Below are 54,288 nucleotides of genomic sequence, written 5' to 3'. Positions count from 1 at the left end.
CGCATCTGGTGAGAGCTTTTTACTCAGTGGTAAGATCGCAGCTTTATATGGTGCGAGTGCCGGATGGAAGTGCATCACTGTACGTGTATCTCCACCTTCTAATGTCTCTTCTTCAAATGCATCGCATAAGAATGCTAACGTTACACGGTCTGCCCCTAATGAGGGTTCAATACAGTATGGTACATATTTTTCGTTCGTTTCCTGGTCGTGGTAGCTGAAGTCATCTCCACTTGCTGCCATATGCGCTTTTAAGTCGAAGTCTGTACGGCTTGCGATACCCCATAGCTCACCCCAGCCGAATGGGAACTTATATTCGATATCTGTTGTTGCATTAGAGTAGTGAGATAATTCGTCTTCATCATGGTCACGAAGTTTCGTATTCTCTTCTTTAATACCTAAATCTTTCAGCCATTTCGCTGCAAAGTTCTTCCAGTATTCCTGCCACTCAATTTCAGTGCCTGGTTTACAGAAGAATTCTAATTCCATCTGTTCGAATTCTCGTGTTCTGAAGATAAAGTTACCTGGTGTGATTTCATTACGGAATGATTTCCCTACTTGTGCAATACCGAATGGAAGTTTCTTACGCATTGAGCGTTGAACGTTCTTGTAATTTACAAAGATACCCTGTGCTGTTTCAGGGCGTAAGAAAATCTCATTTGTAGATGATTCAGTGACCCCTTGGAATGTTTTGAACATCAAGTTGAACTGACGGATTTCAGTCCAGTTTGCTGTACCTGATACAGGACATACAATCCCTTTGTCATCGATAAATTGTTTCATTTCGTCAAAGCTCATACCGTCAGCGATAAAGTGTTCATCACCTTGTGCGTGCATATAATCTTCAATTAATTTATCTGCACGGTAACGAATCTTAGAATCTTTGTTATCGATCATAGGATCGTTAAAGTTAGATAAGTGACCACTCGCTTCCCAAGTTTTTGGGTTCATCAGAATCGCGGCATCAAGACCTACGTTATAAGGTGATTGCTGAACGAATTTTTGCCACCATGCACGTTTTACATTGTTTTTAAGTTCTACACCTAACGGACCGTAATCCCAAGTGTTAGCAAGCCCACCGTAGATTTCGCTGCCAGGAAAGACGAAGCCTCTGTGTTTTGCAAGATTAACAATTGTTTCCATGTTTTTTTCTGCCATAATATGACCTCCTATTAATTTAGAGTAAACAAAAAAGTCCCAAGGCAATCAAGCCTTGGGACGAGTATATAAACCCGCGGTTCCACCCAAATTAGTGTTTACTCACTTTTATAAATGTTAAGTTATGATATTGCGCCAATTATTCTGTTAAGCTCACACCACCCTTAACTCGCTTAATATGAATATATCATCTTTCTTACTAAGACTCAAGATGTTAGACATGTCATTTGTAAAAATTGCAGTTGATGGGTATAATAAAGTTATTAAATTGTGCATGTTTGGGGTGTTTACGATAGAACTGAATAAAAGGCAGGAAAAGATAATACAGATTGTAAAAAACAATGGCCCCATTACTGGAGAGAAGATTGCTGAGAAATTGAGTTTAACACGAGCAACATTAAGACCAGATTTAGCAATCCTGACTATGGCTGGCTACTTAGATGCGAGACCACGAGTGGGTTACTTTTACACGGGTAAGTCAAGCACACAGCTCTTATCAGCTTCTATTAAGAAGTTTAAGGTGAAAGATTTTCAGTCTATACCGGTCGTCATCCACGAAGACATTTCAGCTTATGATGCAATTTGTACGATGTTTCTGGAGGATGTAGGTACACTTTTTGTGACAAATCATGAAAATCATCTTGTTGGTGTATGCTCTCGTAAAGATCTGCTCCGTGCATCGATGGGTAATCAGGAGATTCATAATCTGCCGGTAAATGTCTTTATGTCCCGTATGCCAAATATTTCTGTATGTGTACAGGATGATCTGCTCATATATGCGGCAAATCTATTGATAGAGAAACAGATTGATTCGTTACCAGTTGTACAGAAGTCAGGAGAACATTATGAAGTGACAGGGCGTATCACTAAGACAACGATTACGCGTGCCTTTGTGTCACTAATTGAGGATGAATAGGGGATAAATTTATGAAAGAAATTAGGTTAATCATCGCATCGGATTCTGTAGGGGAGACTGCAGAACTCGTTACGAAAGCATGTGTATCTCAATTTAATCTACTTAATAATGTGATTGATACGATACGACTACCTTATATCGAGACAACCGAGAATGTTGATGAAGTTATTAATCTGTCAAAGGAACAGGAATCGATTGTTGTTTATACACTTGTTAAACCAGCGATCAGAAAGTATATGCAGCAGCAGCTTGAGGCTTTTGCTATTAAGAGTGTCGATATAATGGGTCCTTTGATGACAGTGCTGGTTGATGTTTTAGACGAGCATCCCTTAAATGAACCAGGTATCGTACATAAGTTAGATGAAGATTATTTCAAGAAAATAGAAGCCATTGAATTTGCCGTAAAATACGATGACGGAAGAGATGTGCGTGGTTTAGCTAAAGCAGATATCGTGCTGGTAGGCGTCTCTCGTACATCTAAGACGCCGCTAAGTCAATACTTAGCGCATAAGCGATATAAGGTAATGAACGTGCCGCTTGTACCCGAAGTTGATCCACCTGAGCAGCTGTTTGATATAGATCCATCCAAGTGCATCGCCTTAAAAATTGATCCAGCTAAGCTAAACAAGATAAGAGTGGAACGTCTTGCTCAACTTGGGTTAAAGAATGATGCGAACTATGCTAAGGATGACCGTATTCATGAAGAACTTGACTATTTCCATTCGATTGTCGATAGAATTGGATGTAAGGTGATTGATGTTTCGAATAAAGCGATAGAAGAAACAGCGAACGAAATTATTAAGATTGTTACTGAGAATCAACGTTAAAGAGGTGCATAATTTGCATATAGAGCCAGAGTTAATACATGAAATCCAACAGAAGAACGATATATTGGACGTTGTCAGTCAATATGTGAAATTAGAAAAAAGGGGACGAAACTACATCGGTTTATGTCCCTTTCATGATGAAAAGACTCCTTCGTTTTCTGTCTCGGTAGAAAAACAGATCTGCCACTGCTTCGGCTGTAAAAAAGGTGGTAATGTTTTTCAGTTTATAGAGCAGATTGAAGCCATCAGCTTTATAGAAGCGGTGAAGATACTAGGTGAGCGTGCAGGGATAGAAGTTAAGACTGACGACGGTACGCCTCAAGCAGATAATGAACAGAGCAAGATGATTGCGATGCATGAAGCGATGGCACATTATTATAACTATGTGCTTAAGGCGATTGAACAAGCTGAGCCGGCACTTAAGTATTTGTATTCAAGAGGATTTACAGATGAACAGATTGCACGTGAGAAAATAGGTTATAGTCCTAACGTGTCAACATTTACCCGTGATTATTTAAAGAATAAAGGCTATGATGAGGCACTTGCCTATGATGCAGGTCTGCTGAGTCGTAATGAAGAAACGATATCCTACTTTGACCGGTTTAGAAACCGTATCATGTTTCCTATCAAGGACTTCCGCGGTAAAGTTATCGGTTTTTCGGCGCGCTCGATTGATGGGAGCGAACCCAAGTATTTAAACAGTCCTGAAACTTTAATTTTCCAAAAAAGAAATGTGCTTTATCACATTGATGTTGCAAGAAAACCGATTCGTAATCAAGATGAAGTTATTTTGCTGGAAGGATTTATGGACGTCCTTAAACTTAATGAAACTGGAATATTAAACGCGATTGCAACGATGGGTACGGCACTTAGCCGTGAGCATATCCTACAGCTGAAGAAACTGGCATCGAATATTACATTGATGTATGATGGCGACCGAGCGGGTATCGAAGCCACTCTTAAAATCGGTAAGCAGTTAAATCAAGAAGGTATGAATGTATTTGTTGTACCGATGAAAAAAGGATACGATCCTGATGAGATGATTACAGAACTTGGAACGGATAAATTTTTAAGTTATTTTAATCATAATAAGCTTACTTATGTGAGCTTTTATATGCGCCATTATCTCGATGAAATTAAGAATAATGATCTTGCCTATGAAAAACATTTGAATAACGTTATCGAAGATGCTAAACTAATGAATTCCGAGCATTTACAGAAAAAAGTATTGCATGAAATCACCGAGTTGTTTAATGTAGACTTTGACAGCTTAAAATTCAAAGTACAGAAGGATAATAGAAGACAAGCGCGTATGCCGACATTTGAAAGTGAGACACTGTCACGACAATTGTTAGCTGAGCGTACTGTGCTGAAATATTTTATGAATGATCGTATGCTTTTTATGCAATTTGAAGATCAGATTACAGAAGAGCATTTTAGCGTCAAAGTTCATGAGATGATTTATAAAGCATTAAGTGGGTACTATAAAATAGAAGAGACATTTATGCTAAGCAAATTCTCATCACATGTTCCACATGAATGCCATGAAACTTGTCTGAAAATTGATGCTATGCTCGTAAATCATGAGCCTTCTATCGAAGAAGTCAATGATTACCTTTATGTCTTTCAACAGGAACCGAAAGAAATAGAACAGCTGCAATCGTTAAAGGCACAACTTAGCGATGCTGTAAGTACAGAGGATCATGAAAAGCGTGCGCAGCTTATGCGTGAAATTATTAATTTACAACGACAAAAGAAACAGTAGATTCTACAGGGGGTTAAACATTATGGCCAAAAAAGAAACGAAAAAAAATAAAGACGATGTATTATTAACAATTGACCAGGTTAAAGCACAGTTGATAGAGACTGGTAAGAAAAATGGTCATCTCAGTCACGAAGAGATTGCAGATAAACTGCAGAACTTCGAAATGGATTCTGATCATATGGATGAATTCTTTGAAGCAATTGCTGAGAATGATATTACATTAATTAATGAAAAAGATGCACAAGATACGGACGACAAGATTAATTTAAACGATCTTTCAGCACCACCAGGTGTTAAGATTAATGACCCTGTACGTATGTATCTAAAAGAAATTGGTCGTGTAAATTTATTAAGTGCAGAAGAAGAAATTGAACTTGCGAAACGAATTGAACAAGGTGATGAAGAAGCGAAAGCGAGACTTGCAGAAGCAAACTTACGTCTTGTGGTTAGTATTGCGAAGCGTTATGTTGGGCGTGGTATGCTGTTCCTTGATTTGATTCAGGAAGGAAATATGGGTCTTATAAAAGCGGTTGAGAAATTTGACTTTACAAAAGGCTTTAAATTTTCGACTTACGCAACGTGGTGGATTCGTCAGGCGATAACACGTGCAATTGCTGACCAGGCACGTACAATTCGAATTCCGGTTCATATGGTTGAAACAATCAATAAATTAATTCGTGTACAACGTCAGTTACTGCAAGATTTAGGTCGTGATCCTTCTCCAGAAGAGATTGGCGAAGAAATGGATCTGCCAGCAGAAAAAGTAAGAGAAATCTTGAAGATTGCTCAGGAACCAGTTTCTCTTGAAACACCGATTGGAGAAGAAGATGACAGCCATCTAGGTGATTTCATTGAGGATCAGGATGCACAAAGTCCCGCAGATCATGCAGCTTATGAACTTCTGAAAGAACAGTTAGAGGACGTACTTGATACCCTGACGGACAGAGAAGAAAATGTCCTGCGCTTAAGATTTGGACTAGATGATGGTCGTACACGCACACTTGAGGAAGTTGGTAAGGTGTTTGGAGTAACACGTGAACGTATCAGACAGATAGAAGCAAAGGCACTCAGAAAGTTACGTCATCCATCAAGAAGTAAACGCTTAAAAGATTTTATGGATTAATTAAATTAAATTGTGAAAAGTCTTTGACAATCCTACTTTTTAATATAAAATAGATATGTATATGGTGAATTTAAAGGGAGGTTAATTGAATGAATCGTAATCCAGTGATACCGTTTATACTTATTATGCTTATGGGTGTAGGTCTTATTTTCTTTATGTCAGCACACGGTGCAAACAAAGGAGAAGAGAAGGGCGAAGACGGTGCTAAAACTGAACAGAAATTTGATGCAAAAACATTTGCTAAAGACAACTGTACTTCTTGTCATGGTCAAAACTTAGAAGGCGGTATGGGTCCTAAATTAGCGGGGAACTCTAAAGACGCAGGTGCTTTAAAGAAAGTTATCCGTGAAGGTAAAGGTGCGATGCCAGCACATGACGAAGCAACAATTTCTGATAAAGATCTAGATACTTTAGTTAAGTATCTTAAAGATGGTGCTAAATAATAATTTACAATATGAGAGGATGGGACAACGTTGTCTCATCCTCTTTTAGATTGAATGAAATGAAAGGATAAACGCGATGATAAATAACAGATTATTGGCAGTTGCAACATATATCAATCACGAAAAATTAGCAGATATCGGTTCAGACCATGCGTATCTTCCGATATATGCAATAGAACAAGGCAAAGTAAAAAGTGCTGTTGCAGGTGAAGTTGTAAAGGGTCCATTTATGTCAGCAGTAGAAAATGTAAAGAAGTATGCACTGGACAGTAAGATAGATGTCAGACTTGGAGACGGCCTTGATGTAATTGAGCAGAATGAAGTAGACTGCATTACCATTTGCGGGATGGGTGGTCCATTAATCAGTGAGATTTTAAATAACGGTAAAGGAAAACTTACACATTATCCGACACTTATACTGCAAAGTAATATTCATACAGAAGCAGTTAGGCGTAGATTGATAGCATTAGGCTACATGATAAAAGATGAAGTCATTATGAAAGAGCGTAAACACGTATACGAAATTATCGTTGCTGAACGAAATGATATAGACGTAACGTATAATGAAAGAGAGTTAAAGTTTGGTCCGGTGTTATTAAATAAAAAGGACGATGTTTTTAAAGAGAAGTGGTTACGTGAGTATCATCATCTGCAAACAGTATATGAAGCGATAAAATTAGAAGAAAGGCACTCTGAAAAAGCATCACAGCTACTGAACGATATTGAAACTCTAAAGGAGGTCTTAGACATTGAAAATTTGTGAATTACAGCAGATTATTCATAACGAAATTCCGAAGTACACAGCGGAATCCTGGGACAATGTTGGACTATTAATCGGAGATGAATCGACAGAAGTGACAGGGGTTCTGACAACATTAGACTGTACAGAGGAAGTTATTGATGAAGCAATTACGTATGGTATCAATACAATTATTTGTCACCATCCGCTTATTTTTAGCGGCATAAAACAAATTAATGCCGGAGGATACGGCAATGTCATGCGCCATGCAATTAAGCATGACATTCAAGTGATTGCGATGCATACAAATTTAGATAACTACAAATATGGTGTGAGTTATATGATCGGTAAACAAATTGGTTTGAAGGATCAGACGATTCTGTTACGTGAATCTAGAAAGCTTTGCAAATTACAGTTGTTTGTACCGAATGATCATGCCGCGCAAATGAAAGGTGCATTAGCGCAAATTGGTGCCGGACAAATTGGAGAATATGCACATTGCTTCTATACAACAGAAGGTACAGGAGAATTTATGCCATTATCAAGTGCAAATCCATTTGTAGGTAAGAAAGGTGAGATCCATTACGAACAGGAAATGAAGATTGAGTGTGTATTTGAACCTCAATTAAGGCAGCAAGTAGAGAAAGTCATTATGGATGTACACCCGTACGAAACGCCTGCATATGATATATTTGAATATGACGTTCCGGCAGATTATGGTACGGGGACTATCGGTAGGATTGAAGAAATGAAGGTTCACGAGCTTGCTGAAATTTTAAAAGATAAGCTTGATATTCCGTCTGTTAAAGTAATTGGTAATTTAAATGCCCAGCTTACGTCAATTTCTATTATTGGTGGTGCCGGCGTATCGTATATGGATCAAATTGCAGGACGAGCTGATGTGTTTTTAACTGGGGATATCAAGTACCATGAAGCACATGATTTACTGATGAAAGGACAAATCGCAATTGATATCGGTCATTATAGTGAATATGTAATGAGAGAAGGACTGAAAGCGATAATTCATGGCCTGATACCTGAAATTACAGTTATCGCATCAACGACAAATACTAATCCGTTTAATGAAATATAAATAAAAGTGCCATCGTCTACTGACGATGGCACTTTTGTTAATCTAATATTTTGACAGGGGCTGCGTTTTTAATTTTAGGTAAGATCTTTTCAACTGGTACACCAGACGTTTCAGGTATAGGAGTAATATTTAGTGGATCATAGCCTTTAATATAGTCAATCACTTCTTTAATGATCGGTGTAGGTGTAGAAGCTCCTGCTGTAACTGCAATCGTTGATTTTCCCTCAAGCCACTCTAACTTTAATTCACTGATATCTGAAATACGATAGGCTTCGGTATGTGCGATTTCTTTTGAAACTTGTGCGAGTCTGTTAGAGTTATTACTTTTAGGGTCACCGACAACGATTAGAACATCCGCACTTGGAGCCTGATTTGCAACGGCTTCCTGTCTCACTTGTGTTGCGAGACATATTTCTTCATGCACTTCAATATGCGGAAATTTCTCTTCTAAGTCTTCCATCAGATGTTTAACATCCCACTGACTCATTGTTGTTTGATTTGTTACAATGAGTTTCTGATCATTTAATGATTCAGGTAATTGTTCGATATCCTGCTTGTTTTCTACAAGGTGAACGATATCCGGAGCAACACCCACTGCTCCTTCAGGTTCAGGGTGACCTTTCTTACCGATATAGATGACATGATATCCGTCAGCTTTCTTACGACGAATCAATGTATGTGTATTTTCAACATCTGGACAAGTGGCATCGATACAGACAAGGCCTTTTTCTTTTGCAAGACGTTTTACTTCTGGACTTACACCATGTGCTGTGAAGATGACCGTTCCAGTTTCAATCTGTTCTAAGATTTCAAGTCGGTTAGGACCATCCAATGTAATAATGCCGTCACTTTCAAATGCATCTGTGACATGTTTATTATGAACGATCATACCAAGTATATAAATAGGACGTGGTAGGGTTTTGTCTAAGGATGCGTTACGTGCGATGACCATTGCATCGACTACGCCATAACAATAGCCACGAGGTGTAATTTTAATGATTTCCATTATTGTGCCTCCAATTCATGAATCAGTACCATTATCATACCATTTATAATATGGTTTTAAAAATGTTTACTTTCTTTTTAGTAATGTTTCCTATATAATACATTAGATGAAGAAAAAGAGGAGGATTATGATGGACAAACACCCATTTGAACATTTTGAACTTGCACCATATTTAATAGAAGCGGTGAAGGATCTAAATTTCAACCAGCCCACAGAAATCCAGAGAAGAGTTATTCCAAAATTAAAAAAAGAAACACATTTAATCGGACAATCTCAAACTGGTACAGGTAAATCACATGCATTCCTGTTGCCGTTAATTAATAAAATTGATAAAGATTTAATTCAGCCGCAAGTGATTATTCTAGCGCCGACACGTGAACTTGCAAAACAATTATATGATGCAAGTGAACATCTTATTTCCTTTACTGAAGGCATTAAAGCAGGCCTATACATCGGAGGAACAGATAAGAATAAAGATATACAGAAATCAAAAGTACAGCCACAAATCGTAATTGGCACACCAAACCGTATTAAAGATCTAGCTGAGGAAAATGTACTGCATATTCATTTGGCGAATGCAGTGGTAATTGATGAAGCGGATTTAATGATAGATCTTGGATTCTTACCAACAGTTGATAAAATTGCTGCGAACGTATCACGTGATGCTCAGATTGCTGTCTTTTCAGCAACGATTCCTAAAGCATTACATCCATTTTTAAACAAATATCTATCAAAGCCGGAATTTATCGAAATCGAACCAGATAGTAAGACGAATAAGAATATTACCTTCTACCTCGTTCCAACAAAGAGTAACGACAAAAAAGAGAAGCTAGTGAGCGTTATGAACACGTGTAACCCATATTTAGCCATTATCTTTGCGAATAGTCGTGACCGCGCAGATGAACTTGCTGAGTACTTACAGGATCAAGGAATGAAAGTAGGTATCATGCACGGAGGACTGGCACCTCGTGAACGTACTCAGATGATGAAACGTGTCAAGAACTTAGAATTTCAATATATTATAGCAAGTGACCTTGCAAGCAGAGGGATTGATATTGATGGTGTAAGTCATGTATTTAACTATGATATTCCAAAAGATATCGATTTCTTCACACACCGTGTAGGGCGTACAGGACGTGGTAATTACACGGGCGTTGCGATCACACTTTACACGCCTGACGAAGAAGACTTAATCAACCAGATTGAGAAAAAAGGGTTCTCATTCATTCATTCGGATATTAAAAATGGTGAACTTACAGAAATTAAGGATCGTACTGAGCGTAGAAGTCGTCAGAAAAAAGAAGATAATATTGAAAAATCTTTAGTTCATAAAGTGAAAAAGAAAAAGAAAGTAAAACCAGGTTATAAGAAGAAGTTCAGATATGAATTAGATAAGGTTAAACGTAATGAAAAGAGAGCGCACTCCAAACGTGTAAACAAGCAGAACAGAAAAGGTTAAGGTGAAACTTATGTTAATCGGATCACATGTTTCAATGAGCGGAAAGAAGATGCTCCTGCAGGCATCAGAAGAGGCGGCAAGCTACGGTGCTTCTACCTTTATGATTTATACAGGTGCACCTCAAAATACTCGACGTAAAGCAATTGAAGACTTAAATATTGAAGCAGGACAGGCACATATGCAAGCAAACGGTTTATCAAATATTGTTGTCCACGCACCATATATTATCAATATTGCAAATACAGTAAAACCTGAAGTATTTGCTTTAGGTGTTGAATTTTTACAAAAGGAAATCGAGCGTACTGAAGCACTTGGTGCAAAAGATATTGTGCTGCATCCAGGTGCACATGTAGGAGCTGGAGAAGAAGCAGGTATTAAGAAGATCATCGAAGGTTTGAATGAAGTTTTATCGAATAATAACGATGTGCGTATTGCACTTGAAACAATGGCGGGTAAAGGCTCTGAATGTGGTAAATCATTTGAAGAACTTGCCGAAATTATTTCAGGTGTAACACATAATGAACGACTCTCTGTATGTTTTGATACATGTCACACACATGATGCGGGATATGATATTATCAATAACTTAGATGGGGTATTACAGGAATTTGATGACGTCGTTGGATTAGATCGTATTAAAGTTGTGCATGTGAACGACAGCAAAAATGTTACAGGTGCAAGAAAAGATAGACATGAAAACTTTGGTTTCGGAAATATTGGTTTTGATGCATTAACAAAACTCGTTTATCATGAAGCATTTGAAAATATTCCTAAGATTCTAGAAACCCCTTACGTTCAAGTTGGAGACGATAAGAAAAATAAAAAACCGCCTTATAAATTTGAAATCGATATGATTAAAAGTAGAACTTTTGATCCTGAATTATTAGAAAAGATTAAATTGCAGTAGAATTTGACAATAGAAACAGGGATTAATCTATGATTAATGCTTGTTTTTGTTTATAGAAGGATGAGGATATGGAACCCGTATTTGAAATTAAAGATGTATCTTACAGTTATCCAGATAAGAAAGCGTTATCCCATATTAATATTAGTGTCTATCAAGGTGATTTTCTGGCAATTGTGGGTCCGAATGGGTCTGGGAAATCAACTTTGCTGAAACTGATACTTGGTATCTTGAATTTGCAGGATGGCAGTATTCTGATGAATGGTACGGACATTCGCAAGCTAAAGAATCGTACGGGCATTGGTTACGTGTCACAAAAATCAAATGCAGGGAATTCAGGTTTCCCGGCAAATGTTTTTGAAGTTGTAAGAAGCGGTTTAATACAGATAAAACCTATGTTTAAAAGATTTGACAAGAATGATCATAAAAAAGTGGATGACATTTTAAGACGTCTCCATATCGATCAGCTAAAAGATAAAAATATATCTGATCTTTCTGGTGGACAACAGCAGCGTGTATATATCGCGCGAGCCTTGATATCAAATCCATCGGTGCTTGTGCTCGATGAACCGACAGTAGGGATTGATGCAAAAAATGTGGCGGAATTCTATGCGTTACTTGAACAGCTGAAACAAGAAGGTATCACAATTCTACTTGTCTCCCATGATATTGGTGTAGTTGTTGATACAGCAACACAAGTCGCTTGTCTCAACGAACATCTGCATTTCCACGGAACAACACATCAATTTAAATCGCTTGATGAAGTAGAAATTTCTAAAATTTATGGTCATCCTGTACAGTTCATCGATCATAGTGGACATGATAGGGAGTGCTGTTTATGAGTCTGATTGATGCGCTAATAGAATTTGACTTTATTCGTTATTCATTTATATCTGGAATCCTGATTGGATTACTTGCACCATTAATAGGAACTTTTATCGTTGTCAGAAGACTGTCATTAATAGCGGATGCACTCAGTCATGTTACACTTGGTGGTATCGCATTTGGTATGTTATTGACTAAAGTATTGGCATTTACGATTAATCCTGTATGGACGGGGATATTATTTTCAATTGCAGGTTCACTTATGATCGAAAGATTACGAAGTGTCTATAAACATTATCAGGAGCTTGCAATTCCGATAATTATGAGTCTTGGTATCGGATTGAGTGTTATATTTATTTCTTTTGCAGATGGTTTCAATCAGGATTTATTCGGCTATTTATTTGGAAGTATCAGTGCAGTAACGTTCAATGATGTTGTAGTCATCTTTTCTATTTTTATAGTCGTAGTGTTGTTTATTGGACTGCTGTACAAAGAATTATTCATCCTTTCATTTGATGAAGAATATGCTTCGATTATTGGCGTGCCAAGGTATGTACATATTTTGTTTATGCTTATGGTCGCGCTTGTTATCTCTGCATCTATGCGTGTCGTGGGAATACTGCTAGTATCTAGTTTAATTACGTTACCTGTCGCTAGTGCCATGCGACTGACAAGAAGTTATAAAGAACTGATGGTATGGAGTGTCGTCATCGGTGAATTTGCTGTTATTGCTGGTTTAGTAACAGCATTCTATCTTGATATAACGCCAGGCGGTGTTATTGTCATGTTACTTGTAGCGATTTTGATATTATCGATTATAATCAAGAAAAATAAAGAAAAAGCAGGTAGTTTAAATGGAAATTAATGATGCAATTCAAATATTGAAGGACAATGGGCACAAATATACTGACAAAAGAAAAGATATGATTACTCTTCTGCATGATAATAGTAAATATTTAAACGCTAAACAGATGCAGCAAGCTCTGAACGATAAATATCCTGGTATTTCATTTGACACAATTTATCGCAACCTACATCTATTTGAATCATTAGGGATTATAGAAACAACTGAGTTAGAAGGAGAGAAGAAGTTCAGACTTGCCTGTAGTCATCATCATCATCATCATTTTATCTGCAGGCATTGTGGAGATACGCGTGTTGTGGAACATTGTCCAATTGAAATATTTAAGGATGAACTTCCGGATGTTGAAATAGAAAGTCATAAAATTGAACTCTATGGATTATGTGAAAAATGCAAATAAAAAAGATGCCGAGAGGCATCTTTTTTATTTTGTATTAAAATGTTGTTGAATAAGTCGATTCGTTTCAATCCAGGAGTGCACACGAAACACATCTTCAGGTAACTCTGCCTGGTTGTATGGTGTATCAAACAGATAGACCGGAATATCAAGCGCCTGTTGAATATCAAGTGCATTATCAAGTTTATCTTCAAAGAAAGCATCTACCTTTAGATTGCGCGCCGCTTCAATTTTATTATGCGAACCTGTAAGTTCGATATGGTGATAGGGGATATTATGTCTATCAAACCAATCATAGGTGATATCTGTTAGTAAAGTATGTCTTGCACTGATAAAGAATAGCTCAAATTGTTCTGACCACTGTCTTAATATTAAATCCGCATCTTTATGCACAGGCGAATCTTTATATAAAGCACGCTCGTTTTCTTTGAACCACTGTGCAACTTCATCATTGCTAATGCCTAGTACAGTTGTTAGTTCGTATGCAGTAATATCTTCGTACTTAAAGTGGGGGTTAAAGGATTTCTGAAGATATGGGACAAGTGCTGTCGGACATGTGACAGTACCATCAATATCAATGCCAAATCTTATTTTATTTTTCTGCATTCGCTAACTTTTCTGCTTCCTGTTTTTTAAAGTATTCTTCAGCAAGTTTGTCGATTTCCATCTTCAATTCTTCAACCATTGTCTCTTCAGGCACTTTTCTTACCGTCTTACCTTTCATAAACAATAATCCTTCTCCACGTGCCCCTGCGATTCCAATATCAGCTTCTCTTGCTTCTCCCGGGCCATTTACAGCACACCCTAATACTGCGACTTTGAGCGGTGCTTTGATCGTTGAAATGTATTCTTCAACTTCGTTGGCAATTGAAATTAAGTCGATTTCAATACGACCACAAGTAGGACATGAAATAAGCGTTGCTGCATTACTTGCCAGACCGAAAGATTTCAGTAGTTCTCTCGCCACTTTAACTTCTTCTACAGGATCTGCAGATAATGAAATACGTAACGTGTTACCAATACCTAAACTCATAATTGCACCGAGACCTGCTGCCGATTTTACAGTCCCTGCAAATAATGTTCCGCTTTCTGTAATACCTAAATGTAGCGGATAATCAAATGCTTGCGCAGCTTTTGTATATGCCTCGATTGCTAAGTTAACATCACTTGCTTTCATCGAAACGATAATATCATGGAAATCCAGGTCTTCTAATATTTTAATATGATGCAGTGCACTTTCCACCATACCATCTGCTGTAGGATAACCATATTTTTTCAATATATGCTTCTCAAGCGAACCTGCATTTACTCCGATACGAATTGGAATACCTTTCGCTTTACAAGCTTTTACAACTTCTTCAACTTTTTCACGGCGACCGATATTTCCCGGATTGATACGAATTTTATCTGCGCCACCTTCAATTGCGAGCAATGCAAGTTTATAGTCGAAATGAATATCGACGACTAATGGAATATTAATTTGTTTTTTGATTTCTGCAATTGCAAGTGCATCTTCTTCTTTAGGACAGGCTACACGGACAATTTGGCATCCCGCTTCTTCAAGACGTTTGATCTCTGCAACTGTAGCTTCAACATCATGTGTCTTCGTTGTCGTCATACTTTGGATTACAAGTTCATTTGAGCCCCCAATAGTAAGATCACCGACTTTAACCGGGCGTGTATTTTTTCTATGTGTAATTTCAGGCATTATAATTCTCCTTCATAATTTAAACTTATTAATTACTATCCTTACTAGAATAACACTTCTATTATATAGTTGGAAATCAAATTTGTTTAGCTTTATGCTTGTTTTTCGGTAGATTCTTGATAGTTACTAGGTTAAGTATTATTAAAGCAATCCATGAAGCTATTGTTAAGACGACAGAGTTTAGGATAATACCGAACAGCAATATTAAAGTAGGCAGTGTGAGCAAGAATGTATTGATTTTCAGCCAGTTCATATAGCGTGATTTTTTGTTTGATTTATTTGAAATGATATGGCTGACTATGCTTATGATGATAATCTTTAATATAATAATTACATATTGGGAACTGATTATCAGTATTGCCAGGATGAAGAAATAAAAATAAATCGAGTCTGTAAATGTTTTAAGAAACTGAATCAATGTCTCCTTATCCTGGAACATATTGATGTTTGAATATTTTACACGTGAGCTTTTACTGATTAAAATTTCATCCTTATCTAAGATGATAAAGTTTGAACGTGGCTGTACATTTTTTTCGGTGAAAAATAAAGTGACTGCACTCAGTTCAATCTGCTTTTCCTGTGAAAGGATAAGCGAGTGATCTACAACTTTAAAATCTGGAATAGCAGAAAGTTCCTCATGACTAATATGATTAATAGACTGAAATGTTTGAAAATAATTAATCATTGCTGGCGAAGACATGGCTATTGAAAGTATCAATATATGTAGTAAAATATATCTCATCTTGACAATTCTATATAAAGGATATCGTTTTGGCTGGAATAAACGTTTTAGATGTTGTTTATACAATGGATTACCTCCTGACTTCTATTATTTTATCAGAAATCGTCTCAAAATAAGCAAACTATTTGAGAACATTCGATGAAATTGATACTATTTAATTGTAAACAATTTTCGTAAAACACAGGAGGATGATTTATTATGGCATTTGAACTACCAAAATTAGAGTATGCATATGATGCATTAGAACCACACATCGACAAAGAAACGATGGAGATTCACCATACAAAACATCATAATACTTATGTAACGAAATTAAATGATGCAGTGGCAGGTACGGAGTTTGAGAATGTATCTATTGAAGATTTAATGAAGAGAATTGATGAAGTTCCTGCAGATAAGAAAACTGCTGTAGTTAATAATGGCGGTGGTCATTATAATCACTCATTATTCTGGACATTACTTGCTCCAGGTAAAGAAGCAAAAGGCGAAGTTGTTGATGCGATTGAATCAAAATTTGGGTCTTTAGATGCATTTAAACAAGAATTTGCTGATGCTGCAGCTGGTCGCTTCGGTTCAGGCTGGGCATGGTTAGTTGTTAATAACGGAGAGCTTGAAGTAACTTCAACGCCAAACCAGGAGAATCCATTAATGGAAGGTAAAACACCAATCTTAGGATTAGATGTTTGGGAACATGCTTACTATTTAAACTACCAGAACAAACGTCCAGATTATATCGCAGCATTCTGGAATGTTGTTAACTGGGACAAAGTAAACGAATTATACTTAGCAGCGAAGTAAAGTTTTTAAAACACCGTTCTTATGAACGGTGTTTTTTTATGTTTATTATAGAAAACTGACAGCATTTCATATATTATAGAAGGATAATGTATCAATGGGGGATTTTTTTTGAAACGTGTTAAACAGGAATCCAATGAACTAAAGCAAAAACGAATGACTAATCGAAGAATCGGCGTCATTTTTATGGCAATTGTTTCCTTGCTTATAATTCTTGTATTAAGATTAGGTTATTTGCAGATTGTAAAAGGTGAAGCGTATCGACAGGCAGTAGATAATAATGAAAATATTGAAGTCAATGAATCAGTACCACGTGGAAGAATTTATGATAGGAATGGTAAACTACTAGTCGATAATACATCAAAAAAATCAATCACATATACAAGAGATCGTATGACGACGAGTAAAGAAATATTAGTCGTTGCAAAGAAACTGCAAAAGATAATTGATATGCCAACAGGGGCACTCACTCAAAGAGATAAGCAGGATTTCTATATATTGACGCATAAAGAAGCGATAGATCAATTGATGAAGAAAGAGAATACGTTACTTAAAAATGGAGAAATTACTGAAGAGACTTATAACACAGCGCTCTATAAAAAATTAACGGAACAGCAAATCAATAAACTATCGAAAAAAGAACTGCAAGTCGCTGCAATTTATAGAGAAATGTCTAGTGGCAGCCAATTAAGTCCACAAATAATAAAGAATGAAGATGTTACAGAAAAAGAATATGCATTGGTATCTCAGAACCTAGGAGAGTTACCGGGCGTCAATACGTCTATGGACTGGGATAGAAAGTATTTATATGGTGATACGCTGCGTACTCTGTTTGGTCGTGTATCCTCTAAAGAAGAAGGATTACCTAAGGAACTTACAGATTATTATTTAGCGAAAGGGTATTCTAGAAATGACCGAGTTGGGCAAAGCTACCTAGAATATCAATATGAAAATGTCCTGCGCGGTAAAAAGAAAAAAATGAGGTATATTACGAATAAATCAGGTAAGATTATCGATTCAGAAGTCCTCGCAGAAGGGTCCAGAGGAGACGACCTCGTTTTATCCATCGATATAGAATTGCAGCTCAAAGTAGAAAAATTAGTCGATAATAACATTCGAAAACTGAGAAGCATGGGTGCTAGAGATATGGATAAAGTACTGGTCGTTGTACAGGATCCTCATAATGGAGATATATTGGCGTTAGCAGGCCGTCAGATTGATAAATCAGGTAAGATAACCGATTATCATTATGGCACATTCACTTCACAATATGCAGTAGGGTCTTCGGTTAAAGGTGCTACGTTACTCACAGGATACAGTAATGGCGCAATTAATGTCGGAGAGACGATGACGGATGAGCCGTTAGTATTTAAAGGTGGGATACAGAAACGTTCTTATTTTAACCAAAGTGGGAGTCTTGCTATTAATGATAAGCAGGCATTGATGCACTCATCAAACGTCTATATGTTTAAGACGGCGCTCAAACTTGCTGGACTCGATTATTCATCTGGAATGAGCTTACCAGATGATATAACTGAGGCAGGGCAGAAATTAAGAAAAGGTATGAACCAATTTGGTTTAGGTGTAAAGACAGGCATCGATCTGCCGAATGAAGTGACAGGACAAACTGGTATTCTAAAAAATAATCCAGGGAATTTTCTGGATTTAGCAATTGGACAGTATGATACATATACACCATTACAGCTTTCTCAATATGTATCTACAATTGCTAATGACGGGTATCGTATTCAGCCGCATATCGTCAGAGAAATTAGAGGAGCGTCTAAAACAGGTAAAATAGGTCCCATTAAAAGTCACTTTAATGGAAAAGTGTTAAATAAGATTAATAATACAGATAAAGAAATTGAACAAGTAAAGTCTGGTTTCGAAATGGTCTTTAACCAAGCAGAAGGGACAGGATATGCTAGTTTTAATGATACTGCTGTTAAAGCTGCAGGTAAAACAGGTACAGCTGAAGTAACTCAAGATGGTGAAGCTCGAGTAAATTCAACATATATAGGGTATGCGCCAGTGAAAAAACCTGAAATGAGTTTTTCTATCATTTATACGAATCAGCCAGTACCACCTCCATGGTTACCAGGTGGAGATCTAGGTAAAGAAATTATCAATGAATACTTTAAAGATAAAGAAGCAGCCGATAAATAGTCGGCTGCTTTTTAATTTGTGCGTTCTTTACAAAATATTTACAATACATTCACTCTAAATTAACAATAAATCTATATAGTTAGAAATGTAATAACAAATCAAAAAATTTATTCGTCTTTATATTAGGAGGATTCTTAACAATGAAAAAGTGGCAATTAGTAGGATCAACAACTGTTTTAGGTACTGCATTATTATTAGGTGCATGTGGTGGTGCAGCTGAAAATTCTGACTCAAAGAGTGAAGATAAAGCCACAGACACAGCAGCTAAAGATGTTAAAGGTGAAGTAAATGGTGACGGATCGTCTACTGTAGCTCCTGTTACTGAAAAAATTAACGAGCAATTCAATGCTGAATATCCAGATGTTACTGTTTCAATCGGTACTTCAGGAACTGGTGGTGGTTTCGAGAAATTTATCGCTGGAGAAACAGATTTCTCAAATGCATCTCGTGATATTAAAGATGAAGAGAAGAAGGCACTAGAAGATAAAAAAATCGAGTATACTGAATTCAAAATTGCAAGTGACGGTTTAACTGTTGCAGTTAATAAAGAGAATGACTTTGTTGAGTACTTAACGTTTGATGAGTTGAAAAAAATCTATTCTGGTGAAGCGAAAACTTGGAAAGATGTTCGTGCTGACTTCCCGGCTGAAGAAATTAAAGCATTCTCTCCAGACCAATCACATGGTACTTACGACTTCTTCAGTGAAGAAGTTTTAGATAAAGGTGAAATTACAGCTGAGAAAAATGCTGATACTAACGTTATCGTTAAATCTGTACAAGATAATAAAAACGGTGTTGGATTCTTCGGATATAACTTCTACCAAGAAAACAAAGATAACTTAAAAGCGGTTAAGATTCAAAAAGAAAGTAAAGGTGAAGGTGTTGAAGCAACTGAAGAAACGGTTAAAGATGGTTCATACCCATTAAGCCGTCCTTTATATATCTATGCGAAAAACGAATCACTTAAGAGTAATGAAGCATTTAAAACATTTATGAAGTTTACTCTAGATAATGCTAAAGATGCTTCTAAAGAATCAGGTTATGTGTCTTTAGAAGATAAAGTTTATGAAGAAGATCTAAAGAAATTAGAAGAAGTTAAATAGTTAATAATATATAAGAAATTTTTCAGGGACGAAATTTTTCGTCCCTTTTTAAAATGAAGGAGTCAATGCTATGGAAAATAAAGTATCTGTACAGGAATTGATTCAGCAGCGTCAAAGTAAAGGTTCTAAAAATATTATCGAGAAATTTATCCCGATAATACTTGCTGTAATTGCATCTATTTCTATATTAACTACAATTGGGATTCTGATTACATTATTAACTGAGACGATTACTTTCTTTACAAGAGTATCATTCAGTGAATTTTTCCTTGAGAAGACATGGAATGCTTTCGGACAGGATCCAAAATACGGAATTATCTCTTTAATTTTAGGAACATTGAAAGTAACACTTATTGCGACAATTTTTGCTGTTCCGGTTGGATTAGGCGCAGCGCTTTACTTAAGTGAATATGCAAGTGACAAAGTAAGAAGAATCATTAAACCAATTTTAGAGATTCTTGCAGGGATTCCAACAATTGTATATGGATTTTTTGCATTAACTTTTGTTACACCGATGCTTCGTTCTGTTTGGACAGACTTAGGTTCATTTAATGCAATCAGTCCTGGTCTAGTCATCGGTATTATGATTGTGCCAATGATTGCGAGTCTTTCTGAAGATGCGATGAGTGCAGTACCACAAGCAATTAGAGAAGGGGCGCTAGGACTAGGTTCAACCCGATTAGAAACGGCGCTTAAAGTTGTGTTTCCAGCTGCCTTATCTGGTATTTTAGCATCAATCGTCCTCGCTGTATCACGTGCAATTGGTGAAACGATGATCGTATCACTTGCAGCAGGTAGTTCACCAGAATTCTCATTAGATTTTACAAATTCATTGCAGACTATGACAGCATTTATCGTACAAGTTGCTACTGGTGATGCAACATTTGGTTCAGATATTTACTATAGTATCTATGCAGTTGGATTTACATTGTTTGTATTTACATTAATTATGAATATGATTTCACAATGGATCACAAACAAATTCAGAGAGGAGTATTAGAATGGAATTAATTAATCAGGAAAGAGTCGCGAAAAAACTCTCTGGACGTCTGACTAAAAACGCGATAGTTAAGTTTATTTTCTTCTTATGTACGATTATCGGATTAATTGTTCTAGCAATGCTTCTTTTTGACATTATCAGAAAGGGTGCAGGTTATCTAACACTAGAGTTCTTTACGAACTTCTCTAGTACTACACCTTCAAAAGCTGGTATTAAAGGAGCTTTAATCGGTACATTATGGCTTATGATGACGATTGCACCGATTGCAATTACTCTAGGAGTTGCGACAGCTATTTATATGGAAGAGTATGCTAAAGATAATTTCTTTACACGCTTTGTTAAAGTAAATATTGCAAACCTAGCGTCTGTACCATCTGTAGTATTTGGTTTATTAGGATTAACACTATTCGTTCGTGGTGGCGGAATAGAAGCACTTTCATTAGGAAAATCTGTTTTAGCTGCAGCATTGACGATGTCTCTTATGATTCTGCCGGTTATTATTGTATCGTCACAAGAAGCAATTCGTGCAGTGCCAAACGCCATTCGTGAAGCATCTTTAGGATTAGGTGGAACGAAATGGCAGACGATAACGAACGTTGTACTTCCGGCGTCTATTCCTGGGATATTAACTGGAACGATTCTTGCACTATCCCGTGCAATTGGTGAAACAGCACCATTAGTAGTTATTGGTATTCCGACGATCTTTATGAAAACACCAGATAGTATTATGGACCGTTTTCAGGCTTTACCAATGCAAATCTTTACTTGGGCGAAATTGCCAAAAGCAGAGTTTCAGTTTGTATCATCAGCAGCGATTATCGTGTTACTTATTATTTTAATTGCAATGAACTCAATCGCTATATTTATCCGCAATAAATATCAGAAAAAATTCTAGCTCATTTTTGAGAGGAGTCAATATAATGAATTCAAAAGTAAACGTTATTAATAGAAATGAAACTTCAACTGAGAATAAGAAAATTGTTGCTGAAAGTCAACCTGCATTAACGAATAATGAACATACGATAGTTACAGGAGAGACACCAAATCCAAATAATCGTAAGATCGTTTATCAGACAAGAAATTTAAATCTTTGGTACGGTGACCATCATGCTTTACAAAATATCAATCTTGATATTTTAGAGAATGAAGTAAATGCAATTATCGGGCCATCTGGTTGTGGTAAGTCGACGTATATTAAAACGCTCAATCGCATGATAGAATTGATCCCTAGCGTGCGTACTTCAGGTGAAATTCTTTACCGTGGAGATAATATCTTTGATAAAAGCTATAAAGTTGAACATTTAAGAACCCGTGTAGGAATGGTCTTCCAAAAACCAAATCCATTCCCAAAATCTATCTATGATAACATTACGTATGGTCCTAGAATTCACGGTATTACTGATAAGAAAATATTAGATGAAATTGTTGAAAAATCTTTACGTGGTGCTGCAATCTGGGATGAGACGAAAGATCGTCTGGACAAGAATGCTTACGGCTTATCTGGTGGGCAGCAGCAACGTGTCTGTATCGCACGATGCTTAGCAATTGAACCAGATGTTATCCTGATGGACGAGCCTACATCAGCATTAGACCCAATTTCTACATTAAAGGTGGAAGAATTGGTACAGGAAATCAAAGATAAGTATTCAATTATCATTGTTACGCATAATATGCAGCAAGCTGCACGTATCTCTGATAAAACCGCATTCTTCTTAAATGGATATGTAAATGAATATGATGCAACAGATAAGATCTTCTCTAACCCAGCTGATGAACAGACTGAGAGATATATCTCAGGAAGGTTTGGTTGATATGAGAGAGATTTACGAAGAAAGTTTACAGCATCTGGAGGCAAGTGTTCTTAAACTGGCTGATGAAGTATATAGAGCAATCGAAAAAAGTATCAATGTACTGAGTGATAGTGATAAAGCGATGGCTAGAGAAATTATCGAACATGACCGTGTTATCAATTCGATGGAAAGCGATATTGATGACCAGATAATTAGTTTGATTACAAAGCAGCAGCCAATCGCTACAGATTTAAGGGTTATTCTTTCTTCAAGTAAAGTATCATCTGAACTAGAAAGAATGGGTGATAATGCAGCCAACATTGCTAAGATTCGTAAACGTGTGAAGATTGAAGATGCATATATTCTCACGCGTCTGCAAACGATGGGAAAGCTTAGTATGATGATGCTCGCTGATTTAAAGGAAGCCTATGAGAGTAAAGATGTTAATTTGGTTAAAGAGATTATTGAGCGTGATAATGATATAGATGACTTATATAAAGAAATCATTAACAGTGCTTACTTAATTGATAATGATCCATATATTTCAGGTCAGGCCCATTTAGCAGGTAGATATCTCGAGCGCATTGGTGATCATATTACAAATATTGCGGAAAGTGTTTATTTCACGATTACTGGTGAAAGATTTGCCTAAATCACAAATTTACACTAGATAAATCATGCTTCTCATGGTATTATATAAAAGTCGTATGGATATTTAGAAACGTGAGGAGGGAACAACTATGCGCGTTAATGTTACTTTAGCTTGTACTGAATGTGGTGACCGTAACTACATCACTAAAAAAAATAAACGTAATAACCCAGAACGTATTGAAATGTCAAAATACTGTGCAAGAGATAATAAGAAAACTTTACACAGAGAAACTAAATAATATTTTAAACAGACACATTTTGTGTCTGTTTTTTTGTTAAATCATAAAATTTTGATCAGTTTATTGTATAATTATATATGGGTGATGTTATGACTAAGAAAGAGTTAAGGAAGGCAACGATAAATCAGTTAAAATCGTTAACAGACAAATACACTAAAGAAAATATGATCATTGAGAAATTAATAAAGCACCAACATTTTAAAGATGCGGAGTCTATTGGTATAACGTTATCAATGGATCATGAGATGGATACACGATTTATCATCCGTTATGCACAAATGCTTGGTAAGACTGTATTTGTCCCAAAGTGTGATTACAGTAAACAACAAATGTATTTTACGTACTTTACATCTGCGGAAGATATAGTTGAAGATCGTTTTGGAATTGATGTAATGAAACATGATGACGGAAAAAATGAACAGCCAGCACTTCTTATTGTTCCGGGTGTACGTTTCGATGAATCAGGATACCGTATAGGTTATGGTGGCGGTTATTATGATAAATATTTAAGTACGTATGAAGGGCATACAATTAGTCTTGTATTTGAAGCGCAGATAGGAGAAGTGATCATTGAGCCACATGATATTCCCGTAGCGTATATCATTACTGAAGAAAGAGAATGGCATACAGGTACGAAACAATGATAGAACAAAAAAAGATATGGAGAACGATTTATGAATACACAAAATACAGTGATTTTGAGTACTTTACACACGGAGAAGCAGAAGACGATATATGGCTGATTAATAGAAAAAAGGGTATCATTAAAAGGGTTATCCTAAAAAAAGAGACAGCACAGTCCACACTCTTTATGGTACAAAAAATTATGGATCATTTTAATGATATTGAGGATACAGTAGGTCATACAATCAATAGATTTGAAATTATTCTCGTAAATCAGACAAATCATTTTCAGGATAACATGCCGAATCATATATTTATCGAACAGTGTAATGACGAGAGCGATTTAAAGCGCCTATTTGGACATCCATATCAGAAGATTACAGGCAAGAATAAGGATAAGGCAATTAAAACGTATAAGAAAAGTGTATTAAATGGAAATATGATTGAAAATGCAATCAGAAAGTTTTCCCCGCTGACATATTTAATTATGCTGCTCAATGTCGTTATTTTTATTCTTATGAGTATCGTTCAACATATTCATAAAGTAGAAATGATAATTGATAAAGGAGGGCTGACACATTTTAATTTTGTGCATGGAGATTACTATAGGATCATTACTTCTATCTTCATACACTTCGATGTGCAGCATCTGCTTTACAATATGATGACGCTTTTTATATTTGGTAAGCTTGTAGAATATTTATATACGCGCTGGCAATATTTATGTATTTATTTTATAGGTGGTATTATTGGTAATCTGATTTCTTTGACATTTGATAATATATCGATATCTGTAGGAGCCAGTGGTGCCATCTGTGCGCTTATCGGAGCACTGATGAGCCATTTGATATTCAGTGGAAAATTCGAGAAAAAATTTCTCATACAGACTTTTATCGGCATTCTTATCTTCTTAATTGGCAGTGCAATCTTTGAGAACGTAAATCATTATGCACATTTTGGTGGATTATTTGGTGGATTGTTCATTGCTTCAATGTTTTTTATTTATCGATACAGTAAAAGATATTTCTATTATATGGCACTCGGCCTGGTTGTTATTTTAGGATTACTCATCATCAATATTTTTTCCGAGCGTGAACATCATATATACAATGAATATGCTAAGCAATATTTGATGGAAGGAAAAGATAGTGAGGGCATTGAGATTATTCGCAAGACCATTGATAGAGGCTATCAGAATGATGAAACTTATGTACTCTATGGCCTGTGGAAAACAAAGGATGAAGGTTTATCAAGTGGTTTGTTAGTCTGGTTAGATGCTCTGAAAAAGTATCCTAATAGTGAACGGCTGAACTTTCAGCTTGCATTAGCATACCGAGCAATGGATGACTACCCGAAAGCAGAGAAATATATTGATAAGACCATTACAATCAATAAAAAGGAAGAATACATAAAATTAAAGAAAGAGATTCAGGAATTCAGGTGAGAAAATGAAGCAATTCTATGATGTACAGAAACTATTGCAAAAATTTGGAATTATTATCTATTTTAAAGATGAAAAGAATACGTTAGCGATGATGGATGAAGAGTTAAAGTCATTGCATGATGCAATGTTAATTGATAATGAGACTTATATCCAGGCGCGTTTACTGATCAATCAGAGAAGGATGAATAAACTATGATTTTAGCAGCAGATATAGGTGGAACAACTTGTAAGCTAGGTATATTAGACTCAAACCTCAATATTATTAAAAAATGGGAAATCGTTACGAATAAAGAGGATAACGGAACACATATATTAAAGAACATTTATGATTCATTTATTAAACATTTAAGTGATGTAAATTTAAACATTAAAGACTGCATAGGTGTGGGTCTCGGTGTTCCGGGTCCGGTAGATTTTAACAATGGCATCATCAATGGAGCGATTAACTTAAACTGGCATGGTAAGATCGATATTAAAGCGCAGTTTGAAGCATTAAGCGGATTGCCAGTATATGTAGATAATGATGCAAATGTAGCAACGCTCGGTGAAAAATTTCGAGGAGCAGGCAGAAATGAGTCTGATGTCGTATGTGTAACGCTAGGTACAGGCGTAGGTGGGGGTATCGTCAGTAATCATGAGCTTATTCACGGATTCAATGGTGCAGCAGGGGAATTCGGGCATATTACTGTAGATACGAAGCAGAGATTTAAATGTAACTGTGGAAAACATGGCTGTCTTGAGACGGTTGCAAGTGCTACAGGGGTCGTAAATTTAGCTTATCATTATTATGAAGAGCTTCAATTCAAGACGGTGATCGAAGATGCAATCAGAAATAAAGAGCTTCAGGCAAAGATGATATTTGATGCCGCAAAAGCAGGGGATGAGTTTTCGATATATGTGATTAAGAAAGTAGCGAAGCACCTCGCTTATGCATTTAGCATTATCAGTGTCATGACAAATCCTAAGCACATTATTATTGGTGGGGGAGTCTCTAAAGCAGGACAGTTTCTTGTAGATCATATCGAACAGTATTATAAAGACTTAACATTCCTTCCAGCTTATGAAGGAACAAAGATTGTAACTGCTGAGCTAGGCAATGATGCAGGGATGATTGGTGCTGCAGGTTTAATCAAAATTTATATTCTAGGAGAGAAAATATAATGGCGATAATAGATGTTGTAATCATACCGATGGATGGAAAATCTATCAGTATCAGTAAATATGTTGCGGAAGTACAGAATATACTTGAAGCGATGAAACAAGAGGGAAAGATAGATTATCAACTGACACCGATGAGTACATTGATTGAAGGAGAGCTTCACGACTGTCTCGTAGCATTAGAACGCATTCACGAATCTCCGTTTCAGGCAGGGGTTGAACGGGTGTGTACGAATATTAGAATTGATGATCGAAGAGATAAGCAAAGAAAGATGAATGACAAGCTTGACGCTGTAAAGAAACATATGCATTAAAAAAAAGACATCGAATGATGTCTTTTTTAATGGTGTAAAATTGGATATCCATAAGTGAAGATTGTTGCTAACGAGAAGAATCCAAAAGACAAAGTTGCAAGTAGACCAAAAATGATGCCTAATACATTTTTAGACTTTAATGAACTTAATAGTGCTTTTATTGAAAATAAGAAAACTAAAAACATTAGAATCGCAAAAATATTCACACCGATGTGAATTTTTACGCCAAAAACTTCAAATAGTTCGCCCGTGTTAATAAATGGCATAGTATAACCCCCATGATTTTCTTTTGTTATCATTAATATTGTATAATTAAAGTATATATTTGTCGAGTAAATTTTAGGAGGAATTCAGTTTGAAGAAAAAGAAAATTGCTTTAGGTATGATTGAAACGAACTGCTATATATTAGAGAATGAACAAGAAATTTTAATCATTGATCCAGGAAATGAAGCGGATAGGCTCATCGCTACAATCGGTAATACAGATAAAAAAGTAATTGGTGTGCTGCTGACACATGCACATTTTGACCATATTGGAGCAGTTGATGCAATATGTAGCTATTATCAGTGTGAAGTTTATATGTCTCAAATTGAGAAATACTTTTTAACAGACCCGCTTAAAAATGGTTCAGATAAATTCAGTCAATACGGAATAGAATCCACAATAGTGAAGCAACAGCCGAAATTTATGGATAATGGTTTCCATCAAATCGGAACATTTAGTTTTGAAGTACGACATACGCCAGGACATTCGCCAGGGAGCTTAAGTTTTATATTTAAGAATTTTGCGATTGTTGGTGATACTTTGTTTAAGGAAGGTATCGGAAGAACAGATCTTTATCAAGGAGATACGTCGCAATTACTCAATAGCATCGAAAGGGAATTACTTTCATTAGATGAAGCATTCATCATTTGTCCGGGTCATGGTCCTGAAACGACTGTCGGATATGAAAAAACACACAATCCATACTTATAGAAAAAAACCTTCCGATTCCGGAAGGTTTTATTCGTGGTGGCCAAAGCTTGGCTCTAATAAAAATGTAGAATAATAAGTGAAGCCTACGAAACACACGATTAAGTATGCTGCAAATATATACATGTACATTCTTTCTGATAAGTTTAAGTATCCAAGTAATACAAAAAATCCTGTTTGAGCAATGAATACAAATGACATCATAGACATTCCGCCTACATAGAACATTACTGCAAAGATTGCTGTCCAGAACCCTAAAGTTTTAAAAACCTTATCCATTTGGCAATTCCCCCTAATTTCAGACTCTTCATATCACTTATTATTATAAAGTTAACGATAAGATAAGTAAACCTTAATTTTACGAAATTTGTAACATCCAATTCTTTCTTTTTTATTTGTAAATTTAGATAAATTTATTTATTTGTATGATATTAAATAGCTTAAGAAGAAAGATCAAGAATAAGCTTATATGATAGATGAGGAGGTAGAGATGGAGAGATTATTCAATGAAATAATAGAGCAGGCAATTTTACAAAGTGCATCAGATATACACTTCATTCCTGGTGATAAAAGCATATCTATTAAATTTAGGATACAAGGTGATATTGAAGACTATAGCGACATCGACGATATATTATTTAGAAAACTACTTTCATATATTAAATTTACAGCACATCTTGATGTATCAGAAAAGAATAAGGCCCAGAGTGGCATAATACATTTTAACCTGAATAACTTACGATACAATATTCGCGCATCTACTTTACCTCGGTCATTAGGTGATGAAGCATGTGTATTGAGGATTATCAGACAAAGTTTTATAGATGAATATCAGACAGATGATCAAATATTGTTCAATCAAATGAAAAAATCAAGCGGTATAATTATCATTAGTGGACCAACTGGAAGTGGTAAAAGTACATTAATGTATCAACTTGTACATTTTGCGAAGAATACATTGAAACGACAAGTAATTTCAATAGAAGATCCTGTAGAACAGCATATTGACGGTATCATACAAGTTAATGTTAACGAAAAAGCAGAGATAACGTATCAAACCGCGATAAAGGCAATCCTTAGATGTGATCCAGATATCATTATGCTAGGTGAAATAAGAGATTCAGTCGTAGCCCAGCAAGTTATCAATGCAGGGTTAAGCGGGCATTTAGTTTTAACGACATTACATGCGAATGATTGCATCGGCGCATTATTTCGACTTAAAGAAATGGGAATTAATGCTGTTGATCTATATCAAAGTATTAATTTAATTATCAATCAAAGACTTGTAAAAAGAATAGATGGAAAGGAGCGTGTTTTAGCCTATGAATTTTTGACAAAAAAGGATATTGAAAAATATTTAAAGGATAAACATATAAACTATAGAACGCTGGCTGACATATTTAAGGAGATGTATGAAACAAATCAAATTTCACAACATGAATTTGAAAAATTTGATCTATAAAAATCGTCTGAGAATATATCACAAAGATTTCTTAATCAGAATTTCTGAAATGACAAATAACGGATTCACTCTTTATGAAGCAGTCTCTTTCTTGAATACGCAATATATAGAAATTGAAAAAGAGATAAAGGAAGAGGCATTAAAATTACTTGAATCAGGAAAGCAGTTATCCGAGTTGCTCGACTACTTTAACTATAGTGATGATATTGTAATGCAGGTACAGTTTGCTGAGCGGTACGGTGATGTAAATATGACATTGGTACGATGTTACGATTATTTAGAAAGTAAAGCAAGGCTTGCCTCACAACTTATAAAGACAATTCAATACCCTCTTATTTTAATCCTCATATTTATTGCGCTTATATTTACAGTAAACTTAACGGTACTTCCTCAATTTCAATCTATGTATGACACTATGGATGTAGATGTAGGGACAGAAATAAAAGTTATGACTGCAATTTTATTTTCTCTACCTTATATCATCTATAGTTTTATACTATTATTCATAGCACTTATTTTAGCTTATGCTTTCTATTTTAGGAAACAGTCTGTTGCTAGTCAGCTTAAAATATTATATTCTGTACCGCTGATTAAAGATTTGTATCGCTTGTACATTACCTATCGCTTTAGTGAAGTGCTTTCTTTCTTTCTGTCCAATGGTGTGATGATGAAAAGAATATTGCAAATATTATCGTCACAAAATAAGAATGAAACCTTTCGATACATTGCGCTCATGATCAATCATAAGCTTTTAGAAGGTAGACCGCTCCCTGATGCTGTCAAGGAGATGAATATATTCGAGTCTTCACTTGTTCAATTTATGGAGCATGGAGAGCGAAATTCAAAATTAGATAAGGAACTAAAATACTACAGTGAATTTATATTTGATCGATTTCAACATCGATTATTACGCTGTATAAAAGCAATTCAGCCAGTAATTTTTATGATATTAGCATTGTTAATTGTGACCATGTATCTCGTCATCATATTACCGATGCTACAAATGATGGAAGGTATAAAATAAGGAGGAGTTATAGTGAAACGCATAGCGAGCAGATTAAAAAAACAATTTAGTAAGAATGAAGGATTTACTTTAATTGAAATGATTATTGTATAGAAAATGCTGAACGCCTTATAAAATAAGGAATTCAGCATTTATTTTTGAAGTAAAAATTGAGGTTTGACCACATTATGACCACAGAAATCAATTTTCTATTTCTTCTTTATCTAGTTTTAACGCTTTTTCCATGTGGTCATCAAATTTTTTAACGACCTGGGCACGTGACTTTTTAGTGACATGCGCATATATGCCTAATGTCGTATTAATACTTTTATGACCTAATCGCTCCTGAATATCTTTTGGAGATACTCCAGCTTCAATTAAATTAGTAGTATGGGTATGCCTGAATGTGTGAGGACGAAACTTCTTATCCTCAATTCCTACAGCCTTACAAGCAACTCTGAATCGTTTATACACTAATCCTGATTTGTATGGATCGCCGAAATGGTCGCAGAATAAAAAGTCTTCATCAATATACTGTTCACCGAAAACTTCTTTAGTCTGTTTACGTTTTGTTACTATATTCTTTAATTCTACAGCAAGCGTATCAGAAAATGAAACAATCCGACTATTGTTATTTTTAGGTGGTATCAGTTTATGACCACGCTTTTTATCATCAGGATTGAAAAGTGTCTTTGTCACACGTATTTCATTCTTTTCAAAATCTATATCCTTTATCTTCAAAGCCATGACTTCACCTGGTCGCATACCTGTATAATACATTGTCAGAAAGAATTCGTAGGAATCCTTATATTTATATCGATCTGACTTAAATTCCTCGAATATAGCACGTGTGTCTTCTTTAGAGATTGACTCTTCAAAGAACTCTGTACTTTCCAATTCTTCCACAGTTACAAGTGGTTTAGGGTATTTGCAGTTTAGAGCAGGGTTTACGCTGATTATTCCATTCTTCACCGCATAATCCATGATAAGATTTAACGTTCCTTTAACGCTCTGTGTGTACGCCTTAGAATATATCCTTTTCTCTCCTAACATCATCTCATCGATGACATTCTGACACATCTTATGATTTATCTTCTTTATTTCGATATAATCGAAAAAATCATAGAGTTTAACCAGGTTTTGTTTTCTCGATGTATAGGTACTTATTTTCTCTTTCTTCTTATATTCTTCCATGAATTTTTCGGCGACCTGTCTAAATGAAGGGCTGCCATTATTTAATGCACCATATTGTCCGAGCATCGCCATCCGTTTATCATATTCTGCTTCAGCTCTTTTGATGGCTTCACGTTTACTTTTATGACGTCTTGTTATCTGTTGTCTTTTTCCTGTTACGGGGTCGCGTGGAGCTTCTAAGGTAACTTTATACTTACCATCTTCTAGTTGTTGGATATGCATCGTCTACATCCTTTCTAATCCAATTAATTTATGTGTCTTAGATCTGTTGATTAATAACTCTACACGTTTCGTCGCATGTTCCTGTGATACTTTAAAATAATCCATGATTGCTTCAACCGTAAATAAGTTATATTCAACGATTAATCGTTCAGGCATCATAAAGAGTAGGGCGAATTTATCTGCTTCTGTTTCCTGCATGTAGTTATACGATGGATGCATTTGTTTCGAAACTCCTACATGCATAAAATAATGGCCAAGTTCATGAGCGAATCTGAACCACATATCTTGCGGTGTTCCAAATTTAATGAATATAACATCACATCCGTCTAACTTCATATAGCAGCTCATTTCGTGATTATATGCGATATGAAGATTATAAATATGAGCGAGAGCTTCAATACTTAAATCCTCAACTCTCTCGATAATATACGCTGTAATATCATTCACAAGTTCTTCAATTCTCATGTTATCTCCCCCAAATATAGAATATATGTTTGATTTTTATTAAAAATAAGAACGTATGTTCTATTTATCGTTTTAAAAATAGCCGACCAGTAGGATACTAGTGGTCAGCTAGTGTGGTTATTTACTTTTTATATTCATGATTATATTGCATGTTTAAGCTAGTTAAAGCTGCAATCCCAGAAACCATATGTTTATCAGCTTCTTTTATTATTTGTTTGATATACTCTAAATCTTCAGGTTTAACATTATTTTCATTGAATAATATTTTAGCACGTTCTATACCTTTTATTCTGTTTCCTAGCATAGATTGTATCTCTCTTTTATACGTTTCAAAAGATTCTCGATCTGTATCTGTAAAATAATCAGGAGTAGGCATGTTATCGTATGATTTAATCAAATTTTGATACTTAGTTTCTAAGTCAGCCATTTTTCCATAGGCATCAAAATTATTAATACTTCCATCTGAAATTCCATCAAAAGTATTTATCCAATTTTCATTCCAATATTTATCTATTAAATGCATTTGATTTTCTGTAACAGACGCAAAATCATTTTTATAGTCTTTTTCATGCTGTTTTTTCTCTTTGACTTCATTTTTGATTTTTTGTTTCTTTTCTTCTTTTTTCTTGTTTTCTTGTTCCTTAGCTTGTTTTACAAGTCTTTCTCCTTCTTGTTTATCTTTTAGTTCCTGTGCAATTCTATCATTTTTCTCAGTTTCATTTTCTGTCAATGCATCAAACACTAAGAATATAAGGCCTAAAGTAATTAAAGTGGTTAAAATCATTTTCCATGGGGTCACTGATCTAAAACCGATAATTTTTCTGTACCATTTTCTTTCTTGAAAATTTGAACTGATATGATGTTTAGATAAATAATTTTCGAAAGAAGCATAGTCACTATTGACTCTAATTTTTTCTCCGTTATCAAATGTATACACTCTACTCATAGCATATTTATCAATATCAACGTTAGAAACATTAGAAATGTCGAAACTTTTTATAGTTTTATAGCCCTCTATAATTTCTTCTTTTTGGGTAATTTCTTTTCCTTTACTGTCCAAAATACTTTTTTCTTTTTTGCCCAAAATTAACTGAATTAACTTGAAGGTGTTAGAATCATCATCCAATAAAATATATTGATTTGCAGTTAACTTATGTAAATCACCATCAATTAAATGGTCAAAAATTTCGCCTTCTGATATTAGATATTCTATTATTTTATCCTTCTTCATTTTTAATCCCCTTTGTTTAGATTATTTATTTTTCTTCGCTTTCGCGATTAAAAATTCAGCTTGCTCTATTAATGATTGTTCTATTCTTTTTTGTTCTTCTTCGCTTAAATCAGAAAAACCTTCTAGATGGTTGAAAAACAAAGAATCAATACTTCTATCATTTTCGCTATTCCCTAAAAGGGTATCCACAGTTACATCATATAAATCTGCTAGAATTTTTAAGTTTTCGGCAGATGGCTCTGCGCTTCTCTCGTCATTTCGCTCGTATCTTGAATAAGCTTGTGGTGTGATGTGTAATTTATCTGCCACTTGTTTTTGGGTCATTTTTTTAGCCTTTCGAAATTTAGCTAAATTTTTATGTAACATTATCTACCACCTCTTATATCTATGATTATAGTGGTTATGGTATTAAACTAAAAGTTTAAATTTAAAATTAAACCAAAAGTATAATTTTTTAGTTGACTTAAACTAAAGGTTTAAATATAATGAGATTATAAATTAAACCAAAAGTTTAATTTAATTTTATCTAGGAGGTGAATAAAATGAGTGAAAACTTAAAAAAGTTAAGATTAGACGCTGGACTAACTCAAAGTGAGCTTTCGAATAAGTTAGGATGTACAATGCAATACTATAATATGATTGAAAATGGCAAGAAAATTCCAAGTGTACAACTATCAAAAAAAATAGCTTCAATATTAGGTACAGATTGGACTATTTTTTTTAATAACGAAGTAAACCAAAAGTTGAATATTCATAATAATAACAACCAGGCAAGCGACCAAACTCACCTGGTATAAACCATCAATTACACGACCAAATGTAATTGTACGGTGTGACCAACACCGTACCTAAAGTATAGACCAAAAGCACGTAAACATAAAAGGACAAAAAGTTTTCGAGATGAAAACTAGAGGAGGAGATTTTTATGAATGAATACACTACTAAAGAATTAGTTGAAGAATTAGTAAAAAGAAAGGGTGTCGAAGAAGTTTTTGCAGAAGTCGAAGATCGTTATGACATAAAAATTGGTGATAGTAGATCATCAGTAACAACCTTCGGACTAGGACCTGCAAGAATATTGATAATTATTGATTAATAGGGTCTATAAGGATGTACACCTTTAATAAAACTTTCTAAGTATGAACCTTTAGAACCGCTATTGAGCAGAGATTCAAATTTAGAACTCGGGACATTTGAATATATGTAAGTTTTACCGTAATGAAAAGTTACAAATAATTCAGACGTTTGTGGATTGTATCCAACGCTTTTGATATTCGAACTAGCTACCGGAATCATATTTACCATTTTTTCACCACCTTTCTATATCAAATATATAGAAAATTCTAAAAATATATAACGGAACGTAAGTTCTGAAAAAGGAGAAACAATTATGTTCAAAAGTATACAAAGACATAGAGAACGTACTAATAGAACTCAATCACAAGTTGCAGACATGTTACTTACTACTAAACCAAATATCTGCAATATCGAAAAGGGACGTCGTAATATCTCATCTGAAATCTTAATGACAAGTTACGAAAGAAGTGATGATCCAATTCTAATCAAAGAAATGTCATACGAATTCTCGAATGGATACACGACACCTGCACCATCAGAAGTTGTATTTGATGATCATCGTATATGTATAAAAGAGAGGATGCTTAATGAAATACGAGAAGTAATTGATGTTCTCAATCTCTACCGTATTGATAAACGCCCTGAATATTGCAGTCAAGAAGACATCGAGCATGTAAGACGTATCGCTAGCGAAACGCAAGATGTGATTTTTGAAGCACAGGCACTAATCGACAAAATCATTATAGATTACCAATTGAACCCACAAGAATTATCCGGAACAAGAAATCAGCGTTACAAAATGGAACGCAGAATTTAATAACGAATTCGGCATCTGCTTAGATGTTTAAAGAGCGAGAGTAGGCGATGATATGAGCCACGTCATAATACATCTAAAGATCATTGCGATGACTTAAGCATGTAAGCAGATGCCGAAAGAAAGAGTAGAGGTGATTCCATGTTTGCACCAGAAGTTATTAACAATTTAACAGATGCAATCGCAGAACAGCTTGAGGACAAACTGACAAAGAAATATCATCCAACAGTTTCTAGGGAAGAAGCGATGGATCTTATAGGATGTAGCGCTGCAGTATTCAATGAAATAAGGAAACGAGATGATTTTCAGTTCGTTCATATTGAAGGAATCTCGTCACGTTACAGCACAGCAAACTTAATCGAATGGATTAACGGAAGGAGGAAGTGACATGAAGTATTTAGCGAAGTTATCTTATGCATCACTTTATCTACTTTGTACATTTTTCGCATGCTTAGTGGTGTTATTCCTAGCGCTAGGGTTTCAAATGCAACCAGCACCAAGATTAGGGTTAACGATGATTATTCAACTTTCTTCATTCCTTTTGCTTTCAACTTACAAAGATTTAAAGGAGGTGAGATAGATGAGAAAATTACAAGCATTAAAAATAGCCCTCTTAATCGTCATCTTGGCGGAGGAGATTAAGAGAGCAAGAGAACTAAAACATGTTTATGGAGATTCAACAGGACGAAATTACTCAAAGTCCAGTCCTAGTATTAAATGCCCTATTTGAAAATATTTTTGTTAATAAAATTCCATTGTTCTTTGCTTAGCCAACCATTTTTATTATTGACAATTTCAGCAACAAAAAACTTGTCACCTTTATCAAGAAATGGTTTAAGTTTATCCATCATTTCTGATGGAGTCAATGAAGAACGAAATAAAAATGAAGATTTCCAATAACTACAACAACCATTGGATATTTCTTCTTTTATAACCTTTATTACTTCATCATACCTTTGTCCAGGATTATTTAAATCATAAGTTAGCATATAAGGTTTATTCATAATTTTCACCACCTCTCTTAATCGAATTAAGAAAAATTATACAGTAAGCGCTTACAAAATATAACGGAACATCAGTTCTAAAGGAGAAATTATTTTATTCCAAAACATTTATTAATGAAAGAACAGAAAGGATGAAGTAAATGAACACATTAATCAAGATCGAGAATAATTCAGAACTAGGACCAGTCGTAAGCAGTAGGATAGTTGCAGAGGAATTAGGTAGACAACATCAACATGTTAAAAGAGATTTGGACAAAATTTTAATGAGTCCAAATGTGGACGCATTAATTTTTAAGTCAGATTACAAAGATAGTCGTGGCAGAACTCAATCGGAATATTTATTAACTAAAGACGGATTCATCTTATACATGTTCAACATCCAAGGTCACAATGACTTCAAAATGGCATATATCAATAGATTTAACGAAATGGAGAAAGCATTACAAAACAGATTGCCTGGAACATACAAAGAAGCATTATTGCAGTTAGTTGAACAAGTGGAAGAGAACGAGAAATTACATCTAGAGAACACGATGCAGAAACAACAAATTGGAGAGTTAAAACCGAAAGCGAATTATGTAGACACAATTCTTAAAAGTAAGAGCTTGGTCACTATAGGTCAGATCGCAAAAGACTATGGCATGTCGGCTCAAGAGATGAATAAACTTCTGCAACGATTCAAAATTCAATACAAACAATCAGGTCAATGGCTACTTTACTCAAATCATCACGCTAAAGGCTACACACATTCAGAAACAACTGAGATTACGCATAAGGATGGCAGTGTATCAGTGCGAATGCATACGAAATGGACACAGAAAGGTCGTTTATTCCTTTACGAGTTCTTGAAACACAGAGATATCATTCCTGTAATTGAATTTGAAAGCGAGGAAACTGCATGAAGTTACCTTACTGTAGGCAAGTAGAGTTCGTTAAAGTCGGAAGAGCATTTTTCACGCTTGATGAGTACTACAGATTGATAAAAGAATACGGACCGCATTGTGATGTTGAGTGGGAGTTAGAAAGTGATTGTGGAGTTGCTTATTTTACAGAAGTAGTCACTGTAGGAGGTGATGGAAATGCAGGATAACTTATCAGAGCTTGAGTACTTGGAAAAACTGTATTGTAACGATGAAGAGGATGAAGATAATTTGAATTGGAACTTAAATCATCAAGAAGATGTTTATCGTGATGGAGAGTTTAACACATAAAAAAAGCGCATATCAAGGATACGCGCATCAGAAAACAAGTCTAACTCATTATAGCACATAAAAATGAAGGAGGAAATAACATGGCAGAGGTTTTAAACACAAAGGACATGACTCATGAAGAATGGCTGAAAGCTAGACAGGCAGGTGTCGGTGGAAGTGATGCCGGAACTATTCTTGGAGTGAATAAATGGAAATCTAAAACGCAACTATTCTTCGAGAAGGTAAATCCAGAATTAAAGCAACAAGTTGACAACGAATTTATATATTGGGGGAACGTCCTTGAAGATGTTGTAGCTAAAGAATTTGAAACAAGGACAGGTAAGAAAGTCAGAAAAAACAACAAAATGTTAAGACATCCTGAACATGAATTTATGTTAGCAAATCTAGATAGAGTAATAGTAGGAGAAAAGGCATTGCTCGAATGTAAGACCACTTCGCAATACAATATCGATCAATGGAAGGATGACGAGATACCAGCATCGTATCTTTGTCAGATTCAGCACTACATGGCAGTTACAGGATATGAAAAAGCATATATCGCAGTTTTATGTGGTGGTAATCAGTTCATTTGGAAGGAAGTGCCACGTGACGATGAATTGATTGAAATTATCATCAATGCTGAAAAGGACTTCTGGTATAACAATGTTCTTGCAGGTGTTATTCCTGAAATAGATGGAAGTGATGCAACTAAAGATTTTTTGAATCATATGTATAAAGATATCGATGAAACCGAAGTTCAGTTAAGTGATGATGTCGAAACATTATTAACTGCATTAGAACAAGTTAAGCAAGAAGAAAAGGAACTTAAAGAACTTAAAACGCAGTATGAAAACAAAATAAAGCACATATTAGGCAACAACTTAGCAGGTAAAACAAGTGGATATCAGGTTACCTGGAAACCACAAGTAAGAAAGACTTTGGATACTAAGAAGATTCGAGAAATTTATGGAGAACAATTAGACCCTTATTACAAAGAAACAGAAACTAGAGTATTAAAAATCAAACAAATCAAAGGAGCGTAATAATTATGGCAACTACTGAATCTTTAAAACAACAGGTACAAACTACACAACAAAATCAAGTGGCAAATCAACCGAAACCTCAGACGATTGATGATTACATGAAGAAGATGGCACCGGCAATGGCACAAGCTTTACCAAAGCATATGGATATTGATCGTTTAACACGATTAGCAATGACAACAATCAGAACAACTCCTGCATTAAAAGATGCAGATGTAGGAAGTTTACTTGGAGCAGTGATGCAAGCAGCACAACTTGGATTAGAGCCTGGATTGATGGGTCATTGCTACTTACTACCTTTCAACAATAAAAATAAAGGTATCAAAGAAGTTCAGTTCATTATCGGATATAAAGGAATGATTGATCTAGCACGAAGAAGCGGTCATATCAAATCAATCTATGCACATGCAGTATATAGTAACGATGAATTTGATTATGAACTAGGATTAGAAAGCAAGTTAGTCCACAAACCGACTATAAACGCAGACAAAGGTGAGTTCGTTGGAGCATATGCAGTTGCACACTTTAAAGATGGAGGATATCAGTTCGAATTTATGAGTAAAGCGGACATTGAAAAGCGTAAAGGTAGAAGTAAAGCTGCTAACTCAAAATTCAGTCCTTGGACATCAGATTATGAAGAGATGGCCAAGAAAACTGTTGTTCGTCATATGTGGAAGTATTTGCCGATCAGCGTAGAAGTGCAGCAACAAGTTGCTTATGACGAAGGTACAGGTAAGGATATCAGCAAGATTAAAGACGTCACACCTGATGACACGATGCTTGAAGCACCAGACTATGAATTGCTGGATATCACAGATGAAAATACGGAGGGGTAAGACCCTCCATTCTTTTAGAAAGGAGTAAGTTAAATGGCAAAAAGAAAAAGCTTATCTAACAAAATTAGATTTGAAGTTTTTAAAAGAGACAACTTTACATGTCAGTATTGTGGTAATAAGGCGCCGGATATCGTGTTAAATGTAGATCACATTGAACCGGTTGCTAAAGGTGGCACAAATGACATTATGAACTTAATAACTTCATGTTTTGAATGTAACAGCGGAAAACGAGATAGAAAGCTAAGCGACACTGCAGTGATGGATAAACAGCATGATGAGTTGAAATTACTAAATGAGCGCAAACAACAAATTGAATTCATGATGCTATGGAAAGAAGAGTTGCTAGACCTTAAGAATATTGAAGCGAAAAAAGTAGCAGAATATTTCGAGAGAGTTTTTGAATGCACTGTCGAAACTCAAGGGCTTAAAAATATCAAATCTTGGCTGAGAAAATACTCAATGCAAGAATTGATGACTGCAATTGACGCAGCTTACGATGTTTACTATGACAAAGGAATTCAAATAGCTTTTGAAAAGGTTCCACGCATCGCATACTACAACAGGAATCCAGTAAAAACTTATATAAGAAACGCCAGTTATATCAGAGGGATTTTGAAGAATAGAGGACTTTACTACAATGATCGTCAATTAAAAGAACTAATGAAAGATTGGTATGAGCAAGTTGATGATGAACAGTATCAAGAAGTTATAGATGCTGCAGTTAATTCAACTAGTTGGACAAGATTCAGGGATGAAGTTCTAACCTTGATAGAGGAGGTTAAGGAATGAGTACACATAGATATTTGAATGTTAGCTTTTGGCAAGATGCATTTGTTTTAGATTTAACACCAGAAGAAAAGTATTTCTATATCTACCTGATGACTAATAGCAAAACGTCTCAGATAGGGATATATGAATTGCCTTCTAGAGTTATCGAACTAGAAACAGGTTACAATCGTGAAACTGTTGAGAAGTTATTAACTCGTTTCATTGAATACGGAAAGATTGAATATAACCAACCAACAAAAGAAATATATATCAGAAATTGGGCCAAATTTAATTGGAATAATTCAGAAAAGGTTATCACGCGAGTTAAGGCTGATCTGGAGAACGTAAAACATCAACCATTTGCAATAAAGTACGTTGATTATGTTAATTCTCTAGAGAAAAACAATAAAGTTATACAGTATCCATACAGTATAGATAGTCTATGGAAGAAAGAAAAAGAAAAGAAAGAAAAAGAAAAGGAAATTAAAGAAAAAGAAAACGAAAGAGAAACAACTCGTCCTTCGTCATTCGATATCTTCGAACAAGGTGGTTATGGCTACCTAGATCCAATAACAATGCAGAAGTTATTTGCTTGGATAGATGATTTTGGAGATGAAGGAGACTCTATCGTCAGCAAGGCATTAGATGTAGGTATTGAAGCAGGTATTAAAAACTATAAATATGTGAATGGCATATTAAGAAACTGGCATAACAAAGGATTTAAGACAACAGCTGAAATAGATGCTAATGAAATTGCTAGACAGACTAAGGATAACAATCAAGTTAAACCTAATGTGCAGACGACAAAACGTTCACCTGAAGAAATCGCAAGGCTTAAGGAACGTAACGAAAGAAACATGAGACAGATGTTAGGCGGTGAAGATGTTGAAATCATTACTGAATAGTGAACTTATGAAAGCAGTAGCAAATCGAGGTATTCCAGAAATCGAAGAGGAAACATGTGATAAATGCGGTACAAAGAACACATATAAAGTAAATGATGATGGAACACGTGAGCTAGTAATCAAATGTGACTGTCACCTTAGAGAGTTAGTAAGAGCAGATAAGAAACGAATGCAGCAAAGAAAGATTAACTATTACTTCAATCAATCGTTGATTAATCCGGATCTGAAAAAGGCGTCCTTCAAGAATAATGACATTGATCTCGAAAAAGCAAGTCCTGAAATATATAACGCTTATAAAGTAGCATCTAACTTCTGTAAAGAGTTCAGTAAACAAAATCCTAAAACAATCGTTATACAGGGTGATACAGGAACAGGCAAGTCATTCCTTGCATTTTCTATCGCTAGATATTTGAAAGACAAAGGTAATACAGTGCTTTTCATCGATAATGTTGAGCTTTTATCACTCATCAAAGCATCATTTAACAAAAAGAATGATGATACAGAAGAAAAAATCATGCGATTAGTTAGTGAAGTAGATTTATTAGTCCTGGATGATGTCGGTGCTAACAAGCAGACGGATTGGGCATGTGAGAAGTTGTATGAGATCACGAATAAGCGACAAGGCTTGAATACAATCTATACAACGAACTTAGACATCATTAATGAAATGCCATCAGATTTTATGCTGAAACGTGCTTATTCAAGAATATGCAATGGTGCAACGTTTTTAACATTAGATGGTGCAGACAGAAGAATGCAATAAACATACAAAAGGAGAAGTGAAACGAATGGAACTCAAGGAAATGAAAGAACTTGTGAAAAAAGAAGGTAATTTTAGAAGTCAGATTTATAAAGGTATCAGATATGAAATTGTTAGGCATGAGCACCTGGGTCATCTATGTGGCTATCTTCATTACACGCCTAAAAATGAGGGAGAAAGAGATATTATAGATAATGTTTTTCATAGAGGGATCACTTATGAGAATGATGGTGTTATCGGATTTGATTGTGCACACGCAACAGATTTATCACCAAAGAAAATCGAAATGGATGAAAAGTTTGGTTTAGGTACACCAACATTTCTAAATCCCAAATACAGAACGATGCAGTATGTTGAAGATATTCTTAAAAGAACAATCGACAAGCTAGTTGATAGAAAAAGCGAAAAGCAAGATTATAAATGGGATTTTGAGCAGTTAGAACAAATTAAAGATCAACAAAAAGAACAATCGAAAGAACAAGCAATTAAGGAATATGCAAAGCTACTTCATGATGAAAACTTTGTAGTTGTATCAAACGAAAGATTGCAGGAGTTGAAAATGAAAGAACGTGTGCTAAGTAAAATAGCTGGTCGCATGGTTTCTGCATTAGAAAATGTTGCGGAGGTGATCAAGCATGACTAAAGAACAAATCATGAGACGTCTTAACTGTACAGAAAAATATGCGCAACGAATGATTGACTGGGCATCAAATGAATTAGAGTTACGTGTTCTGGTAGCTCAAAAAGACCATGAGTTACAAACTCGAAAGGGGATTGAGGAATATGGACCAACAGAAACTGCGACAGCTTAAGACTAAAGTTAAGGAATTAAAAGTACAGGTCGTTATTGCTAGACATAACGTGAGGGCGTCAGAGGAAGATGTCGACAGAGTACAGTTTCTTGATTTTGCAGATTCAATGATTAAACAAATTAATGAAATGATGGAGGAAATGAAATGAGACGAATCAGAGTGATATTAGAAGGTAGATGGATTGTAGACAGTATTTTGCCAGAAGACGAAGTAGAACCTGTAGTAGATGCATGTAAGAAAGGTATGCGAGAAGGTGTAACCTGTTTGTTATTTGATATAAACAAATACATCAACCCATCAAAAATTGTAGCTATTGAAGTTAATGAGGTGAAAGCATGATAAACCGTGTAGTACTCGTAGGACGCTTAACAAAGGAGTGAAAATATGCCGCCTACTTTAGAAAAACAAGTAATGTATACACTGAAAATCGATAATAAGTATTTCAATGTAACAGGTAGAAAATTTACAAATAGAGGATATGTTCAATTGTGCGTAAAAAATCATCCACATGGAGACATAAATGGTTATGTATTTGAACATAGATTAATGATGGAAGTCGAATTAAATAGGTTCTTAAAAAAAGGTGAAGTGGTCCATCACATAAACGAAATAAAACATGACAATCGTATCGAAAATTTAAAATTAATGAGACAAGGCGAACACACAGCGCATCATCATATAGGAATGAAAAGAAGCATATCCACAAGAAGTTTATTATCTAAAAGACGGAAAGAAATGGATTTAACGAAAGAAAACCACCCTCAGTACAAACATGTGGATGTCGAAAAGATGATTGAATTAAGGGAAAAAGGATGGTCATACCCAAAAATCGGAAGAGAATTTAACTTACATCGCAAGACGGTAAGTAAAAAAATAAGAGAATATCAGGAGGCAAAAAATGATTAATCGAGTTGTGCTTGTAGGAAGGCTTACGGCTGATCCACAATATCGCGTAACACCATCAGGAGTTTCGGTAGCAACCTTTACACTTGCAATCAATCGTAACTTTACTAATGCGCAAGGTGAACGACAAGCTGATTTTATCAACTGTATCGTATTTCGTAAACAAGCCGAAAACGTAAATAACTATCTCAACAAAGGTTCATTAGCAGGAGTTGAAGGTCGTCTCCAATCACGCAGCTACGATAACAAAGAAGGACAGCGTGTATATGTTACAGAAGTGATTTGTGATAGCGTTCAGTTCCTAGAACCAAAGAATAGCCAAAATCAACAAAATAACAGCGTACAACAAGCGAATCATACTCAGACGAACAACAATAACCAAAATAACCAAAACGTCAACAGAGGGCAAAATAACGCAAATAACGGATACTCGCAACAACACGAAAATCCATTTGCGAATGCTGAACTATCTATTGAAAGTATGGATATCAATACGGATGATTTGCCCTTCTAATTTAATGTATTAAAGGAGTGATTCAAATGTCAAAATCAGAAGTCTATTACTTGAATTCGGATGTTGCAAAGCACTTTGATCAGCACTTTAAAGAAGCGGGATTCTATTCAGAAGAATATGCAATCCAGGAGTATCTATCGACCAAAGGTATTAAGGGATATGTCACACTCATGACCAGAGAAAAAGGTGGCATAAAAATAAAGATGTGCATCGATAGAGATGATAAGACCAGTAACAAGTTTAATGTTAATCAACTCAATCACAATATAAACCATGAATTATATGACCAAGGAGTGAACTTATGAGTTTACTAAATAGATTCAAACTTTATGACCAGAAGAAAGAATGGAAAGTTACAGTAATTCCATTAAGAGGACGTGATGGTTACAGACTTATTGGAATAGGAATTTTGAAACATGTACAAAAAGAAGTTACATCAGATGAACTTCAAGAATTCATAAACTTGCACAAACTTATGCGTGAAGAAGAGTTAGGGCAAGTAGAAATTTGGGATTTGATATGAAGATAAAGAAAATTAAAAGTGAGTTATTCGTATACGAGGTCGGCATCGATGATGTCGCTCGTATCGAACTAACAGATCATGGTTCAGATAAAACAATTATTTATAAAGTCGTGAAAGAAACTAAAGAAGAAACATACGCAGGTATGACAATACCACACACAGTTGAATATGAGTAAGGGGAGATACTTATGAAAGCTACACCGATGGGCCAGTACTGGATAGATAACAAACACCGTTCAAAGGTTAGTTATAACGCTTATAGAGAGCGAGTAGTCAAAAGAGGTATGACGTTTGAAGAAGCGATAACAAGTCCTAAAGAAAGATTTAACAATACTTCTGATGAATATAAAAAGTGGAGCGATATAGCAGTTGAAAATGGCATCAACAAGAACATATTCTGGCATCGTCATTTCACTTTCAAATGGTCGCTGAAAAAAGCAGCAACCACACCGATACGAAAGAGAAGAACTGTGGATAGCGGTAGACAGACTGTTATTCAAATGATTGAAGCAGGTGCACCTATTCCGAAGAAATACATTGAGCGTTATCCGGATCTATTTAACGCTAGGACAGGAGCCTGATTATGCAGTACGGAAATGTGAATATTGGTGCAAAAGTCAGATGGATTAGAAAACATAAAAGAATGTCACAACGTGAATTTGCTGAATCTATAGGAATATCTAAAAGTTATCTCGGCGATATCGAACTTAATAGAAAACGACACTTTACAGATACATTGAACAGTTTATGTAAGAAATTAAATATGACAATCGATGAACTGATAAACATCGATGAGAATGGAGAGATTTAATTATGGCAAAGACATTAAAAGGTTTAGTGATAACAGAGGTTGATCAAATCATTCATGAAACGAAAACGCTGAAAGAAGCAGCAACTAAAATTGGTGTGGCATATCAAACGTTACTGCAATTCAGAAGTGAAAATATGAAAGAATTCAAAAAGTTAAAGGCAGAAAGAGAGCAAGGACTTATTGTTGATGAAGTGCCAGTAGTTAAGACAAAGCCTGTAGAAAAGAATAAAGGAGCAAGCACTATTCCTGTTAATGATGTGGTTGATAAAGCAGAGCATCAGAAGATTGTCGATGACTTGCAAGTGAACTTGGCGTCAGTCACTGATGATAGAGATAAGCACAAAGAAGAAGTCACTAAATTGAATGCAGAACGTAATGACTTTATGAATAAAATTAAAGAACTTGAAGTAACAATTACGAAAAAAGATGAAGAGTTGCAGTTAAAAGAACTTCAAATCAAAGCTAAAGAACGTGATATTAAATCATTACAACATTCTTATGATCGTTTAGATAAAAAGAGTGCAGACGCGTTAAAGATGAATGATAGATTCTTAACATCGAAATATGAGAAAGAGTTAAATCAACACAAACGCACGATTGAAGTATCGGCTGAAGCGAACAAGAATTTGAAAGAATCGTTACAACGAGCGAATGAAGTGATTAAGGAGTACCAGGATAAAGAAACAGAATTAGTTACAAGCTATGAAAAGAGATTAGAAGAGAAACAAAATACTATTCAAAAGCTAGAAACTGATTTTGTAACATTAGAAAAATCATATGAGGCATTGATGTCGAAAACTGATAGTGTTTCAAACGCGAATTGGGAAAAAGGTCCTCATTTAACTTTCAATATTGATAGAAATAAATTAATCCAATCTCAATTATTAAGCGAGATTGAAAATAAAGAACTGGCTATAAAAAACATCAATCCACCATCGCATTATGCTCCAAACGGATTAGGTACAGATGTCATCGGATTCCTAGAATCTCAATTCAGCTATGAAGCGTATAAAGGTTTCATGATTGGTAACATCATTAAATATGCGACAAGAACAGGTCGTAAGGATGAAGAAATCAACGAACTTAAAAAGATTGTGGATTATGCAGACAGAATAATCAGCTTCTTAGAACGTGATAACAAAGTCGCTGATGCGAGATGATTAAGTTTTTAAGTTATAGCAAGTGGAGACAACTCTTCAATCATTACATGCGAAATAATTGGGAGACTGATAGTACTGATAACCATTACGGTACTATCTACTTCTCAGTTGATGCTGACGAAGAAAAGGGACATACCTATGTTGCATTAGACGTTGGATCAGAAGTCTATGTGGAGGAATTCGATTCAATGAACGACATGGAACGATTTTATGAAAATAAAGCTGATTACGTACCTGGATTGCAAGTAACTATATTTGATTGTGAGGTGCTACATGGATAAGTATAGAGACATGATGGTAGAACATGGCACAGGGTTAAGAAAGCAGCACACGAACTATGGATTTAAAGGCTCAGTTAATGAGTTCCTAGAATCAATTAGAAAATACAATAGTCCTTTTATTCAAGTATTCGAAAGGATTGACGGAGAGTTAGTGCTGCTATGGTCTAAAGATAATAAAGGATTGCTGCAGCAGGGAGAACAGATGGAGTTATTTTAAGGAGGAGAAAGTATGATACTGAAGTTTAGAATATTCGATAAAAAGAAAAAGCGTTTTTTAGACGATTTCACAATGGAAATTGATAGATATGGTATTCATGTACTAGATGAACTTAATTATGTGGTTGATGAAGATGATAGAGTACTCATGCAATCAACAGGACTTACCGACATTGGGGAAGATGAAGTATTTGAAGGTGATATCGTTTACGATGACTATTATGAACTATATGGTTTCGTTAAGTATGATGAAGGCAGTTTTGTACTCGAGTGGGACGGTGTGATAGAACCACTATCTGAACGTATTAATACGTTACCAGTAGTCGGCAACATTCACGAACATCCAGAGTTGTTGAACTAACCTAAGCAATAACCTAGAGTACCCTAAGTTTAAAATCGCAAGGAGGAAATGAGAGATGAGTAAAGACGAGAAAGAATATTATGTACTTTCTATACCATACGATTCAGCTTACGGAATTTATGACACGTTTCAACAAGCATTAGAAGAAGGAAACAGACCTGAAAATGAATGGCTTAAATTAATACTTTATAAAACTAAAATGAACAGAGCATTGAAAAGTGAGGACGTAATAGGACGATTCAGAGATGGAAAGTATATAAGTTCAGAAGAGTAACTCACAAGGAGGAATTGAGAGATGGAAATTAAATCAACAATTAGTGCAGAGCAATTAACAGAGGGAATTAGATATTATGGTGAGACAAGCGCAGATATGAGAGTTGTAGAACGTATCAATGAGTTGGACGACATATTGTGGGACGTGTGTGTTGACTTAGATAATTTGAGAATTGATTTAATTAATAGACATGAAGCGTCAGCTAAAGACATTCTTATAGCTATTGATAATTTACAAAGAAATATTAAAAGAACACTACCTTGTTTAGATTAACCGAAAGGAGAGAGGGATTGTGAAACACGTAATAAAGGTTGGTAAATCAAGATGGTACACAGAAGATAGATCTAAAGGATATACGACATTTAAAAGTAAAGCATACGTAACAGAAGATACACGAGAAGCTTTAATTATTGCTATCAAACATGACGGAGATGTTGAGATACTCGAAAAGGAGAATGAATGATGAGAAAAACACCATACAGAAAAGTATATTGGTCTGTGGTTGGCAAAAAACGCAAGTGGGATCATTGGAGAACTTTAGAATTCTTTTATATTCACTATAGATTGAGAAAAGGAGAATGACAATGACTAATATAGGAGATAATGTCAAACTCAAGAAATATGACGAAACTATCTACACAGTAGTAAATGTCGAAGATGAACATGTAAGAGTAATCAATAGTACAGGAACGCAGCTTATGCAAGTACGCAAAGATATTATTGATGTTGTCGAACAATCTATGGATTACAAACAACGTGCTGATGAACTTGAGAATCATGTTAAAAATTTAGAAATGGATTCTTACCTTTCGCGTGAACGAGCTGATATTTACAAAAATAAGGTTAGTGAACTTGAAAAGCGATGGAGTAAGTTGGTAGATGTTCTGAACAAAAAGTATGAGTATTACAAAGTTAGAGCTGATGATGAAAGTTTCGGACCTATTGAACAAGGTAAGTGGAAAATCGCAAAACATGAATTGATGATGGTCCTAAAAATTATGACTGATTTGAAACGAGGTGAAACTGAATGAAAATTATTTACTCACATAGCGACTGGAATGTAATTGATCCGCAGAATCAGATTGTTGAATCATTTTCAAACAAACAATGTGCTAAGGATTATCTGAAAGCATTAGAAGTACCATATAAAGAATTTTACAAAGTAAAAGAACATAAAGTGATGAGAAGAGAGGGATAAGTAATGATTAAAATGACAACGGAACTAATTAAAAAATGGGCAATAGACCGTAATTTAAACATAGCTGATCCGAATAAGCAAATGTTGAAATTAGTAGAAGAATTCGGGGAGCTAGGAGAAGGGATGGCGAAGGGTAAACCTGAACTTATCAAAGATGCATTAGGCGATATGTACGTGGTTATGACTATACTCGCAATGCAAATGAATATTGATATAAACGAGTGTATCGATATAGCTTACAACGAGATAAAGGATAGAAAAGGAAAGATGATTGATGGTGTGTTTGTGAAAGAATCTGATTTATAAATAAAAAAGGACTATTGATTTAGTCCTTTTTCTAATAATCGTCTGATTGCTTCATTTCGATTAGGTATTCTGTTCTCAAATTGGAAATCTTCAATTTCTTTCAACAATTCATTGGGTATTGTAACCAATACTTGTTTATTTTTAGTTTTATCAATCGCCATTAATATCACTCCTCAAATGCATTATAAGGTTATATAACCTATATTGCAATAACTAAGACAAAAGGATATAATAGTTATATGGGTTATATAAGTTATATAGGAGTGATGATCATGTTTAAATCAGAAAGTTTAACTGGTAAAAAGTTCGGGAAACTTACCGCTCATGAAAGAGAACATAGGAAAGGTAGGCAAACATATTATAGATGTACTTGCGAATGTGGTAATGAAAAATGGGTCAGAAAAGATAAATTAATCGGTAAGATTACTTTATCGTGTGGGTGCATTAAATATCCTAACATTATAGGAAAAACATTTGGTAGGTTAACAGCCATTGAAAGAATCGTTATAAATAATAAAGGTCATCATATCTGTAATTGCAATTGCGGAAATAGAAAGGTGGTACAAACTTACTTACTTGTAAATGGATATGTCAAATCATGCGGATGTATAGTTCAAGAAAAAAGCGACAACAAATATACTGATACAAGGCTTTACTCTATATATAAGGGTATGAAAAGTAGATGTTATCAAGAGAATAGTGTTAATTATTCTAGATATGGCGGTAGAGGTATTACTATTTGCGAAGAATGGTTAACTAGCTATTTTTCATTTCAAGATTGGGCTATCACAAATGGGTATGAATCCTCACTATCTATTGATCGGATTGATAATGATGGAGATTATGAGCCAAATAACTGCCGTTGGAGTAATGCCAAAGAGCAAGCTAGAAATACTAGGAGGAATATTAAAGTGGAATATAAAGGAGAAGAAAGAACTTTATCTGAAATTGCAGAGCTTACAGGATTGTCTGCCAGTGTAATTCGTTATAGACACAAACACAATATTGATTTTGATGAACCGCTTAAAACAGGAAAGAACGCTGAGAATCATGCAAGACAAAAACGTGGAACGTACTAAGGACAAAGCAAAGGCATCTTTAAACGTATTAAAGAACTTCCTGGGAGGTAGAAATGCAAAAGAAAACAAGTCAACGTAATAGAGGTAAATACTTGGAAACATTAATCGAACGATCCAATATTCAATACGATTTAAAAGATATAGCGACAATCAATAAGATTCCAACACCTATGACGCATAGGAGCAGGAACGGAAAGATATTTGATGCCAGGTATACCAAAAAATCAACAGTCGACTTTATCGGCATTTATAACGGAAAATTTATCGCATTTGATACAAAGCAGACATCACTGACCAATCTGCCATTTAAGAATATCGAGCAGCACCAGATTGAGTACTTGACCAAGACTCATGAAAAGGGTGGCATTTGCTTTATTCTTATCTTATTTACGAAGTTTAACGAGTTATATAGATTAGACATCCAAGAACTAAAGGAGCTCAAGGAAACGTTAAATAGAGCCAGTATTCCATATACCTGGTTTAAAGAAAATAAAAGACCAATAACAAGTAATAACGGAATCATCTACAACTACTTATAAAGGGGAACAATAAACCATGACTTATACGACCGAACAGATTAAAGATATCATCAATAATTATCCGATTTATATCAAAAGAATATTCGAATTAAAAAGAAGTTATTATGAAAATATTATGGGTGGTAATACAGCGTTATATGGCATTGAAGCAACGCTGCCAAAAGGTAATGGAAGTAATTCTGATCCAGTATTTAACGAGATTAATCGAATTCTTAAGACGGATAAGACAATTACAAGGCTTGAGAACAAAGTGAAATACATTCAAAATAGATGGGACAGAGTAATCGATGAAAGAATGGCAATCGTATTATCAGACAAACTATCAGGATATACAATATACGATTCAGCTGAAAAACTTGATTGCTCTCCTCAAAGAATCAGTCAGATTTTTAATGAAATTGCAGAACTATTGAAAGACTAAGTTATCCACAAATTTACTTTACTTATTTTCAAGATTATGAAAGGTTATAAAAATTCTCTATAATGGGAGGTAGGTCGGAGCGTAGTACACTACAATCATTCAAAAACTTGTTTTTGTACCTCGCACTGCATGAACCTAGCGGTTCTTCGTTTACTTTGCCATGAGTAATCTCCTTTCAAAAAATATGTATGGAAACCATCTAGTAATTTCTAGGTGGTTTTTGTATTATTAAACTGTACATGTAAATGTGCCATTAAATTTATAGGAGACGTGAAAATGGAAAAATCCAAAGTGTGTCAAATGTTACTATTCTTTAAACATCCAGAAAGTGCAAAAATGGGATTGTTAAGTGAAGAACAATTTTATGTTGATTTAGGTTACATGGTTCAAGAAGGTTATTTGGATGGCAATATCCATTTGGATAAAACGATGAGTCATCAATCTTTAAACTTCCACCTTACTCAAAAGGGTGAAAAGTTTTTAGAAGAACAATGCGAATAAATGTTACTTTATCACTCACTTAATCGTGGGTGTTTTTTAGTGCAATAAATTAACTGGATACTAGCGTTATAAAGATTGGTTACCCTTACTTCATCCAGTTTATACAAATAAATTAAAGCAATTAGCGTGTTAGGAAGTGATATATGAGATGGCAAGAATAACTAAATATGACACACATGTGGAACCGAGATTAGAAGAAGTATCAGCATGGTGTAGAGATGGCTATATCGATGAAGAAATAGCTAAAATGTTAGGAGTTGCTTATTCAACTTTTAAGGAATATAAAAAGTCTAAACCGGCTCTTTCGGACGCCTTAAAAAGAAATAAGACGATTGCTGATATACGTGTAGAAGAATCATTATATGAGAAAGCTACAAAGAGAACCATAGTCAAACAAGTTCCTCTGAAGTTGAAAAGAACATACATTGAAGATGGTTATGTACTTACTGAAGAGTATGTAGAGGTTACTGAAATTGAAGAAGAAATACCACCTGACACAACAGCGATGATATTCTGGCTTAAGAATCGTAAACCTAATGAGTGGAGAGATAAGCGAGATATAGAGCATAGCGGCGAGATAACGAATAATGTCAATGCTCTTAATAACTTATCGGAAGACGAACTTAGAAAACTTGCTAATTTAGGTGGTGGTTAAGTTGAATTTAACCGATGAACAAAAAAGGGCGTTAGCTGAACAAGCTAAGTTAGAACTATCGAGACGATATTATAAAGATTACGTTGTTACTGTACATCATGGATCATATCAGCATTTTAGACATACCGAATTGATATGCAATGAGTTACAACCTATAGCAGATGGAGAACAACGATATTTATTAATTGAAATGCCACCTCGACATGGTAAATCAATGACAGTGACGGAATCATTTCCGTCTTTTTTTATTGGGAAGAATCCTGGTAAACGTGTTATTGCAGCAGCGTATTCTGATAGTCTTGCAAGAAAGTTTGGTCGACTTAATCGGAATAAATTGCAAGAGTTCGGTGATAGAGTGTTTGGCGAAAAGATATCAGACGAAAAGAGTGCTGCTAATAACTGGGGCATATCCGGTTCAAGAGGTGGAATGATTGCAACGGGTATCGGTGGTTCAATAACCGGTGAAGGTGCAGACTTGATGATTATTGATGATCCAATCAAGAATAACGAAGAAGCTCAATCTCCAACAATCAGAGAAAAGATTTGGTCTGAATGGGAATCTACTTTATCTACTCGTTTGCATAAAGGAGCATCGGTTATTGTTGTTATGACACGATGGCATGAAGATGACCTTATTGGTCGTTTGTTAGATAAGAGTCCATATAATTGGACGCGATTAAGATTACCTGCAATAGCAGAAGATGATGACGATTTACTTGGACGTGAAGAAGGTGAGGCGCTTTGTCCGGAACTTGGGTACGATGAATCATGGGCAGACCTTAAGAAACGAGAAGTCGGAAGTAAGACATGGGCATCACTTTACCAACAACGACCGTCTCCAGGAGAAGGTACGTTATTTAATCGCAGTTGGTGGAAGTACTATACAACACCGCCATCTCGGTTTGATAATCAATTAATCAGTTGGGATTTAACATTTAAGGACGCGGATACATCTGACTATGTTGTCGGTCAAGTATGGGGCAAAGTCGGTGCTGATATGTACTTGTTAGATCAAGTAAGAGGGAAGATGGATTTCCCAACTGCTGTACAGGCGGTTAGGTCACTAGCTAAAAAGTATTCACGTATTAGAACGATATTGATTGAGGACAAAGCAAATGGTCCAGCGGTTATTTCAACGCTTAAACGAGAGATTAGTGGTATCATACCTGTCAATCCTGAAGGCGGTAAGGTCGTAAGAGCACAAGCGATTACGCCTTATTTAGAAGCGGGCAATGTTTATCTGCCTGCGAATGCAGCTTTCACTAGTGATTTAGTAGAAGAATCAGCAGTATTTCCAAACGGTAAACACGATGACCAAGTAGATGCAATGACACAAGCTTTAAATAGATTCGGTCAAAAACGACCAGCCGGAATAATAACAAGTAACGCATGGTAAAGGAGGGCGACAATGAACGAGTGGAAGAAGTTTGATAAAGATTTTATAAAGAAAAAGCATGATGACATGTATTTCTATCGTGATTTATACGATGGTAAACATGCAAATATCTTTCCTAGAGCCAAAGAGTTAATCAGTAAAGG

84 protein-coding genes (2 of these 84 only partly in view) are annotated in these 54,288 nt (G+C 35.3%); 70 read left to right on the top strand and 14 right to left on the bottom strand.

Annotated features, from left to right (window positions below; genetic code table 11):
• Positions 1–1,155 carry the 5' portion of a glycine--tRNA ligase gene (locus tag KYI10_06615; protein QYA32066.1) on the bottom strand. 234 nt of this gene lie to the left of the window's left edge, so only the first 1,155 of its 1,389 coding nucleotides appear in the window; its start codon is at positions 1,153–1,155; its stop codon lies off the left edge, out of view.
• Positions 1,156–1,429: 274 nt separating this feature from the next.
• Between KYI10_06615 and KYI10_06610 the strand changes: the two genes are divergently transcribed.
• The 7 genes from KYI10_06610 (at position 1,430) to KYI10_06580 (ending at position 8,061) form a co-directional block, all read left to right on the top strand.
• The gene (locus KYI10_06610; protein ID QYA33927.2) at positions 1,430–2,071 is read left to right on the top strand and encodes a helix-turn-helix transcriptional regulator; all 642 of its coding nucleotides are present in this window, start codon (positions 1,430–1,432) and stop codon (positions 2,069–2,071) included.
• A gap of 11 nt (positions 2,072–2,082) precedes the next feature.
• The gene (locus tag KYI10_06605; GenBank protein ID QYA32065.1) at positions 2,083–2,898 is read left to right on the top strand and encodes a pyruvate, water dikinase regulatory protein; all 816 of its coding nucleotides are present in this window, start codon (positions 2,083–2,085) and stop codon (positions 2,896–2,898) included.
• Between the two features lie 13 nt (positions 2,899–2,911).
• Entirely contained in the window at positions 2,912–4,663 is a 1,752-nt protein-coding gene (dnaG, locus tag KYI10_06600) for a DNA primase (protein ID QYA32064.1), read from the top strand.
• Positions 4,664–4,685: 22 nt separating this feature from the next.
• Positions 4,686–5,786 (top strand): RNA polymerase sigma factor RpoD, encoded by a 1,101-nt coding sequence (rpoD, locus tag KYI10_06595; protein ID QYA32063.1) that lies wholly within the window; start codon positions 4,686–4,688, stop codon positions 5,784–5,786.
• Positions 5,787–5,875: 89 nt separating this feature from the next.
• The gene (locus KYI10_06590) at positions 5,876–6,229 is read left to right on the top strand and encodes a cytochrome c (GenBank protein QYA32062.1); all 354 of its coding nucleotides are present in this window, start codon (positions 5,876–5,878) and stop codon (positions 6,227–6,229) included.
• 76 nt (positions 6,230–6,305) lie between these two features.
• A complete protein-coding gene (locus KYI10_06585) occupies positions 6,306–6,992 on the top strand; it encodes a tRNA (adenine(22)-N(1))-methyltransferase TrmK (protein ID QYA32061.1) in 687 nt (228 codons plus the stop codon).
• Complete coding sequence (locus KYI10_06580; GenBank protein QYA32060.1) at positions 6,979–8,061, top strand: Nif3-like dinuclear metal center hexameric protein; 1,083 nt, start codon at positions 6,979–6,981, stop codon at positions 8,059–8,061. The genes KYI10_06585 and KYI10_06580 overlap by 14 nt, the downstream gene beginning before the upstream one ends.
• A 37-nt stretch (positions 8,062–8,098) precedes the next feature.
• On the opposite strand, the gene KYI10_06575 is transcribed toward KYI10_06580, so the two are convergent.
• Positions 8,099–9,067, bottom strand: coding sequence for a 4-hydroxy-3-methylbut-2-enyl diphosphate reductase (locus KYI10_06575; GenBank protein QYA32059.1), 969 nt, complete (start codon positions 9,065–9,067; stop codon positions 8,099–8,101).
• A gap of 130 nt (positions 9,068–9,197) precedes the next feature.
• Here KYI10_06575 and KYI10_06570 point away from each other — a divergent pair, with 130 nt between their 5' ends.
• The 5 genes from KYI10_06570 (at position 9,198) to KYI10_06550 (ending at position 13,517) form a co-directional block, all read left to right on the top strand.
• The gene (locus tag KYI10_06570; protein ID QYA32058.1) at positions 9,198–10,526 is read left to right on the top strand and encodes a DEAD/DEAH box helicase; all 1,329 of its coding nucleotides are present in this window, start codon (positions 9,198–9,200) and stop codon (positions 10,524–10,526) included.
• A gap of 10 nt (positions 10,527–10,536) precedes the next feature.
• On the top strand, positions 10,537–11,433 hold the full coding sequence (locus KYI10_06565) for a deoxyribonuclease IV (protein QYA32057.1): 897 nt from the start codon (positions 10,537–10,539) through the stop codon (positions 11,431–11,433).
• A 68-nt stretch (positions 11,434–11,501) separates the two neighbouring features.
• Positions 11,502–12,272, top strand: a complete 771-nt coding sequence (locus KYI10_06560; GenBank protein ID QYA32056.1) for a metal ABC transporter ATP-binding protein — start codon at positions 11,502–11,504, stop codon at positions 12,270–12,272.
• A 2-nt stretch (positions 12,273–12,274) separates the two neighbouring features.
• Positions 12,275–13,120, top strand: coding sequence for a metal ABC transporter permease (locus tag KYI10_06555; GenBank protein ID QYA33926.1), 846 nt, complete (start codon positions 12,275–12,277; stop codon positions 13,118–13,120).
• Positions 13,110–13,517 carry a Fur family transcriptional regulator gene (locus KYI10_06550; protein ID QYA32055.1) on the top strand — a complete coding sequence of 136 codons (408 nt, stop codon included), beginning with the start codon at positions 13,110–13,112 and terminating at the stop codon, positions 13,515–13,517. Before KYI10_06555 ends, KYI10_06550 begins: the two co-directional genes overlap by 11 nt.
• A 24-nt stretch (positions 13,518–13,541) precedes the next feature.
• Here KYI10_06550 and KYI10_06545 read toward each other — a convergent pair whose 3' ends face one another.
• From KYI10_06545 to KYI10_06535, 3 genes are all read right to left on the bottom strand, one after another.
• Complete coding sequence (locus KYI10_06545; protein QYA32054.1) at positions 13,542–14,120, bottom strand: hypothetical protein; 579 nt, start codon at positions 14,118–14,120, stop codon at positions 13,542–13,544.
• Positions 14,107–15,213 (bottom strand): flavodoxin-dependent (E)-4-hydroxy-3-methylbut-2-enyl-diphosphate synthase, encoded by a 1,107-nt coding sequence (gene ispG, locus KYI10_06540; protein ID QYA33925.1) that lies wholly within the window; start codon positions 15,211–15,213, stop codon positions 14,107–14,109. The genes KYI10_06545 and ispG overlap by 14 nt, the downstream gene beginning before the upstream one ends.
• 85 nt (positions 15,214–15,298) lie before the next feature.
• Positions 15,299–16,030, bottom strand: coding sequence for a DUF1189 family protein (locus KYI10_06535; protein QYA32053.1), 732 nt, complete (start codon positions 16,028–16,030; stop codon positions 15,299–15,301).
• Between the two features lie 132 nt (positions 16,031–16,162).
• On the opposite strand from KYI10_06535, the gene KYI10_06530 reads away from it, so the two are divergent.
• The 13 genes from KYI10_06530 to KYI10_06470 all read left to right on the top strand — a co-directional run bounded on the left by KYI10_06530 (position 16,163) and on the right by KYI10_06470 (position 27,248).
• Complete coding sequence (locus KYI10_06530; GenBank protein ID QYA32052.1) at positions 16,163–16,762, top strand: superoxide dismutase; 600 nt, start codon at positions 16,163–16,165, stop codon at positions 16,760–16,762.
• Between the two features lie 153 nt (positions 16,763–16,915).
• Positions 16,916–18,925 (top strand): penicillin-binding protein 2, encoded by a 2,010-nt coding sequence (locus tag KYI10_06525; GenBank protein QYA33924.1) that lies wholly within the window; start codon positions 16,916–16,918, stop codon positions 18,923–18,925.
• A 140-nt stretch (positions 18,926–19,065) separates the two neighbouring features.
• Positions 19,066–20,028 carry a PstS family phosphate ABC transporter substrate-binding protein gene (locus KYI10_06520; GenBank protein QYA32051.1) on the top strand — a complete coding sequence of 321 codons (963 nt, stop codon included), beginning with the start codon at positions 19,066–19,068 and terminating at the stop codon, positions 20,026–20,028.
• Between the two features lie 70 nt (positions 20,029–20,098).
• Positions 20,099–21,028, top strand: a complete 930-nt coding sequence (pstC, locus tag KYI10_06515; GenBank protein ID QYA32050.1) for a phosphate ABC transporter permease subunit PstC — start codon at positions 20,099–20,101, stop codon at positions 21,026–21,028.
• Between the two features lies 1 nt (position 21,029).
• Positions 21,030–21,923, top strand: coding sequence for a phosphate ABC transporter permease PstA (gene pstA, locus KYI10_06510; protein QYA32049.1), 894 nt, complete (start codon positions 21,030–21,032; stop codon positions 21,921–21,923).
• Positions 21,924–21,948: 25 nt separating this feature from the next.
• Positions 21,949–22,839: a phosphate ABC transporter ATP-binding protein PstB gene (pstB, locus tag KYI10_06505; protein QYA33923.2), complete on the top strand. Its 891-nt coding sequence runs from the start codon at positions 21,949–21,951 to the stop codon at positions 22,837–22,839.
• Positions 22,799–23,470, top strand: coding sequence for a phosphate signaling complex protein PhoU (gene phoU, locus KYI10_06500; GenBank protein QYA32048.2), 672 nt, complete (start codon positions 22,799–22,801; stop codon positions 23,468–23,470). Before pstB ends, phoU begins: the two co-directional genes overlap by 41 nt.
• Positions 23,471–23,558: 88 nt before the next feature.
• Positions 23,559–23,708 carry a 50S ribosomal protein L33 gene (gene rpmG / locus KYI10_06495; protein ID QYA32047.1) on the top strand — a complete coding sequence of 50 codons (150 nt, stop codon included), beginning with the start codon at positions 23,559–23,561 and terminating at the stop codon, positions 23,706–23,708.
• An 89-nt stretch (positions 23,709–23,797) separates the two neighbouring features.
• Positions 23,798–24,352 carry a 5-formyltetrahydrofolate cyclo-ligase gene (locus KYI10_06490; protein ID QYA32046.1) on the top strand — a complete coding sequence of 185 codons (555 nt, stop codon included), beginning with the start codon at positions 23,798–23,800 and terminating at the stop codon, positions 24,350–24,352.
• The gene (locus KYI10_06485) at positions 24,349–25,776 is read left to right on the top strand and encodes a rhomboid family intramembrane serine protease (protein ID QYA32045.2); all 1,428 of its coding nucleotides are present in this window, start codon (positions 24,349–24,351) and stop codon (positions 25,774–25,776) included. Before KYI10_06490 ends, KYI10_06485 begins: the two co-directional genes overlap by 4 nt.
• Positions 25,777–25,780: 4 nt before the next feature.
• Entirely contained in the window at positions 25,781–25,972 is a 192-nt protein-coding gene (locus KYI10_06480) for a YqgQ family protein (GenBank protein ID QYA32044.1), read from the top strand.
• Positions 25,969–26,937 (top strand): ROK family glucokinase, encoded by a 969-nt coding sequence (locus tag KYI10_06475; GenBank protein ID QYA32043.1) that lies wholly within the window; start codon positions 25,969–25,971, stop codon positions 26,935–26,937. Before KYI10_06480 ends, KYI10_06475 begins: the two co-directional genes overlap by 4 nt.
• On the top strand, positions 26,937–27,248 hold the full coding sequence (locus KYI10_06470) for an MTH1187 family thiamine-binding protein (GenBank protein QYA32042.1): 312 nt from the start codon (positions 26,937–26,939) through the stop codon (positions 27,246–27,248). Before KYI10_06475 ends, KYI10_06470 begins: the two co-directional genes overlap by 1 nt.
• A 26-nt stretch (positions 27,249–27,274) precedes the next feature.
• Here KYI10_06470 and KYI10_06465 read toward each other — a convergent pair whose 3' ends face one another.
• Positions 27,275–27,514: a DUF2759 domain-containing protein gene (locus KYI10_06465; GenBank protein QYA32041.1), complete on the bottom strand. Its 240-nt coding sequence runs from the start codon at positions 27,512–27,514 to the stop codon at positions 27,275–27,277.
• A gap of 89 nt (positions 27,515–27,603) precedes the next feature.
• On the opposite strand from KYI10_06465, the gene KYI10_06460 reads away from it, so the two are divergent.
• On the top strand, positions 27,604–28,224 hold the full coding sequence (locus KYI10_06460; protein QYA32040.1) for an MBL fold metallo-hydrolase: 621 nt from the start codon (positions 27,604–27,606) through the stop codon (positions 28,222–28,224).
• Positions 28,225–28,251: 27 nt separating this feature from the next.
• On the opposite strand, the gene KYI10_06455 is transcribed toward KYI10_06460, so the two are convergent.
• Positions 28,252–28,500 carry a DUF2626 domain-containing protein gene (locus KYI10_06455; GenBank protein ID QYA32039.1) on the bottom strand — a complete coding sequence of 83 codons (249 nt, stop codon included), beginning with the start codon at positions 28,498–28,500 and terminating at the stop codon, positions 28,252–28,254.
• 211 nt (positions 28,501–28,711) lie between these two features.
• Between KYI10_06455 and comGA the strand changes: the two genes are divergently transcribed.
• Both comGA and comGB read left to right on the top strand, forming a co-directional pair.
• Positions 28,712–29,683: a competence type IV pilus ATPase ComGA gene (comGA, locus tag KYI10_06450; protein QYA32038.1), complete on the top strand. Its 972-nt coding sequence runs from the start codon at positions 28,712–28,714 to the stop codon at positions 29,681–29,683.
• Positions 29,634–30,707: a competence type IV pilus assembly protein ComGB gene (comGB, locus tag KYI10_06445; protein QYA32037.2), complete on the top strand. Its 1,074-nt coding sequence runs from the start codon at positions 29,634–29,636 to the stop codon at positions 30,705–30,707. The genes comGA and comGB overlap by 50 nt, the downstream gene beginning before the upstream one ends.
• A 180-nt stretch (positions 30,708–30,887) precedes the next feature.
• On the opposite strand, the gene KYI10_06435 is transcribed toward comGB, so the two are convergent.
• From KYI10_06435 to KYI10_06420, 4 genes are all read right to left on the bottom strand, one after another.
• Positions 30,888–32,102: a site-specific integrase gene (locus tag KYI10_06435; protein QYA32036.1), complete on the bottom strand. Its 1,215-nt coding sequence runs from the start codon at positions 32,100–32,102 to the stop codon at positions 30,888–30,890.
• A 3-nt stretch (positions 32,103–32,105) separates the two neighbouring features.
• Positions 32,106–32,567 (bottom strand): ImmA/IrrE family metallo-endopeptidase, encoded by a 462-nt coding sequence (locus KYI10_06430; GenBank protein QYA32035.1) that lies wholly within the window; start codon positions 32,565–32,567, stop codon positions 32,106–32,108.
• A gap of 121 nt (positions 32,568–32,688) precedes the next feature.
• Positions 32,689–33,798 (bottom strand): hypothetical protein, encoded by a 1,110-nt coding sequence (locus tag KYI10_06425; GenBank protein QYA32034.1) that lies wholly within the window; start codon positions 33,796–33,798, stop codon positions 32,689–32,691.
• A 21-nt stretch (positions 33,799–33,819) separates the two neighbouring features.
• Positions 33,820–34,164 carry a helix-turn-helix transcriptional regulator gene (locus tag KYI10_06420; GenBank protein ID QYA32033.1) on the bottom strand — a complete coding sequence of 115 codons (345 nt, stop codon included), beginning with the start codon at positions 34,162–34,164 and terminating at the stop codon, positions 33,820–33,822.
• 176 nt (positions 34,165–34,340) lie between these two features.
• Between KYI10_06420 and KYI10_06415 the strand changes: the two genes are divergently transcribed.
• On the top strand, positions 34,341–34,595 hold the full coding sequence (locus tag KYI10_06415; GenBank protein ID QYA32032.1) for a helix-turn-helix transcriptional regulator: 255 nt from the start codon (positions 34,341–34,343) through the stop codon (positions 34,593–34,595).
• Between the two features lie 128 nt (positions 34,596–34,723).
• Positions 34,724–34,894, top strand: coding sequence for a BC1881 family protein (locus KYI10_06410; GenBank protein ID QYA32031.1), 171 nt, complete (start codon positions 34,724–34,726; stop codon positions 34,892–34,894).
• Here KYI10_06410 and KYI10_06405 read toward each other — a convergent pair.
• A complete protein-coding gene (locus tag KYI10_06405; protein QYA32030.1) occupies positions 34,891–35,103 on the bottom strand; it encodes a KTSC domain-containing protein in 213 nt (70 codons plus the stop codon). The two genes, KYI10_06410 and KYI10_06405, sit on opposite strands and share 4 nt — an antisense overlap.
• Before the next feature lie 85 nt (positions 35,104–35,188).
• On the opposite strand from KYI10_06405, the gene KYI10_06400 reads away from it, so the two are divergent.
• From KYI10_06400 to KYI10_06385, 4 genes are all read left to right on the top strand, one after another.
• Positions 35,189–35,692, top strand: a complete 504-nt coding sequence (locus tag KYI10_06400; GenBank protein ID QYA32029.1) for a helix-turn-helix transcriptional regulator — start codon at positions 35,189–35,191, stop codon at positions 35,690–35,692.
• Positions 35,693–35,830: 138 nt separating this feature from the next.
• A complete protein-coding gene (locus KYI10_06395; GenBank protein ID QYA32028.1) occupies positions 35,831–36,076 on the top strand; it encodes a hypothetical protein in 246 nt (81 codons plus the stop codon).
• Between the two features lies 1 nt (position 36,077).
• Positions 36,078–36,269 carry a hypothetical protein gene (locus tag KYI10_06390; protein QYA32027.1) on the top strand — a complete coding sequence of 64 codons (192 nt, stop codon included), beginning with the start codon at positions 36,078–36,080 and terminating at the stop codon, positions 36,267–36,269.
• Complete coding sequence (locus tag KYI10_06385; GenBank protein QYA32026.1) at positions 36,270–36,419, top strand: hypothetical protein; 150 nt, start codon at positions 36,270–36,272, stop codon at positions 36,417–36,419.
• Here the strand turns inward: KYI10_06385 and KYI10_06380 are convergent.
• Positions 36,412–36,693 (bottom strand): hypothetical protein, encoded by a 282-nt coding sequence (locus tag KYI10_06380; protein QYA32025.1) that lies wholly within the window; start codon positions 36,691–36,693, stop codon positions 36,412–36,414. The two genes, KYI10_06385 and KYI10_06380, sit on opposite strands and share 8 nt — an antisense overlap.
• Positions 36,694–36,833: 140 nt before the next feature.
• On the opposite strand from KYI10_06380, the gene KYI10_06375 reads away from it, so the two are divergent.
• From KYI10_06375 to KYI10_06240, 29 genes are all read left to right on the top strand, one after another.
• A complete protein-coding gene (locus KYI10_06375) occupies positions 36,834–37,595 on the top strand; it encodes a phage regulatory protein/antirepressor Ant (GenBank protein ID QYA32024.1) in 762 nt (253 codons plus the stop codon).
• Positions 37,592–37,783, top strand: a complete 192-nt coding sequence (locus tag KYI10_06370) for a hypothetical protein (protein ID QYA32023.1) — start codon at positions 37,592–37,594, stop codon at positions 37,781–37,783. The genes KYI10_06375 and KYI10_06370 overlap by 4 nt, the downstream gene beginning before the upstream one ends.
• The gene (locus KYI10_12630; protein ID XBW67558.1) at positions 37,773–37,904 is read left to right on the top strand and encodes a hypothetical protein; all 132 of its coding nucleotides are present in this window, start codon (positions 37,773–37,775) and stop codon (positions 37,902–37,904) included. Before KYI10_06370 ends, KYI10_12630 begins: the two co-directional genes overlap by 11 nt.
• A gap of 80 nt (positions 37,905–37,984) precedes the next feature.
• The gene (locus tag KYI10_06365) at positions 37,985–38,926 is read left to right on the top strand and encodes a lambda-exonuclease family protein (protein QYA32022.1); all 942 of its coding nucleotides are present in this window, start codon (positions 37,985–37,987) and stop codon (positions 38,924–38,926) included.
• A 5-nt stretch (positions 38,927–38,931) separates the two neighbouring features.
• Complete coding sequence (recT, locus tag KYI10_06360) at positions 38,932–39,762, top strand: recombination protein RecT (GenBank protein QYA32021.1); 831 nt, start codon at positions 38,932–38,934, stop codon at positions 39,760–39,762.
• A 33-nt stretch (positions 39,763–39,795) separates the two neighbouring features.
• Entirely contained in the window at positions 39,796–40,551 is a 756-nt protein-coding gene (locus KYI10_06355; protein QYA32020.1) for an HNH endonuclease, read from the top strand.
• Positions 40,548–41,435, top strand: coding sequence for a DnaD domain protein (locus KYI10_06350; protein ID QYA32019.1), 888 nt, complete (start codon positions 40,548–40,550; stop codon positions 41,433–41,435). Before KYI10_06355 ends, KYI10_06350 begins: the two co-directional genes overlap by 4 nt.
• On the top strand, positions 41,413–42,198 hold the full coding sequence (locus KYI10_06345) for an ATP-binding protein (GenBank protein QYA32018.1): 786 nt from the start codon (positions 41,413–41,415) through the stop codon (positions 42,196–42,198). The genes KYI10_06350 and KYI10_06345 overlap by 23 nt, the downstream gene beginning before the upstream one ends.
• 25 nt (positions 42,199–42,223) lie before the next feature.
• Positions 42,224–42,838 (top strand): hypothetical protein, encoded by a 615-nt coding sequence (locus KYI10_06340; GenBank protein ID QYA32017.1) that lies wholly within the window; start codon positions 42,224–42,226, stop codon positions 42,836–42,838.
• Positions 42,831–43,007: a hypothetical protein gene (locus KYI10_06335; GenBank protein ID QYA32016.1), complete on the top strand. Its 177-nt coding sequence runs from the start codon at positions 42,831–42,833 to the stop codon at positions 43,005–43,007. Before KYI10_06340 ends, KYI10_06335 begins: the two co-directional genes overlap by 8 nt.
• Positions 42,979–43,155 (top strand): hypothetical protein, encoded by a 177-nt coding sequence (locus tag KYI10_06330; GenBank protein QYA32015.1) that lies wholly within the window; start codon positions 42,979–42,981, stop codon positions 43,153–43,155. The genes KYI10_06335 and KYI10_06330 overlap by 29 nt, the downstream gene beginning before the upstream one ends.
• Positions 43,152–43,346, top strand: a complete 195-nt coding sequence (locus tag KYI10_06325) for a hypothetical protein (protein QYA32014.1) — start codon at positions 43,152–43,154, stop codon at positions 43,344–43,346. Before KYI10_06330 ends, KYI10_06325 begins: the two co-directional genes overlap by 4 nt.
• Before the next feature lie 45 nt (positions 43,347–43,391).
• Complete coding sequence (locus KYI10_06320) at positions 43,392–43,913, top strand: HNH endonuclease (GenBank protein ID QYA32013.1); 522 nt, start codon at positions 43,392–43,394, stop codon at positions 43,911–43,913.
• Positions 43,906–44,424 (top strand): single-stranded DNA-binding protein, encoded by a 519-nt coding sequence (gene ssb, locus KYI10_06315; protein ID QYA32012.1) that lies wholly within the window; start codon positions 43,906–43,908, stop codon positions 44,422–44,424. The genes KYI10_06320 and ssb overlap by 8 nt, the downstream gene beginning before the upstream one ends.
• Positions 44,425–44,450: 26 nt before the next feature.
• Entirely contained in the window at positions 44,451–44,729 is a 279-nt protein-coding gene (locus tag KYI10_06310) for a hypothetical protein (GenBank protein ID QYA32011.1), read from the top strand.
• Entirely contained in the window at positions 44,726–44,947 is a 222-nt protein-coding gene (locus KYI10_06305; GenBank protein ID QYA32010.1) for a hypothetical protein, read from the top strand. Before KYI10_06310 ends, KYI10_06305 begins: the two co-directional genes overlap by 4 nt.
• On the top strand, positions 44,944–45,123 hold the full coding sequence (locus tag KYI10_06300) for a hypothetical protein (protein QYA32009.1): 180 nt from the start codon (positions 44,944–44,946) through the stop codon (positions 45,121–45,123). Before KYI10_06305 ends, KYI10_06300 begins: the two co-directional genes overlap by 4 nt.
• Positions 45,124–45,135: 12 nt before the next feature.
• A complete protein-coding gene (locus tag KYI10_06295; protein QYA32008.1) occupies positions 45,136–45,528 on the top strand; it encodes a hypothetical protein in 393 nt (130 codons plus the stop codon).
• A 2-nt stretch (positions 45,529–45,530) separates the two neighbouring features.
• Positions 45,531–45,758: a helix-turn-helix transcriptional regulator gene (locus KYI10_06290; GenBank protein ID QYA32007.1), complete on the top strand. Its 228-nt coding sequence runs from the start codon at positions 45,531–45,533 to the stop codon at positions 45,756–45,758.
• A 2-nt stretch (positions 45,759–45,760) separates the two neighbouring features.
• Positions 45,761–46,918: a DUF3310 domain-containing protein gene (locus KYI10_06285; GenBank protein ID QYA32006.1), complete on the top strand. Its 1,158-nt coding sequence runs from the start codon at positions 45,761–45,763 to the stop codon at positions 46,916–46,918.
• Complete coding sequence (locus tag KYI10_06280; GenBank protein QYA32005.2) at positions 46,915–47,199, top strand: hypothetical protein; 285 nt, start codon at positions 46,915–46,917, stop codon at positions 47,197–47,199. The genes KYI10_06285 and KYI10_06280 overlap by 4 nt, the downstream gene beginning before the upstream one ends.
• Positions 47,192–47,416, top strand: coding sequence for a hypothetical protein (locus KYI10_06275; GenBank protein QYA32004.1), 225 nt, complete (start codon positions 47,192–47,194; stop codon positions 47,414–47,416). Before KYI10_06280 ends, KYI10_06275 begins: the two co-directional genes overlap by 8 nt.
• Before the next feature lie 12 nt (positions 47,417–47,428).
• Positions 47,429–47,776, top strand: a complete 348-nt coding sequence (locus KYI10_06270; protein ID QYA32003.1) for a YopX family protein — start codon at positions 47,429–47,431, stop codon at positions 47,774–47,776.
• Positions 47,777–47,831: 55 nt separating this feature from the next.
• Positions 47,832–48,050, top strand: coding sequence for a hypothetical protein (locus KYI10_06265; GenBank protein ID QYA32002.1), 219 nt, complete (start codon positions 47,832–47,834; stop codon positions 48,048–48,050).
• A 21-nt stretch (positions 48,051–48,071) separates the two neighbouring features.
• Positions 48,072–48,323 carry a hypothetical protein gene (locus tag KYI10_06260; GenBank protein ID QYA32001.1) on the top strand — a complete coding sequence of 84 codons (252 nt, stop codon included), beginning with the start codon at positions 48,072–48,074 and terminating at the stop codon, positions 48,321–48,323.
• A 19-nt stretch (positions 48,324–48,342) separates the two neighbouring features.
• Positions 48,343–48,513: a hypothetical protein gene (locus KYI10_06255; GenBank protein ID QYA32000.1), complete on the top strand. Its 171-nt coding sequence runs from the start codon at positions 48,343–48,345 to the stop codon at positions 48,511–48,513.
• A 121-nt stretch (positions 48,514–48,634) separates the two neighbouring features.
• Positions 48,635–49,081, top strand: coding sequence for a hypothetical protein (locus KYI10_06250; GenBank protein QYA31999.2), 447 nt, complete (start codon positions 48,635–48,637; stop codon positions 49,079–49,081).
• Positions 49,078–49,248, top strand: coding sequence for a hypothetical protein (locus KYI10_06245; protein QYA31998.1), 171 nt, complete (start codon positions 49,078–49,080; stop codon positions 49,246–49,248). The genes KYI10_06250 and KYI10_06245 overlap by 4 nt, the downstream gene beginning before the upstream one ends.
• Before the next feature lie 3 nt (positions 49,249–49,251).
• Complete coding sequence (locus tag KYI10_06240) at positions 49,252–49,554, top strand: MazG-like family protein (protein QYA31997.1); 303 nt, start codon at positions 49,252–49,254, stop codon at positions 49,552–49,554.
• 11 nt (positions 49,555–49,565) lie between these two features.
• Here the strand turns inward: KYI10_06240 and KYI10_06235 are convergent, their stop codons facing one another.
• Entirely contained in the window at positions 49,566–49,715 is a 150-nt protein-coding gene (locus tag KYI10_06235) for a ribbon-helix-helix domain-containing protein (GenBank protein ID QYA31996.1), read from the bottom strand.
• Between the two features lie 111 nt (positions 49,716–49,826).
• Between KYI10_06235 and KYI10_06230 the strand changes: the two genes are divergently transcribed.
• The 7 genes from KYI10_06230 to KYI10_06200 all read left to right on the top strand — a co-directional run.
• Positions 49,827–50,633 carry a hypothetical protein gene (locus tag KYI10_06230; GenBank protein QYA31995.1) on the top strand — a complete coding sequence of 269 codons (807 nt, stop codon included), beginning with the start codon at positions 49,827–49,829 and terminating at the stop codon, positions 50,631–50,633.
• Between the two features lie 53 nt (positions 50,634–50,686).
• Positions 50,687–51,172, top strand: a complete 486-nt coding sequence (locus tag KYI10_06225; GenBank protein QYA31994.1) for a Holliday junction resolvase RecU — start codon at positions 50,687–50,689, stop codon at positions 51,170–51,172.
• Between the two features lie 16 nt (positions 51,173–51,188).
• Positions 51,189–51,593 (top strand): hypothetical protein, encoded by a 405-nt coding sequence (locus KYI10_06220; protein QYA31993.1) that lies wholly within the window; start codon positions 51,189–51,191, stop codon positions 51,591–51,593.
• A 276-nt stretch (positions 51,594–51,869) separates the two neighbouring features.
• On the top strand, positions 51,870–52,094 hold the full coding sequence (locus KYI10_06215) for a hypothetical protein (GenBank protein QYA31992.1): 225 nt from the start codon (positions 51,870–51,872) through the stop codon (positions 52,092–52,094).
• 148 nt (positions 52,095–52,242) lie between these two features.
• Positions 52,243–52,749: a transposase gene (locus KYI10_06210; protein ID QYA31991.1), complete on the top strand. Its 507-nt coding sequence runs from the start codon at positions 52,243–52,245 to the stop codon at positions 52,747–52,749.
• A 1-nt stretch (position 52,750) separates the two neighbouring features.
• A complete protein-coding gene (terL, locus tag KYI10_06205) occupies positions 52,751–54,145 on the top strand; it encodes a phage terminase large subunit (protein QYA31990.1) in 1,395 nt (464 codons plus the stop codon).
• A gap of 12 nt (positions 54,146–54,157) precedes the next feature.
• A protein-coding gene (locus KYI10_06200) for a hypothetical protein (protein QYA31989.1) crosses the window boundary here: on the top strand, positions 54,158–54,288 show its beginning. It continues 1,489 nt past the right edge of the window; only the first 131 of its 1,620 coding nucleotides appear in the window; the start codon lies at positions 54,158–54,160; its stop codon lies beyond the right edge, outside the window.

Origin of the sequence: Macrococcus sp. 19Msa1099, from assembly GCA_019357535.2 — a bacterium.
Lineage (GTDB): Bacteria > Bacillota > Bacilli > Staphylococcales > Staphylococcaceae > Macrococcoides > Macrococcoides psychrotolerans.
The sequence above is the reverse complement of the archived record's forward strand: the minus strand, read 5'-3'. Positions and strand labels throughout refer to the sequence as shown.

Coding starts and splice junctions, on each gene's coding strand:
- KYI10_06240 (QYA31997.1), top strand. CDS start 49,252: ATGATTAAAATGACAACGGAACTAATTAAAAAATGGGCAATAGACCGT.
- KYI10_06485 (QYA32045.2), top strand. CDS start 24,349: ATGATAGAACAAAAAAAGATATGGAGAACGATTTATGAATACACAAAA.
- rpmG (QYA32047.1), top strand. CDS start 23,559: ATGCGCGTTAATGTTACTTTAGCTTGTACTGAATGTGGTGACCGTAAC.
- KYI10_06470 (QYA32042.1), top strand. CDS start 26,937: ATGGCGATAATAGATGTTGTAATCATACCGATGGATGGAAAATCTATC.
- KYI10_06310 (QYA32011.1), top strand. CDS start 44,451: ATGTCAAAATCAGAAGTCTATTACTTGAATTCGGATGTTGCAAAGCAC.
- KYI10_06425 (QYA32034.1), bottom strand. CDS start 33,798: ATGAAGAAGGATAAAATAATAGAATATCTAATATCAGAAGGCGAAATT.
- KYI10_06520 (QYA32051.1), top strand. CDS start 19,066: ATGAAAAAGTGGCAATTAGTAGGATCAACAACTGTTTTAGGTACTGCA.
- KYI10_06250 (QYA31999.2), top strand. CDS start 48,635: ATGACTAATATAGGAGATAATGTCAAACTCAAGAAATATGACGAAACT.
- KYI10_06355 (QYA32020.1), top strand. CDS start 39,796: ATGGCAAAAAGAAAAAGCTTATCTAACAAAATTAGATTTGAAGTTTTT.
- pstA (QYA32049.1), top strand. CDS start 21,030: ATGGAATTAATTAATCAGGAAAGAGTCGCGAAAAAACTCTCTGGACGT.
- KYI10_06465 (QYA32041.1), bottom strand. CDS start 27,514: ATGCCATTTATTAACACGGGCGAACTATTTGAAGTTTTTGGCGTAAAA.
- KYI10_06370 (QYA32023.1), top strand. CDS start 37,592: ATGAAGTTACCTTACTGTAGGCAAGTAGAGTTCGTTAAAGTCGGAAGA.
- KYI10_06235 (QYA31996.1), bottom strand. CDS start 49,715: ATGGCGATTGATAAAACTAAAAATAAACAAGTATTGGTTACAATACCC.
- KYI10_06280 (QYA32005.2), top strand. CDS start 46,915: ATGATTAAGTTTTTAAGTTATAGCAAGTGGAGACAACTCTTCAATCAT.
- KYI10_06455 (QYA32039.1), bottom strand. CDS start 28,500: ATGGATAAGGTTTTTAAAACTTTAGGGTTCTGGACAGCAATCTTTGCA.
- KYI10_12630 (XBW67558.1), top strand. CDS start 37,773: ATGCAGGATAACTTATCAGAGCTTGAGTACTTGGAAAAACTGTATTGT.
- KYI10_06290 (QYA32007.1), top strand. CDS start 45,531: ATGCAGTACGGAAATGTGAATATTGGTGCAAAAGTCAGATGGATTAGA.
- KYI10_06560 (QYA32056.1), top strand. CDS start 11,502: ATGGAACCCGTATTTGAAATTAAAGATGTATCTTACAGTTATCCAGAT.
- KYI10_06480 (QYA32044.1), top strand. CDS start 25,781: ATGAAGCAATTCTATGATGTACAGAAACTATTGCAAAAATTTGGAATT.
- KYI10_06605 (QYA32065.1), top strand. CDS start 2,083: ATGAAAGAAATTAGGTTAATCATCGCATCGGATTCTGTAGGGGAGACT.
- KYI10_06410 (QYA32031.1), top strand. CDS start 34,724: ATGAATGAATACACTACTAAAGAATTAGTTGAAGAATTAGTAAAAAGA.
- KYI10_06530 (QYA32052.1), top strand. CDS start 16,163: ATGGCATTTGAACTACCAAAATTAGAGTATGCATATGATGCATTAGAA.
- KYI10_06215 (QYA31992.1), top strand. CDS start 51,870: ATGGAAAAATCCAAAGTGTGTCAAATGTTACTATTCTTTAAACATCCA.
- KYI10_06335 (QYA32016.1), top strand. CDS start 42,831: ATGACTAAAGAACAAATCATGAGACGTCTTAACTGTACAGAAAAATAT.
- KYI10_06610 (QYA33927.2), top strand. CDS start 1,430: ATGTTTGGGGTGTTTACGATAGAACTGAATAAAAGGCAGGAAAAGATA.
- KYI10_06395 (QYA32028.1), top strand. CDS start 35,831: ATGTTTGCACCAGAAGTTATTAACAATTTAACAGATGCAATCGCAGAA.
- KYI10_06565 (QYA32057.1), top strand. CDS start 10,537: ATGTTAATCGGATCACATGTTTCAATGAGCGGAAAGAAGATGCTCCTG.
- KYI10_06385 (QYA32026.1), top strand. CDS start 36,270: ATGAGAAAATTACAAGCATTAAAAATAGCCCTCTTAATCGTCATCTTG.
- KYI10_06570 (QYA32058.1), top strand. CDS start 9,198: ATGGACAAACACCCATTTGAACATTTTGAACTTGCACCATATTTAATA.
- KYI10_06340 (QYA32017.1), top strand. CDS start 42,224: ATGGAACTCAAGGAAATGAAAGAACTTGTGAAAAAAGAAGGTAATTTT.
- KYI10_06375 (QYA32024.1), top strand. CDS start 36,834: ATGAACACATTAATCAAGATCGAGAATAATTCAGAACTAGGACCAGTC.
- rpoD (QYA32063.1), top strand. CDS start 4,686: ATGGCCAAAAAAGAAACGAAAAAAAATAAAGACGATGTATTATTAACA.
- recT (QYA32021.1), top strand. CDS start 38,932: ATGGCAACTACTGAATCTTTAAAACAACAGGTACAAACTACACAACAA.
- KYI10_06330 (QYA32015.1), top strand. CDS start 42,979: ATGGACCAACAGAAACTGCGACAGCTTAAGACTAAAGTTAAGGAATTA.
- KYI10_06420 (QYA32033.1), bottom strand. CDS start 34,164: ATGTTACATAAAAATTTAGCTAAATTTCGAAAGGCTAAAAAAATGACC.
- KYI10_06275 (QYA32004.1), top strand. CDS start 47,192: ATGGATAAGTATAGAGACATGATGGTAGAACATGGCACAGGGTTAAGA.
- KYI10_06260 (QYA32001.1), top strand. CDS start 48,072: ATGGAAATTAAATCAACAATTAGTGCAGAGCAATTAACAGAGGGAATT.
- phoU (QYA32048.2), top strand. CDS start 22,799: ATGAACAGACTGAGAGATATATCTCAGGAAGGTTTGGTTGATATGAGA.
- KYI10_06585 (QYA32061.1), top strand. CDS start 6,306: ATGATAAATAACAGATTATTGGCAGTTGCAACATATATCAATCACGAA.
- KYI10_06320 (QYA32013.1), top strand. CDS start 43,392: ATGCCGCCTACTTTAGAAAAACAAGTAATGTATACACTGAAAATCGAT.
- KYI10_06230 (QYA31995.1), top strand. CDS start 49,827: ATGTTTAAATCAGAAAGTTTAACTGGTAAAAAGTTCGGGAAACTTACC.
- KYI10_06590 (QYA32062.1), top strand. CDS start 5,876: ATGAATCGTAATCCAGTGATACCGTTTATACTTATTATGCTTATGGGT.
- comGA (QYA32038.1), top strand. CDS start 28,712: ATGGAGAGATTATTCAATGAAATAATAGAGCAGGCAATTTTACAAAGT.
- KYI10_06475 (QYA32043.1), top strand. CDS start 25,969: ATGATTTTAGCAGCAGATATAGGTGGAACAACTTGTAAGCTAGGTATA.
- KYI10_06545 (QYA32054.1), bottom strand. CDS start 14,120: ATGCAGAAAAATAAAATAAGATTTGGCATTGATATTGATGGTACTGTC.
- KYI10_06405 (QYA32030.1), bottom strand. CDS start 35,103: ATGGTAAATATGATTCCGGTAGCTAGTTCGAATATCAAAAGCGTTGGA.
- KYI10_06265 (QYA32002.1), top strand. CDS start 47,832: ATGAGTAAAGACGAGAAAGAATATTATGTACTTTCTATACCATACGAT.
- KYI10_06325 (QYA32014.1), top strand. CDS start 43,152: ATGAGACGAATCAGAGTGATATTAGAAGGTAGATGGATTGTAGACAGT.
- ssb (QYA32012.1), top strand. CDS start 43,906: ATGATTAATCGAGTTGTGCTTGTAGGAAGGCTTACGGCTGATCCACAA.
- KYI10_06430 (QYA32035.1), bottom strand. CDS start 32,567: ATGAGAATTGAAGAACTTGTGAATGATATTACAGCGTATATTATCGAG.
- comGB (QYA32037.2), top strand. CDS start 29,634: ATGAAACAAATCAAATTTCACAACATGAATTTGAAAAATTTGATCTAT.
- KYI10_06380 (QYA32025.1), bottom strand. CDS start 36,693: ATGAATAAACCTTATATGCTAACTTATGATTTAAATAATCCTGGACAA.
- KYI10_06345 (QYA32018.1), top strand. CDS start 41,413: ATGTTGAAATCATTACTGAATAGTGAACTTATGAAAGCAGTAGCAAAT.
- KYI10_06390 (QYA32027.1), top strand. CDS start 36,078: ATGAAGTATTTAGCGAAGTTATCTTATGCATCACTTTATCTACTTTGT.
- KYI10_06225 (QYA31994.1), top strand. CDS start 50,687: ATGCAAAAGAAAACAAGTCAACGTAATAGAGGTAAATACTTGGAAACA.
- pstC (QYA32050.1), top strand. CDS start 20,099: ATGGAAAATAAAGTATCTGTACAGGAATTGATTCAGCAGCGTCAAAGT.
- KYI10_06245 (QYA31998.1), top strand. CDS start 49,078: ATGAAAATTATTTACTCACATAGCGACTGGAATGTAATTGATCCGCAG.
- KYI10_06300 (QYA32009.1), top strand. CDS start 44,944: ATGAAGATAAAGAAAATTAAAAGTGAGTTATTCGTATACGAGGTCGGC.
- KYI10_06400 (QYA32029.1), top strand. CDS start 35,189: ATGTTCAAAAGTATACAAAGACATAGAGAACGTACTAATAGAACTCAA.
- KYI10_06550 (QYA32055.1), top strand. CDS start 13,110: ATGGAAATTAATGATGCAATTCAAATATTGAAGGACAATGGGCACAAA.
- KYI10_06525 (QYA33924.1), top strand. CDS start 16,916: ATGACTAATCGAAGAATCGGCGTCATTTTTATGGCAATTGTTTCCTTG.
- KYI10_06270 (QYA32003.1), top strand. CDS start 47,429: ATGATACTGAAGTTTAGAATATTCGATAAAAAGAAAAAGCGTTTTTTA.
- KYI10_06295 (QYA32008.1), top strand. CDS start 45,136: ATGAAAGCTACACCGATGGGCCAGTACTGGATAGATAACAAACACCGT.
- KYI10_06490 (QYA32046.1), top strand. CDS start 23,798: ATGACTAAGAAAGAGTTAAGGAAGGCAACGATAAATCAGTTAAAATCG.
- KYI10_06285 (QYA32006.1), top strand. CDS start 45,761: ATGGCAAAGACATTAAAAGGTTTAGTGATAACAGAGGTTGATCAAATC.
- KYI10_06220 (QYA31993.1), top strand. CDS start 51,189: ATGACTTATACGACCGAACAGATTAAAGATATCATCAATAATTATCCG.
- KYI10_06210 (QYA31991.1), top strand. CDS start 52,243: ATGGCAAGAATAACTAAATATGACACACATGTGGAACCGAGATTAGAA.
- KYI10_06435 (QYA32036.1), bottom strand. CDS start 32,102: ATGCATATCCAACAACTAGAAGATGGTAAGTATAAAGTTACCTTAGAA.
- KYI10_06575 (QYA32059.1), bottom strand. CDS start 9,067: ATGGAAATCATTAAAATTACACCTCGTGGCTATTGTTATGGCGTAGTC.
- KYI10_06365 (QYA32022.1), top strand. CDS start 37,985: ATGGCAGAGGTTTTAAACACAAAGGACATGACTCATGAAGAATGGCTG.
- KYI10_06305 (QYA32010.1), top strand. CDS start 44,726: ATGAGTTTACTAAATAGATTCAAACTTTATGACCAGAAGAAAGAATGG.
- KYI10_06350 (QYA32019.1), top strand. CDS start 40,548: ATGAGTACACATAGATATTTGAATGTTAGCTTTTGGCAAGATGCATTT.
- KYI10_06415 (QYA32032.1), top strand. CDS start 34,341: ATGAGTGAAAACTTAAAAAAGTTAAGATTAGACGCTGGACTAACTCAA.
- pstB (QYA33923.2), top strand. CDS start 21,949: ATGAATTCAAAAGTAAACGTTATTAATAGAAATGAAACTTCAACTGAG.